The organism is Pseudomonas sp. GW821-FHT12A04 (assembly GCF_058807755.1).
The window spans coordinates 1-57671 of record NZ_JBXAQZ010000016.1 but is presented as its reverse complement, the minus strand read 5'-3'; the positions used below and the strand labels follow the sequence as shown (position 1 = coordinate 57671).

Genomic DNA, 57671 nt, shown 5'->3' with positions numbered 1-57671 from the left:
GCGGCAAAGTGAGAAAATGTTGTTTTCATTATTTCATCCTTTGAATGCTTTTTTGCAGGGGAAGTTGGTTTCGTGTTATTCGCTCAATGCTACACCTTCAATGCACAGGTGCCAGTTGGCAAATGGCTTGTTGCATTGAGCGTTTTGCTTGTTGTAGCAAGCTAACTGCTCGTGCGGGTTGTTCTGAAGTTAGTGTCTTTGCTGTTTCTTCCAGGTGGGCGGGGAGGTGTGGGAGCAGTTCGTGAGAGGGGAGGTAAGTGATGACTCTTTTCACTTGTCGGACGGTGACCTGTTCCAGCCAGCCCTTGAGTCAACGCCGGCGTCACACGCTTCTATTGGATTAGGCCCCATGCCCTTGGCTGCATGGGACCACTTCAAGGCTTCAATTGCTCTCTTGTCTTCCCGTCACTCTCCATCCCTCAACACAACGTTTACACTTAACGGCTCCGCACTCTCGAAGGAATCTCCCCGGTGAACGTCAACGACGCCAGTTTCGAAGAACTGCTCAACGCTTTGCATGACGGCGTCTACATCACTGATGGCGACGGCAAGACGCTGAAGGTCAATCAAGCCTATGAGCGCCAGACCGGGCTCAGTGGTGCTGATCTCATCGGCCGATCCATGCAGGAGCTGGTGAAGGAGGGCGTCCTCTCGCAATCGGCCACACTGCGTGTATTGCATGAAGGTCGGCCGGTGTCGGTGATGCAGAGCCTGAGTCAGGGCAAGAAATTGCTAGTCAGCGCCACGCCGATTCTCGACGCTGATAACCGGATTTCATATGTTGTCAGTACCGTACGCGACATGACCGAACTGCTGCGCATGAAACACGAGCGCGATGAGTTGCAACAGCTTAAACAACTGCGCAACAGCACCGCCAAACTTCATGCTGGCCAACGAGACAATCTTTTGCGTTCTCCGCTTATGGCCGATCAGGAGGTTTCAGGCCGCGTCTTCTCGCTGGCCCGGCAGGTTGCCAGTAGCTCGGTGAAGGTTCTGCTTCAGGGAGAAACCGGCGTCGGAAAGACCCTTGTAGCGCAATTCATCCACAACGCCAGTCCACGGGCCAGTGAACCATTTCTCGCGCTCAACTGCGGTGCACTGCCCGAGAATCTGATTGAAGCCGAGCTGTTTGGTTATGCGCCTGGAGCGTTCACAGGCGCAGGCCCCAAAGGCAAGCGCGGCCTGTTGGAATTGGCGCATCACGGAACATTGTTTCTCGACGAAATTGGTGATTTGCCACTGCCGGTGCAGGTCAAGTTACTCAAGGTTATCGAAGAAAATCGCTTCATTCCTGTCGGCGGCCTGGAGTTGAAGGAGGTCGATGTGCGCATCATTAGTGCCACCCACCACGACCTCAAGCGTCTGGTGGCAGACGGTCGTTTTCGGGCTGATCTGTATTACCGGCTCAACGTGGTGCCGATCAACATTCCAGCACTGCGCGAGCGTCGTGAGGAGATTCTGCCGCTTCTAAATTACTACCTCGATAGATTCAATGTCCGTTATGAACGCCAGGTTCAATGGAGTCTCGAAACCCTCGACCTGATGTGCGACTACACCTGGCCTGGCAACATCCGTGAGTTGATCAACATCGTCGAACGGTTGGTGGTGACCAATCAAACCGGGACTATTGAGGCGCTGGACATGCCTGAGGAGATCCTCAACCTCAACCCGCTGAATACCGATGACAGCCGCTTACCGCTGCGCAAGGTGTTGGAAAACGCCGAGCGCAGTGCGATTCGTGCCGCGCTGCGTGTGCACAAGACCACGCGCCTGGCGGCCAAGGCGTTGGGCGTGAGTCAGGCGACTGTGGTGCAGAAAATGAAACGCTGGGAACATTCTGATTAGGATTTTAATCAGCCCCGAATTAATCGATCAGAAAACTAATCGGGACTGACCGGTAAAAAAACCTCTTTTTTCGTGTGAATCGCGCAAAGGCCCACGCCACAGGGCTTTGCGGGTATTGGCACGTCTTTCGCTATCTCATATGGCACGTCTTCCAATAAAACAACATCCACTGGACGAGCACTATGAACATCTCTGCTTTCAAAATCGCCAACAAACTGATCACTGGACCGGCTGCTATCGAGCAGCTTGCCACTGAACTGAATCGCCTCAATGTCAAAAACCCGCTGATCGTGACAGACGCCGTTCTGGTCCAGTCCGGCACTGTGGGCTTGGCGCTGGCACAGTTGGGGGGGCGCTGTTACGGCATTTTCGATCAGGTCAAACCGGAACCTGAAATTGCCATCGTTGAGGACTGTACCCGCATTTATCGCGAGGGCGGCCACGACGGGTTGATTGCTGTGGGTGGCGGCAGCGCAATTGACATCGCCAAAGGCGTCGCGGTGTTTGCCGAATATGAAGGTCCACTGGCTGAACTGTTCGGTGTCGATCTGGTGAAACGCAAAGGCCCCGTGCTGATTGCCATTCCGACTACCGCTGGCACCGGTTCGGAAGTGACCAACGTGGCAATCTTTTCTGACAAGCAAGCGAAGCTGAAGAAAGGCATTGTCAGCGACTACCTGCTGCCTGACGTAGCATTGGTCAGCCCGATCATGACCCTGACTTGTCCACGCAGTGTGACGGCGGCCAGCGGTGTCGACGCGCTGGTGCATGCGGTCGAGTCTTATCTTTCGGTGAATGCTTCGCCCATCACTGATGCCATTGCGCTGGGTGCGATCAAGCTGATCGCCAAGGCGCTGCCCAAGACTTATGCCAATCCGTCCAACCTCCAAGCCCGGGAAGACATGGCCACCGCCAGCCTGATGGCCGGCATGGCCTTTGGCAACGCAGGGGTAGGCGCAGTGCATGCTCTGGCGTATCCATTGGGCGGCCGGTTCAACATCGCCCATGGTGTCAGCAATGCCTTGCTGCTGCCGTACGTGATGGAGTGGAACAAGATGGCCTGCGTCGAGCGCTTCCGTGACATTGCCGAAGCCATGGGCGTGCGTGTCGCCGACCTGAACGACAAGGATGCGGCGGATCAGGCTGTCAAAGCCATGGCGGATCTATGTGCCGCTGTGGATATCCCAACTGGTATGCGCAGTTTCAACGTGCCTGAGGATGCCATCCCGGCGATGGCCGAAGAGGCCAGTAAGATCGACCGCTTGATGCGCAACAACCCGCGCAAGTTGACCGCCACTGATATTGAGAAAATCTACCGCGCAGCCTACTGATCCCGAAAAGCCGCGACGCCCCAGCCTGCCGGTTCGGGCGTCTGCCATTACAAGACCAATAAAACAGGTGCACTCAATGTCCAACACTACTGCGCAACGGAGCGAAAGCCCGTACATCCCGCTGGGTCCTTTCAAGGTTCGGTTGCCGTTTGTTCACTACAAAATCGAGCTTCCGGACTACCTTCAAGGCTTGCTGATGTGTGCCGTGGATCTGGCCGCCATTCCGCTGATGACCGAACTGCTCGGCATGCCATTTGAGGTCGCACTGGCCGTCGTGATGCTCAACGGCTTGCTTTACCTCGTGCACCATTTGCTCGGTGACCCGACCATACCTGGCTGGATCACCCCGGCGGTACCACTGTTGATGGCTTACTGTGCTCAATTTCCAGTGGGCCCGGAGCGTGTCCACGCCTTGATTGCCTTCCAGTTGATGCTGGGGATTTTCTCAATTGCCCTAGGGGCGACCGGGATGGCGAAGAAGGTTGTGGAGTATGTGCCCTCGGCGATCAAATCCGGGATTATCGTCGGTGCCGGCTTGAGTGCGGTGATCGCGGTGTTCCAGGTTGGCGGTAAATTCAATGTGCTGCCCTGGACGATTTCCATTGCGGTCGGCATCGCCTTCTATCTGATCTTCTCTCAGCACTTCAACGAACTGAAGCAGCGTAACCGCTTCTGGTGGAACTTCGCCAAACTGGGGATCTTGCCGATCATTCTGTTGGCGGTGGTGATTGCGCCGCTGTTCGGTGAGGCGCCTTGGCCAACCATTCAGTGGGGCATCAGCAAACCGGATTTCGCCGGGCTGTGGAGCAACTACACCGTGTTCGGTCTGGGCATGCCGCCACTGTCTATGTTCATCTCCGCGCTGCCGACCATGCTGGCGGTGTACATCATTGTCTTCGGCGATGTGCTTAGTGCGAAATCGCTCCTCGATGAGGCAGAAACTGTCCGCACTGATGAAGTCGTCGACTACAACGCCGATCGCTCTCACCTGATCTTCGGCGCGCGTAATGCGTTCATGAGTATCTTTGGCCCGGATGTCGCCATGTGCGGCCCAAAATGGGCGGCGATGCTGGTGGTGGTGATCGAGCGTTTTAAAGGTGGGCCGAAGGCGATGAAATCGATCATCGGCGGTGTCGGGTCGTTCCGTTGGGGGACCAACACCGGTCTGCTGTTGTTGCCGGTAGTGACTCTGGTACAGCCGATTCTCGGTGTTGCCCTGTCGCTGACGTTGCTGATCCAGGGTTATGTGAGTGTGCGTCTGGGCATCCTTGAAGCTCGTAGCCAGCGCGACTTGGGTATCGCGGGCGTGATCGGCGCGGTACTGGCGATCAAGGGTGCGAGCTGGGCATTCGGGATTGGCGTTGTGTTGTGTTTGCTGATCTACGGCAAAAACTTCTTCAAAGGCGAGGTGGATGGGACATTTGCCAAGGATCTGAAGGCGGCGGATACCAAGCCGGCCAAAGGTGCTGAGTCGCCCAAGACTACTAAGAAGGTAGCAGAAGAGGCTATGGCTGACTGACAGGCCTGAGTCGCTCTATCTGACACTATTGCGGTGAGCTTCCTCCCACAGGTTTTGTATTGATCACGTCATCTGTGATCAACACTCATCCATTTGTGGGAGGAGCCACGGGCTAACTCCAGCCACGCCCCACGAAAGAAAGTTCGCCTTGCCTTCGCCATGCGAGCGATACCTTCCAGGTTAGCGATGGTGGTCGGGTTTCTGCGATCGTGAAGCTGTTAGCGTCAAGTGTGTCGCAGAATATGCGGGGAGGAGGGTATCTCCGACAATTCGCAGTCGTACTTCCACCGAGACGAATAGACAGATACAAGCTGTCGTCTCTAAGCTGGCAGCGACTTTATAAAAACAATCAAAAAAGCCATGAACCGTACTGCTTACTTCTGCTTGCTGCGCAAGTGGCTCGCCCGGCCGCACGGCAGCCTGGTGGCACGCTATACCTTACTGTCCGTCTTTGTGATGAGCATCGCCCTCATTATGCTGGCAGTGCTCTATGAGCAATTGGCCAAAGATTTGCTCAATCGCTTGACTGGTGAACGTCTGGACGCCCAGGCCTTGTCCACGGCGAACCGCTTGTCTTCATTTCTCGATGATCGCTTTTACCAGGTCTCGGCATTGTCCAATCACCCGAACATGCCGGGGTTTATTGCCGATCAGTCCGCGCCCGGCAGTGACGTGGAGTCTTTGCTCAAGATCGAAGCGGATTTTCCGTTCCTGTATGGCGTGCTGTTTTTCGATGAACAGGATCATTTGGTCAACGTGCTGCCGGGGCAAGCCGCCTCTGGTGAGCCCTATTGGACCAACACTCATTGGTCTATCGCCGGACTGCCGATCCAGTGGGTAGGTGATATCGAAGTGATCGGGCCATTGCTGGCTGAACCCGGGCGCTCGGGTGGCTTCTTGATCCGCAAGACCATCCGCAATGGTCGCACCGATCACCGTGTGCGCATCGCCTTGCACCTGCGCCTTGCATCACTCACCGAGTTGCTCGTCAGTGCCGGGATGAGCGGGGTGGTTGCGCCGTTGCTGCGGGTGCCAGGCGGTGCCTTTATCGACCCCACCGGGCGCGCGGTCGAGGCGCCGAATCAGTGGCGTGACGGCCCCCAGATAATTCCCGGTTGGCAACTGGTGTTCAGAGTGCAGCCTGGGGCCATCCTTAAGCCGTTGAACGATGCACGCTGGTGGTTGTACTGGATAGCTGCTGGTTTTATCGTGTTTATCCTCATAGTGTTTTTTACTCTGTCGCGACAGTTGCGCTCGCGGGTCAGCACCTTGTTACAGGGCGCTCATCAGTTGTCCATGGGCGACCTCAGTTATCGCCTGGCTGAACAGCCCCGTGACGACGAAATCAACCATGTAGCGCGGGCGTTCAATGTAATGGCCGCGCGCTTGGCGGACATGTTGGAAAACACTGTGCGGACAGAAAATCTCGCGGTACTGGGGGCCTTTGCCACGGGCGTGGCCCATGAGGTGCGCAATCCCCTAACAACCATGAAAACTACAGTGCAAGCCTTGCTGCGCCGAGAAGAAGAACCAGAGCGACGCCACTTGCTGACCGACCTGGGCAAGGAAATCGACCGCTTATCCCATGTCACCAGCGATCTGTTGGAATATGGGAGGCCTCACCCGGCTCAACCCGAGGTGGTTGCCGTGGCGCCGTTGTTCGAGCAGATCGTCCAGCTGGCAGGGCCGGACGACCCGCAATTGCTGTGCGAAACAGAACCAGGCTTGCAGCTTTACGTCGACCCGGACCAGATCCGGCAGATCCTGGTCAACCTTTGTTTGAATGCCTTCCAGGCCTGCGACAACCAGAGTCCCGTGCGCCTGTGCGCCCAAGTATGGGGCGGGCAGGTGCGGGTCATGGTCATTGACCAGGGCTGCGGTATCTCCGAGGCGGACTTGCAGCGCATCCGCCAACCGTTTTTTACCTCCAAGGCGCGGGGTACCGGGCTGGGGCTGAGCATCAGTCAACAACTGCTGGAAGCCAACGGTGCGCGCATGGACATTATCAGTACGCTTGGCGTAGGGACTCAGGTGATCCTGGACTTCCCCGCGCCCCCAGGGAACGAGGCGAAGTAAACCACCGATGACTGACATTCACGTTTTGATAGTAGATGACGAAGAAGCGCTGGTGCGTTCCCTCAGCTACGCCCTGCGCGGTGAAGGAATGCGCATCAGCACGGCCGGCAGTGGTGAGGCAGCGCTGGAGCTGTTGGCGGGGGAGACCACCGGCATCGATATCGTGCTGCTCGACCTCGGCTTACCGGGCATCGATGGCCTGGCCACGTTGGACGGTATACGCCAGCTTCACGCACAACTGCCGGTGATCATGATTTCCGCTCACGGTGATACCCGCGCCGCCGTACAGGCAGTGAAAAGCGGCGCCACTGACTACCTTACAAAACCTTTTGAACTCGACGACCTGCTGGCGACCATCACCAGCACCTTGTCATTGGCCAGATGCGAAGAACCCGCAGTGGCGGTGAGTGATGAACTGGCCGCTGGCCTGCTTGGCCATAGCCCGGCGATGAGCACCTTGCACGCAGCGGTGGGGCGCATTGCCCGTAGTTCCGCGACACGGATTTTGTTGCTTGGAGAATCCGGCACGGGGAAGACTTTGGTCGCCCAAGCCCTGCACAACCATAGCGGGCGAGGTGGGCAACCGTTTATCGAGGTCAACTGTGCGGCATTGCCGGAGCAGTTGATCGAGGCAGAGTTGTTTGGTTCGGAAAAAGGCGCGTATACCGGCGCTCACCAAAAGCGTGCCGGGCTGGTCAGTCAGGCCGATGGCGGCACGCTGTTTCTCGATGAGATTGGCGAATTGCCGCTGGCGCTTCAAGCCAAGCTCCTGCATTTTCTTGAGAACGGCAGCTACCGAGCCGTGGGCGCCAGTGCCGCGAGTAGCGCGGATGTGCGGGTGGTGGCGGCGACCAATCGGGATCTGGCCGATGACGTGCAATCGGGACGCTTTCGTGAGGACCTGTTCTATCGCCTGAACGTGATCACACTGGATATTCCTTCACTGCGCGAGCGCGGTGAAGACGTGCTGTTGCTGGCCCAGCATTTCGCTCGGCGCCAGGCTGTGGAGGAAGGGGTCGAACCGATCCGCTTCCTGCCGGACAGCGCCCAGGCATTGGTCCGTCACCGCTGGCCGGGGAATGTGCGCGAGCTTAAAAACCTGGTAGAGCGCTTGACCATACTGTCACCGGGGCAGGCGATCAGCGTGGCGATGTTGCCGCCAGCGTTGCAAGGCCTGCAGATCGAGCCACTGGTACTGGGCGAGCAGCTCGAGCTCGCCGAGCGTGATCTGGTCACCGATGCTCTGAGCCGCGCATCGGGCCATAAGGGCCTGGCAGCAAGCCTGTTGGGGATTTCCCGGCACGCGCTTAAGCGCCGTCTGCATCGCCTGGGACTGGATCGCTCGACCGAGCGGTAACCGCTCAACAATGCGCGCAGGTTGAGCGCCAAGCGCTCAATACAATCGTCGCAAATCTCAGTAGCCCTGCCGAGGCAAGTGGCTGCGATCAATTTCAAGCGCGCTCACCCCGGGCGCCCAGGTATGCCTGGCAGACTGCATTTCCAGGCTGGCGGCCGCTTGCGTCCCGATCGTAGCCACTTGCCTCGGCAACGGCTACAAGCTTCTCAGCCTTTCTGGCACACCCTTTGCTCTATCCCTCTGGCTAACTAACAAGAGGCGTTGCCAACGCCCTAAAGGATACTTATGTCTCTGCCACGTCCATGGTTTTATTGCTCGCTCACAGTCTGCAGTCTTTTGCTGAGCGTTGTTGCCTCGGCTCAGGTCGGCCGCGTGGAGTTGGGCGCGGCCGCCTCTCAGGCGGACCTGACGATGGGCTGCCTGTACCCGATGACCGAGCGCGCAGCGATCTACGGCCAGGACAGCATTGCCGGGATCCAGATTGCCCTAGGCGAGTTGCAGGCTCAGCGCGAGGCCGGCCAGCAAGTGCCACGTCTGCGCGTGATCATCGATGACGATCAGTCCAAGGCTTCCTATGGCGTAGGCCTGGCGAAAAACTTCATCCACCAGGACGGTGTGCAAGTGCTGTGCGGTATGGTCTCGTCCGGCGTGGGGCTGGCGGTCAGTCAGTTGGCCAAGCGCGAGAAAGTACTGATGATCGGCACCGACCATGCGTCCTCGCGCATGACCCTGGAAAACGGCCACCCGTACTATTTCCGCGTCACCAATGACACTTGGACCTCGATGGCCGCCGGTGCCCGCTACCTGCAAGCCCTGCAACAACAAACCGGATGGAAACGCCTGGCGTTCATAGGCCCGGATTACGAATACGGCCACGTGTCCCGCGATGACTTGCACGAAGCCTTTGCCCAACTGGGTGTCAAGTTCGAGGACGTCACCGAACTCTGGCCACGCCTGTATGAGCCTGACTACTCCGCCTATATCGCCGCTCTGGAACAAGCTAAACCCGACATCATTGTCTCGGCCCTGTGGGGCGGTGACTTCCAGGCCTTCGTCAAACAGGCAGCCAGCACCCGGTTGTTCGCCACCTCGCGCCTGGCCAACTTCGACACCGGTGGTAACTACGATTTCCTGGTGTCCTTGGGCGACCAGGCTCTGCCGGGGCTGATCCTCTCGGCACGGCACCATAACAACTGGCCGGATACGCCGCGCAATCGTTCCTTTGTCGAGCGCTTCCAGGCCATCAACGGTCGCTACCCGACCTACGCCGCCGAAGGTGCCTACACCGGTGTCATGGTGTTAGCCAAAGCCTATGAAAAAGCGCTGGGCAGCGTCGACTCCCAGGAGTTGATACGTGCCTTGGAAGGCTTGGAAATTGCCTTGCCAGAGGATCCGCCCGGGTTCGTCTCAAGGATCGATCCGCAAACTCATCAGATCCAGCAGACCCAGGCAATTGGCATTCCGGTGCTCAACAACGATTACCCGCCCGCCAAGGTGATGCTGGGTAATTGGGTGGTGTATTCCGCCCAGGAACTGCAGCAGAACAGCGCAACCATCAAGCGTCGAATGAACGCTGAAAGCCCTAACTCGAAAAAGAGTCGTCCCGAGAGTCCCTAGTCAATTCATCAATCGAAAGTGGAAGCACAGATGAACAATTATAAGAAAAACATACTGAAGCACCGTTTGACCCTCGCTATTACCGCTGGCGTTGCCCTGTCCATGGGCTCCTCGGCCATGGCTGCCGAGAACGGTAAGTTTCGTATCGGCGTGGTGACTTTCCTATCGGGCCCAGCAGCCGGGCCGTTCGGTGAGCCGTCCGCGAACGCCGCCAAAGTGCTGGTGGAAGGGCTAAACCAAGGCAAGCTCCCGGCGCCTTACAACACCATTGGTATCAACGGTGCCGAAATCGAGGTGGTGATCATCGACGAAGCGGGCGGCGCGGCTAAACAGGTCGAAGAGTTCCGTAACCTGGTGCAGCGCCAGAAGGTCGATGCAGTGGTGGGCTACATTTCCTCCGGTGACTGCCTGGCCATTGCGCCTGTGGCCGAAGAGCTGGGGGCCATGACCGTGTTTTACGATTGCGGCACTTCTCAGCTGTTCAATGAAGACAAGACACCGCAGTTTGTGTTCCGCACCGGCCTTGATGCGGCCGTGGACAATATCGGCGCCGCCCGTTACCTGACCAAGACCCGCCCCGACGCGCAGAAAGTTGCCGGCATCCAGCAGAACTACGCCTTTGGACAAGACAGCTGGAAAGACTTCACCCACTCCATGGAGCAGTTGATGCCCAAGGCCAAGGTGGTCGAGTCGCAGATGCCTAAGGTCTTCCAGGGCCAATACGGCGCCGAGATTTCCGCTCTGTCGGTCAAGCGCCCGGACATCATCCACTCCAGCTTCTGGGGCGGCGACATGGAAGCGCTGGTGTTGCAAGCCAATGCCCGTGGTTTGTTGGAAGACGCCACCGCGGTCCTGACCTGCGGCGAGTCCGCCCTGGACCGCTACAAGGACCAGGCTCCCAACGGCATGGTCATAGGTGGCCGTGGCCCGTTTGGTGCGTTCGCGCCGGATAACGAACTCAATCGCTGGTTCAAGGACAAGTACCAAACCGCGTACAACACCGCGCCGACTTACCCGGCGAGTAAAATGGCCCAAGCCATTCTCGGCCTCAAGCACGCAGCGGAGAACGCCAAGGTTGAACCGGGCAAGATCCCCGCGCCGCAGGAAATCGCCAAGGCCTTCAAGGGCGCGACCTTCGAGTCAGTGTCCGGCACGGTGCAAATGGCCCGCGCCGGAGGGCATCAGGCGGTGCAGGGCATTTCCTATGGCGAGTACCAGTACGACAAGGCGAGCAAGAAAGGCGCCGTGCAAAACGTCATCGCCTTCTCCGGCGAATGCGTGACGCCACCAGACGGCACTGCCGCCCTGGAATGGATCAAGGCTGGCTTCCCCGGTGCCCAGTGCAACTGATCAACCTCGCTTGATTGTTCCGAAGTGGCGGCCCGTCCGGCGTCGCCACCTTTATGCCAAGGTAGGACCTCTATGATGAGTCTTTTCGCGGTGCTGATTGACGGCACCATCTATGCCTCGTGGCTGTTTTTGGTCGCGGCAGGGTTGACGGTGATCTACGGGGTCATGCGGATCCTGAACATGGCCCATGGCAGTTTTTATGCCATTGGCGCCTACACCGCAGCTTCGCTGGTGGGCTGGTATTTCAATAACGGTATCGGCCCGGTCTGGGCCGGTTACCTACTGATGCTTGGCTGTGCCGTGGTGGCCGGGCTGATCGTTGGCCTGATTATCGAGCGTGGGCTGCTCAAGTTTATGTACGGCCGAGACGAAGTGCTGATGGTGATCATCACCTACGCGCTGCTGCTGGTGTTGGAAGACACCATGAAAATGATCTGGGGCGTGAACCCCTATTTTGCCTATCAACCCTACGCCGAAATGGGCCGTAGCGCCTTGGCCGGGCTGAAGGTATCCAATTACGACCTGATGCTGGTAGGCGTGTCGCTGGTGCTTGGACTGGGCTTGTACCTGTGGCTGGAACGCACCAACCAGGGCAAGGTCCTGCGGGCTGTGATCCACGATCGTGAAGTGGCTATGGCCATGGGTGTCAACGTCAAGCGCATGTTCACCCTGGTCTTTGTGTTGGGCACCATGCTCGGCACCTTGGCCGGTGCCTTGACCGCTCCGGCTATTTCCGTAGCGCCGGGCATCGGCGTGGAAATCATCGTCCTGGCCTTCGCCGTGGTGGTGATCGGTGGCATGGGCAGTATCGAAGGCGCGGCGGTAGGCGCCTTGCTAGTAGGGCTGAGCCGTGCGGCGGCGGTGCACTATGCGCCGGAGTTCGAACTCTTTGTGATTTACGGCGTCATGGCGCTGGTTCTGGCGGTACGTCCGCAAGGCCTGTTCGGCCGCGTGCTTGCGAGGAAAATTTGATGCGTATGGATAAAACCGAACTGATTCTGCTGGCGGTTGCAGCGTTGCTGGCCGCCGGTAGCTGGATTGCTCCGCAATGGCTGGTGTTTTTGCTGACCATGGCGTTGGCCAAGGCCATGGTAGTGCAAGGCGTGGTGATGCAGATGCGCGCCGGTCTGGTGACCTTTGGCCAGGGCTTGTTCTTCTGCGTTGGTGGTTATGCCGTGGGCATGAGTGGACATTTCCTAAACATCACCGACCTAGCCGTGTTGCTAATGATCGGCGTTGGCGTCGCGGTTTTATTGGCGATGGTTCTAGGGCTGCTGATGACCCGCTATCGGGAGATTTTCTTCGCCATGCTGTCGTTGGCGTTCTCGATGATCCTCTATGGCGTGCTGGTGAAAAGCTCGGCCCTGGGCAGTACTGACGGCTTCAACGTCAAGGCCTGGACCCTGTTTGGCTGGTCGCCGGCCGCCGGGCAGGGACCGCTGGTTTTGTTCATGATCATCGTTGCCAGTTCGACGGTGCTGGCGGTGTTGCTGCATCGCTACAGCCGCAGCAATGCCGGGATGATGTGTGAAGCAATTCGTGAAAACGAAGTGCGTGTCGAATACCTCGGGCAGTCCCCACGCTGGGTGCTTTACATGAACTACGTAGCCGCCGCGGCCGTTTCGGCATTGGGCGGTGGTTTCATGGCCTTGTCCGCCGGGCATATCGACCCGGAAATGGCCTACTGGATCACCTCCGGTGAGTTCGTGTTCATCGCCTTACTCGGCGGCACCGCCCACGTGGCGGCACCCTTTATCGCCGCCATCGTGTTTGCCGTGGTGCGCACTTACGCCATCGAACTGGTGCCCCATAGCTGGCAGATGATTCTGGGCTTCACCTTACTGGCGATCATCGTGTTCCTGCCCAAGGGCTTGTGGAGCCTGTTTACCGGTAACGCTAGGAGGGCTAAAGCATGACCTGCATTCTCGAAACCCAAGGTCTGTGCAAGGAGTTCGGCGCAGTCACTGCAGCCAAGGACGTCAATGTGCGGATCAACAAAGGGGAAGTGGTCGGTGTGATCGGCTCCAATGGCGCCGGCAAGACCACTTTCATCAATATGGTCACAGGTTACTTGAAGCCGAGTCGGGGCGAGATCCTGTTCAATAACCAGTCGATCATTGGTCGCACACCTCGAGCGATTACCCGCTCGGGCATGGCCCGCTCGTTCCAGGTCGCCCAACTGTTTGCGCAATTGAGCGTGCTAGACAACCTGCTGATTGCGGTGGCGGCGGCCGAAAGCCCGTTTCCAGCGCTGCTGGTGCCTATGCGCAGCGCCTCACGGATTGCCCGTGCCGACGCCATTCTTGTCGAGTTCGGCATACCGCAGTGGCGTGACACTCTGGTCACCGCGGTGCCGCAAGGGGTGCGCAAACTTATCGACATTGCCATGGCCTTGATTGGTGATCCGCAGATGTTGCTGCTCGACGAACCCACCAGCGGCGTTAGCGCCGAAGAGAAAACCGCGCTGATGGACACCGTGATGCGCGTCGTTGCCGAGCATCAAGTAACCGTGCTGTTCGTCGAGCATGACATGGACGTGGTACGCCGCTATGTCTCGCGCATTCTCGCGTTCTACAGCGGTGAAGTCCTGGCCGACGGAGCCCCGGAAAAAGTCTTGGCCAATGCGCAGGTGCAGGAGTTTGTCACTGGCGGCGCCAAGGCCCACGACAAGGCACAAAGGAGTGCCGTGAAATGAGCCTGGAAATTCGCAATCTCAATGTATCGATTGAAGGCATACCGATCCTCAATGACGTATCGCTGTCCATCGGTCCCGGGGAAATGGTCGGTCTAATCGGCCACAACGGCGCGGGTAAGACCACCTTGATCCGCGCCATCATGGGTTTGTTGCCCACGGACCACGGCGAGATGTTTTTTGGCGGGCAGGACCTGCGCGCGCAGCCGGCCTTTACCCGCGCCGCAGCGGGTATCAGCTACTTGCCCGAAGACCGGCGCCTGATTCCGTCGCTGACCGTGGAAGAGAACATCATGTTGCCAGTGTGGGCCAACAAACTGGTCGACAGCAAACAGCGACTGGACTGGGTCTACAGCCTGATTCCAGAGATCGCCCAGTTCCGTGACCGCAAGGCGATGCAGTTGTCCGGTGGCCAGCAGAAGCTGGTGGCCATGGCCCGGGCACTGATGCCGGGCAATCAACTGTTGATTCTGGACGAACCTTTCGAGGGCGTAGCGCCGGTCTTGTCTCGGCGTTTAAGCGAGGTGATTGCCAAGCTGGGCCAGGAAGGCCTGTGCGTGTTGATCTCCGAATCCGATGACACACATTCTGCCGACCTGGTCGATGCGTTGTTTCGCATCGAGCGCGGCAGCGTGACAGCAGGGTAGGGGCAGCTGTATGTCGACATTTAACTTTGAAACCACGCCACGTGTGATCTGTGAGATCGATGGCGCGTTGCGCCTGGGCACCCTATGCCACGAGCTAAAGGCCGAGCGGGTATTGCTGGTCAGCGATCCGGGGTTGTTGCGCGCCGGTTTGCTGGATGCACCCTTGCGAGCCCTGCACGAAGCCGGGGTCGACGCGACACTGTACAGCGATGTGCAGGCCGATCCGCCGTCGGAATCGGTACAGCACGCGGTGGATGCCGCCCGTAACTGCCGTGCCCAAGCAGTGATCGGCCTGGGCGGTGGCAGCTCCCTGGATACCGCGAAGTTGGTAGCCTTGCTCTGTGGCCGCGAACAGGCGCTGGAGTCGATCTACGGTATCAACCTGGCCCAAGGCCCGCGTTTGCCATTGATCCAAGTGCCGACCACGGCGGGCACGGGCTCGGAAGTAACGGCGGTGGCGATTGTCACTACCCCCAGCCATGAGAAAAAGGGCGTTGTCAGCCCATTGCTGTATCCGGATATCGCGCTGCTGGATGCCCGACTGACCGTCGGCTTGCCGGCAGCCGTCAGCGCCATGACCGGTATCGATGCCATGGTCCATGCCATCGAGGCCTACACCAGCGTGCACAAGAAGAATGTGCTGTCCGATGGCCTGGTAATGCAGGCGTTGCGCCTGCTGGCGGGCAATCTGGATCGGGTCCTGGCGACGCCGGGGGATTTACCGGCCCGCTCCGACATGCTTCTCGGCTCGATGCTAGCGGGCATGGCCTTTGCCAACTCGCCGGTGGCGGCGGTGCATGCCCTGGCGTACCCGTTGGGCGGCCACTTCCATGTGCCCCACGGCTTGAGCAACGCCTTGGTGCTAGTGCCGGTGCTGAACTTCAATCGTCCTGCAGCCGAGGCGCTGTACGCGCAACTGGCGGCGGCGGTGCTGCCAGGGCAGCGCTTTGCCAGCGAGGCGTTGGCCTGCGATGCCTTTATTGAGTTCATGACCCGGTTGGTGGAGCGCATGCCGTTTGCCCAGCGGCTACGGGACGTGGGCGTGACTGTCGACGACCTGGATCGCCTGACCGATGACGCGATGAAGGTCGAACGCCTGCTTATCAATAATCCGCGCCCGGTAACCCACCAAGATACCCGCGCCATCTATGCCTCGGTGCTGTAAACAAAAAGGACTGACCGATGAGTTATGAATTCAGAAGCGTGCCGCGCATAGTCGGCGAAGAGGGCGCGTTGCACAGCGTGGGCAAGGTGCTCAAGGATCTCGGTGCGCAACGGGTGATGCTGGTGTGCGATCCTGGCATTGTCAGCCTGGGTTTTGTAGTTAAGGCCCAGGATTCGCTTGAGGTGGCTGGCTGCGCAGTCACAGTGTTCGACCAAGTGGTTCCCGACCCTTCGTCCGCCGTGGTCAAAGAGGCCGCCGAGCAGGCCCGACAATTCAAGGCCGATGGCGTGCTGGGGCTCGGCGGCGGCAGTTCCTTGGACGCCGCCAAACTGGTGGCGTTACTGATCAACAGCGAACAGCCCTTGGAGGAGTTGTATGGAATCGACAAAGCCCAGGGACAGCGGGTACCGCTGGTGTTGGTGCCGACCACGGCAGGCACCGGCTCTGAAGTGACTTGGGTCTCCGTCATCACTGACGAGCAACAGCGCAAGCAAGCGGTGTATTCGTCGCAACTGATGCCGGACGTGGCGGTGCTCGACCCGCAACTAACACTCGGACTGCCGCCCAGAGTCACCGCCGCCACCGGTTTGGACGCCATGGTGCATGCAATCGAGGCCTACACCAGTCGCACACGTAAAAACCCGATTGCCGATGGCTTGGCCACCGCCGCCTTGGGATTGCTGAGCGCCAACCTGCGCAAAGTATTGGCCAACGGTCAGGACGTGGTGGCGCGTACGGCGATGCTGCAAGGCTCGCTGATGGCGGGCATGGCCTTCGTCAACGCCTCGGTGGCGGCGATTCATGGGTTGGCCTATGCGCTAGGGGCACGCTTTCACATTCCCCACGGCCACGCCAATGCCCTGGTGATGGCGCCGGTACTGCGTTTCAACCTGAGCGCGGCGCAAAGCCAATATGCGGAGCTCGCGACGTACCTGTTGCCGGGCCGCGATTTCGAGCACGAAGCCGAGGCCGCCGAAGCCTTTGTTCAGGCAATTGAAGTGCTGGTGGCCGACAGTGGCCTGGAAACCCGGCTGTCGAAACTGGGAGTGGACGAACCCGCCCTCACCGAAATGGCCAACTCGGTGGTGGTGAACCTGCGTCGCCTGATCGACAGCAATCCCAGGGACATGACCGAGCAGGACGTAGAAGCCCTCTACCGCAGCATCTTCTAACCGACTGACGCGCATCGCCCATTAGCGTGCGGTGCGCCGAAGGGATACGCGCTCTGATTCGACAGTGTGTATCCATTTGTCCCTCCCTTTATTCACCTCGTCTGCCAACGCGGAGGGGAGGGTTTTGTGTGCTTTTTTAACCATGAGTATAAAAATAATGAACTGCTGCAATAAAAACAGCCGCATGTTGGCACCTGTCGTCGGTACCTATGTCTTAGGGCTGGCGCTGGCCGCGTCTGCCTTTCCGGCCGTTGCCGAGGGCTTTCTCGAAAACGCCAAGGCGAACCTTACCTCGCGCAACTTCTACATCAACCGCAACTTTACCAACCCGACTTACCCGCAGAGCAAGGCCGAGGAGTGGACTCAGAGTTTTATCCTCGACGCCAAGTCCGGCTTCACCCAGGGCACCGTGGGTTTTGGTGTGGACGTGCTGGGGCTGTACGCGCTCAAACTCGATGGTGGTCGCGGTACCGCCAACACCCAGTTGCTGCCAGTGCATGACAATGGCCGTCCAGCCGATGATTTCGGGCGACTGGGCGTGGCGTTGAAGGCTCGGCTGGCAAAAACTGAGCTGAAGGTCGGCGAATGGATGCCGGTACTGCCGATCCTGCGTTCCGATGACGGCCGCGCCCTGCCGCAAACCTTCCGCGGGGGCCAGGTGACTTCCCAGGATATCGACGGTTTGACCCTGTACGGTGGGCAGTTCCGCGGCAACAGTCCACGCAACGACGCGAGCATGGACGATATGTCGATGACCGGGAGGGGCGGGGTTACCTCCGATCGCTTCAACTTTGCCGGGGGCGAGTACAGCTTCAACAGCAAGCAAACCATGATTGGCCTGTGGAATGCCGAGCTCAAGGACATCTACAACCAGCAGTTCATCAACCTGGTGCACAGCCAAACAGTGGGTAGCTGGGTATTGGGCGCCAATCTGGGCTACTTCATCGGCAAGGAGAGCGGCAGCGAGCGGGCAGGGGAGCTGGACAACAAAACCGCCTCCGCCATGTTCTCGGCCAAGTATGGCAGCAGCACCTTTTACCTGGGCTTGCAGAAAGTCAGCGGCGACAACGCCTGGATGCGGGTCAATGGCACCAGCGGCGGCACCCTGGCCAACGACAGCTACAACTCCAGTTATGACAATGCCAAGGAGCGGTCCTGGCAGTTGCGTCACGACTTCAACTTCGTTGGTGTGGGCATTCCCGGGTTGACCCTGATGAACCGCTACATCAGCGGTGAAGACGTACACACCGCGACGGTGAGTGACGGCAAGGAGTGGGGCCGGGAGAGTGAGTTGGCCTATGTGATCCAGAGTGGCAGCCTGAAAAACCTGTCGCTGAAATGGCGCAACAGCACCCTGCGTCGCGATTACAGCAGCCTGGAGTTCGACGAGAACCGTCTGATTATCAACTACCCCTTCTCGGCGCTTTAATACCGCTAAACAGATCGCACTCTACGCCAGCGGCTACAGACTTTTGTAGCCGCCGCTCGTTTGTCATTAAGCGAGCACTTTCATTTCAATGTTTTGTATGTCCTGAGCGGTAAGGACGCAAGGCGCATTAGTCGTGCGCTTCAATAACCACCGTGACTGAAAAGGAAAACATCATGACTGCTGCAGTTCCTAAGATGGATGATTTTTTGAAGGACGCTCCTTCTAACTGGGGCAAGTGGGGCGCGGAAGATGAAGTTGGCTCTCTGAATTACCTGACCGCGCAAGAAGTCATGCGCGGGGTTGCGCATATTAAGACGGGAAGCATATTTACTTTACAGCGTATGATCGGTGATCCCGCAGGCGATCCGGTTTGGCCAGGCCGTACCCCGGCGGAACGTACTATGGTTCTCGATGAGTCAAGCTGGGACAATGATCATGGCCCATGTTATCCCGGCGGGTTGCACTACGCTGATGACAAGATCGACGCGTTCCTGCAAGGCTCCACGCAATATGATGCGCTTGGCCACCTCTGGTACGGCGGGAAAATATGGAACGGCTACGACGCGCGAACAACTGTGGGTGGCCTCGACAAGGCCAGTGTCGCACCTATCGGCGAGCGAGGAGTGGTCGGGCGCGGCGTATTACTGGATATGGCACGGCATCGTGGCAAGCGTATGCTGGATAAAGGTGAGACATTCACTCACATGGATCTTATGGCGTGCGCAGAGGCTCAGGGCCATACGATCGAGCCCCACGATATCCTGATTATCAGGACTAACTTCCTTCAAGCTTTCTATGAGCAGGGCGAGGCGTTTTACGACGGATTCTGCGAGCCAGGCCTTACATATTCGGAGGAGCTTGTTCGATGGTTCCATGACAAGGAAATTCCAAACCTTGTCACCGATACCATCGCCAATGAGGTCACGACAGACCCAGTATCAGGTGTGGCTCTGCCACTACACTGCGCTTTGATGCGTAATCTTGGTATCGCCTTTACGGAGATCTGCGACCTGGAAAAACTAGCCGAAAGTTGCGCTAAAGACAGGCAGTATACTTTCCTTTATGTGGCAGCCCCGCTAAAAGTACATCGCGCTGCCGGATCACCGGTCAATCCGGTAGTGATCAAATAGTCGTTTATGCTGGGGCAGGGTTACTCCTGCCTCAGCATAAGTGAAAGTCGCCGATTTCTGTCTTAATCTAGTACATTTGCTGGCTCAGTGATAGAGATAATCAATCTGTAGCTGGGCGAACTCTATGGCTTCTTTGTGAGTGTCTGCCTCCATTGTTTTTTGCCAAGTGCCTGATACAGATCAGCGAATATGCTTATAAGCGCACAGCTTAGTTAGTGAGCTGAGCTGTTAATCAATTAATTCAATGTTAATAACGCTCGGCTTCGCCTTATGTACTTAAACGCACAGTATATCGTTACCGGTAGATCAATGAATTAACTGCTCAGGACACTAGAGTGGGCGGATATGCTCGCTTTAGCCGCCCCGTTCAACCCCAAACTCACGCGGCACTGCCCATTCCTTGCACCAACATAATCTCGGCGATGATCGGTACCGGCGTCATCAGGTGAGTGCGCATCATGGTGCTGGCCCGTGGCGCATCGCGCGCCAGAATAGCTTCAACCAGCGCAGCATGTTCCTTGCGCTTCAACGCCAGGGCTTCTTCGGAGAAAACCGTCTGGGTCAGCCAAAGGTGGCGGTAGCGTTCGGCCTGATCAAATAGATAGCCACGTGCCTGTAACAGGTGTTTTGAACCACAACCGGTGGCAATAGCCGTGTGGAAGGCCTTGTGCCGTTCGTCCCAGACATCCAAGACCTGCTCTCGGGTTTTGACATTCATAACTTTCGAGAGGGTATGGGACTGGGCAAGGATCTGCGCCTCCCAAGCGTCGTCACCGCGCTCAATGGCCAAGCCTACGATCATCGCCTCGAGGTTGGCGCGGGCATCGTAGATGTCCTGCATTTCTTTCAACGACATGGGCGCGACCCGGTAGCCCTTCTGGCTGATCACCACCACCAGATGTTCGGCCACCAATTGCGAAAGCGCCTCTCGCAGCGGGCCAACCCCCAAGTCATAACGCTCCTTGAGCCCGCTCATGAGGAGCTTCTCTCCGGGCTTGAAGACCCCGCGAATGATGTCCTGTTTGAGTCGCTCATACCCGCTGAATGCAGAGTTCTGCTTGGGGGTGAGGCTATCCAAAGGTACTGCTCCTGAAAACGACAAGGTCCAATCATACCTAAACATCTGTCATACGAAAAACATAAGACGAAACGGTGCTTTGTCGACCATAAATAAAAATGTAGACATTTTAAATTTATGGCGATATTTTTGCTCTGAGCCTGATCCGCATCAATGCTGGAGGGGCCAATCCCTACCTTCTGCCCAGGAACTGCCATGAACGCCTTTACGCAAATTCAGGATCTTGTGATGCCACTGCCATCGGAGTGCAAGGGTTTCACTCTCACCCCTTCCAGCCAGTCACCGCGCCTGCTTGAGCTGAAATTTGCCAAGCAAACCGTCGACGCGTTCATAAAGGCGGTGACGCAATGGCCGGTCCAGGCTCTGGAGTACAAATCGTTCCTGCGCTTCCGGGTTGGCCAGATACTTGACGAGCTGTGCGAGGGCACCCTGCGCCCGGTGTTGATCAACACCATTCTCGACCGCGCCACCGGCGGCATGCTGATCACGCCGGAGGGGTTGAACGAAGTGTCCCAGGCCGATGACATGGTCAAGTTTTCCTCGGCCGTCGCGCACTTGATCGGTCGCTCCAACTTCGATGCCATGAGCGGCCAGTTCTACGCGCGCTTTGCAGTGGTCAACACCGACAACTCCGACAGCTACCTGCGCCAGCCACACCGGGTCATGGAACTGCACAACGACGGCACATTTGTTCAGGAGCGCACTGACTATGTGCTGATGATGAAGATCGATGAGCAGAACATGGAGGGTGGCAACACCCTGCTGCTGCACCTGGACGATTGGGGAGACCTGAACCACTACTACACGCATCCGCTGGCCCGCCGTGAAATGCGCTTCACCGCGCCACCGAGCAAGAACGTGCGTGAAGACGTGTTCCATGCGGTGTTCGACAACGACGCCGAAGGCCGCCCGACAATGCGCTACATCGACCAGTTCGTGCAGCCCAAGGACTTCGAGGAAGGCATTTGGCTGACCGCCATGAGCGAATCCCTGGAAGGCAGTCAGGAGAAGGTTTCGGTACCGGTGCCGGTCGGAAGCTTCGTGCTCGTCAACAACATGTTCTGGCTGCACGGCCGTGACCGCTTCACCGCCCACCCGGGCCTGCGTCGTGAGCTGATGCGTCAGCGCGGCTACATCAGCTACCAAAAAACCATGTACCAGCGCGGCCAGTAAGGTTTGGCAAACGCTGAAGTGACGAGGGCCACCTCATGTGGCCCTTATCGCGCTTCTAACAAAAACGTAATACAGGTGGGTGCAAGCTAATGGCTGCGTACGACTTCATCATCATCGGTGGCGGCATTGTGGGTATGTCCACGGCCATGCAACTGGCCCAGGTTTACCCGGACGCAAAAATCCTCCTGCTGGAGAAAGAGTCCGGCCCGGCCAAGCACCAGACCGGCCACAACAGTGGCGTAATCCATGCCGGCGTCTACTACACCCCGGGCAGCCTGAAGGCGCGCTTCTGCCTGGAGGGCAACAAGGCCACCAAGGCCTTCTGCGACAAACACGGCATCCGTTACGACGAGTGCGGCAAGCTGCTGGTGGCCACCAATGAGCTGGAAATGCAGCGCATGAGCGCGTTGTGGGACCGCACCGAAGCCAATGGGCTGAGGCGTGGATGGCTGTCGGCCGCCGAGCTGTGCGAGCGCGAGCCGAACATCGTCGGCCTGGGCGGTATCTTTGTGCCGTCGAGCGGCATTGTGAACTACGCCGAAGTCACCGCGGCCATGGGCCGAGAATTCGAAGCCGCCGGTGGTGAGATCCGCTACAACAGCGAAGTCGTCGCCATCGACGAGCGTCCCGATGAAGTCGTGGTTCGCACCGACACGCTGGAGCACCACGGGCGCTTCCTGATCACCTGCTCGGGCCTGATGGCTGACCGCGTGGTGCGCATGCTCGGGATCAAGCCCAACTTCATCATCTGCCCGTTCCGCGGCGAGTATTACCTGCTGCCCAAACAGCATAATCAGATCGTCAACCACCTGATCTATCCGATCCCGGATCCGTCCATGCCATTTCTCGGCGTGCACCTGACCCGCATGATCGACGGCACCGTCACTGTCGGCCCCAACGCAGTGCTGGCGATGAAGCGCGAAGGCTATCGCAAGACCGATTTTTCGCTGTCGGACATGTTCGAAACCCTGACCACCCCGGGCATTCTGAAGGTGCTGATGAAGAACCTGCGTCCCGGTCTGATCGAGATGAAAAACTCACTGTTCAAGGGCGGCTACCTGAAGGAAGTGCAGAAGTACTGCCCGAGCATCAACAAGAGCGACCTCACCGCCTACCCGGCCGGTGTGCGCGCACAGGCGGTCTCGCTTGACGGCAAGTTGATCGACGATTTCCTGTTCGTCAACACTGCCCGTAGCGTCAGCGTCTGCAACGCCCCGTCGCCTGCAGCGACCTCCGCCATCCCGATCGGCGCATACATCGTCGACAAGGTCCGTGAGCAACTAGCAAGTGCCGGTGTCAGTTTTGTCAAACCCGCCAACTCCACTCGGACCGCCCCGATGGCGGCTTCCGGCGCAACCCGCTAATGAGGAATTTCGCGTGCAACTCAACGATCAGAAACTGTTTCGCCAGCAAGCCTATATCGACGGTGCCTGGGCAGATGCTGACAATGGCCAGACCCTCATGGTCAACAACCCGGCCACCGGTGAAATCATTGGCAGCGTGCCGAAGATGGGGGCGACCGAAACCCGTCGTGCCATTGAAGCCGCTGACAAGGCGCTAACGGCCTGGCGCGCCCTGACCGCCAAGGAGCGCGCCAACAAGCTTCGCAAGTGGTTCGACCTGATGATGGCCAACCAGGAAGACCTGGCCCGCCTGATGACCCTGGAGCAAGGCAAGCCACTAACCGAGTCCCGTGGCGAAATCGCTTATGCCGCTTCCTTTCTGGAGTGGTTCGGCGAAGAGGCCAAGCGCGTGTATGGCGACATGATCCCCGGTCACCAGGTCGACAAGCGCCTGATGGTGCTCAAGCAGCCGATCGGTGTCACCGCCGCCATCACTCCGTGGAACTTCCCTTCGGCGATGATCACCCGCAAGGCCGGTCCGGCCCTGGCCGCCGGCTGCACCATGGTCCTCAAGCCGGCCTCGCAAACGCCTTACTCGGCCCTGGCCTTGGCCGAGCTGGCCGAGCGCGCCGGCATTCCGAAAGGCGTGTTCAGCGTGGTCACCGGCAGTGCCGGTGAAGTCGGCAGCGAGCTGACCGGTAACCCGCTCGTGCGCAAGCTGACCTTCACCGGCTCCACCGAAATCGGTCGCCAGCTGATGATCGAGTGCGCCAAGGACATCAAGAAGGTGTCGCTGGAACTGGGCGGCAATGCACCCTTCATCGTCTTCGATGACGCCGACCTGGACGCCGCTATCGAGGGGGCGTTGATCTCGAAGTACCGCAACAACGGCCAGACCTGCGTCTGCGCCAACCGTCTGTATATCCAGGACGGCATCTACGACGCCTTCGTCGAAAAGCTCACCGCGGCGGTGGCCAAGCTGAACATCGGTAATGGCCTGGAAAGCGGCATCACCACTGGCCCCCTGATCGATGCCAAAGCCATGGCCAAGGTTCAGGAGCAAATTGAAGACGCTGTGAGCAAAGGCGCTCGCGTGGTTGCCGGCGGCAAGCCGCATGCCCTGGGCGGGACCTTCTTCGAGCCGACCGTGCTGGTTGATGTTCCGCGCAACGCCGCCGTTGCCAAGGAAGAAACTTTCGGTCCGCTGGCACCGCTGTTCCGCTTCAAGGATGAAGCCGATGTGATCGCCATGGCCAACGATACCGAATTCGGTCTGGCGTCCTACTTCTATGCTCGCGACTTGAGCCGGGTGTTCCGTGTGGGCGAAGCACTGGAATACGGCATTGTCGGCGTCAACACCGGGATCATCTCCAACGAAGTCGCGCCGTTCGGTGGCATCAAGGCTTCGGGTCTGGGCCGTGAAGGCTCCAAGTACGGCATTGAGGACTACTTGGAAATCAAATACCTCTGTATCGGCGTGTAATTACGGCGGACATTCATCAAGCGTCAAGTGGGGTGGAAATGAACACCCACCAAAGCCTGTAACAATGCCATATGGCTGTCATTCCCCGGAGTTCCTTAACATGAATTGCTCGAATCTTTCGCTCGCCGAAAAGGATGTTCAGCATCAACTGCACCCCTACACGGATGCGCGACTGCACCAGGAAGTAGGCCCGCTGATTATCGAGCGTGGCGAAGGCGTTTACGTCTATGACAATCAGGGCAAGCGTTATCTTGAAGCGATGTCGGGTCTTTGGAGTGTGGCGCTGGGTTTCAGTAATGAGCGTCTGATCAAGGCGGCAGAGCAACAGCTACGCAAACTGCCCTTTTATCACCTCTTCAGCCACAAGGCTCACACACCCAGTATCGAATTGGCCGAGAAGCTGATCGAACTCGCCCCGGTGCCGATGAGCAAAGTCTTCTTCACTAACTCAGGCTCTGAAGCCAACGACACCGTCGTCAAGATGATCTGGTATCGCAACAATGCCATCGGCAAGCCTGGCAAAAAGAAGTTCATCAGCCGTCATAATGCGTATCACGGCATTACTGCTGTCAGCGCCAGTTTAACCGGGCTGCAGGTGAACCAACGTGGTTTTGACGTGCCGCTGCCGGGCTTCTTTCACGTTGCCTGTCCGCACCACTATCGCAATGCCAAACCTGGCGAGACCGAGGAACAATTTGCTGATCGCCTGGCAACCGAACTCGAAGATGTCATTCTCCGGGAGGGCCCGGAAACCGTAGCCGCTTTTTACGGCGAACCGCTGATGGGGGCGGGCGGCGTGATCGTGCCTCCGCGCACGTATTGGGACAAGGTTCAAGCGGTGTGCCGCAAATATGACGTGCTGGTCGTTGCGGATGAAGTGATTTGCGGCTTTGGTCGTACCGGTAAAATGTTTGGCTGCGAAACCTTCGGCATCAAGCCGGATGTCATGGTGGTTTCCAAGCAACTATCTTCTTCGTATCAACCGATCGCGGCAGTCCTGATCAACGATAAGGTCTTCGAGGGGATCGCCGATCAGAGCCACACCTTCGGTACTCTGGGCCATGGCTTCACCGGCAGCGGCCACCCGGTTGCGACTGCAGTTGCGCTGGAAAACATAAAAATCATCCAGGAAGATCGGCTTATCGAGCGCGCCTGCGAGTTGGGCGAACAACTTCAGGCCGGACTGGCTCAATTTGCTGATCATCCGTTGGTAGGGGAGGTCAGGGGCTGTGGACTGATCGCCGCTGTGGAGCTCGTTGCGGATCGTCGGACAAAGGAGCCGCTGGATACGGTTGGGAAGCTGGGGCGCTACCTGGCGGGACGTGCGCAGGAGTACGGCATGATCACAAGGGCGATGGGAGACTCGATCGCATTCTGTCCACCACTGATATCCACGACAGAAGAAATACAGTTTGTGGTTGATACATTCAGCCGTGCACTCGACGACACTGACCGTTGGTTTGGTCTGGGTGTCAACCAAAGCATGTGGCATCAGTGGGAGGGCTACACACACAACTCCTGATAGCGCGTCTCGCTGTCATGAAGGTGTATCGATCATCGGCGCGGCCCGAGTACTGGTCGCGCCACCATTTTAGTTTCGTGAGTAAAAATGATTCTTCACGGATTACCGGGAAAGACGCGCTTGATCTTCATGAAAAAGAGCTCGCTGTCCCGGTGGCCGTACACCCTCTGTTTGATAACCATGATTTATATCTTTTTAATTAATCGGTTTGAGTTGACCAACGAATCCGGCTCACAATGTCTCTAGGTCGGCCTGTTGTTCCGGGTGCTGGCTAACCTCCAGGTCAAAAGCTGTATTCATTTCCACTACAGCCGCCTCGATTTGAGTGCGTCCCCTTTAGCTCCAAATTTCGAAAAGTGATCTGACCGCAACGCGGGTTTTAGTCGGGCTCGACAGGCAGGAAACGTGTGGAATGAGGCGTCAAAGTACTTGTTTCAGTCGTTCACGGACTTCGTGAAGAACCCAGTGGCTGTGCGACCCACTGCGGCTCCTTCTAAAGGTTGTGATCTTCCAGTGTCGCGGTGAGAGTGCACAGCTTCGTCAACTCGGTTGAGATGATTTTTGTGCAATTGCCTGATGGAATAGGCGGCTAGAATGGGGGCCACTTTCGGTAGCGGAGTGCATGGCGACCTCCAGCCATCCATGGCAGGAGCTTTCATTCGATAGGACTTTTCCTGATGCGCCTGGGTTTAGATTTGGTTTCTCAAACCAAGATGGAGTCTTGATCAAAACCTTGGGACAGGCCGCTCTACGACTCTCCAATATGACGATGTGTCGATAAGGCTCAGGACGCGACCCTGTTCTTTGTCCAGGCTCAGGGTGCCTCGGATCAAATCACCGGCCAGCCAACTCGGTGTGTTAGCCGCCAGCACCCTACCTTCGGCGTTGAGTAACAACGCCTCATTACTGACTCGCATAAGGCTGCGCACGAGCAAGGGCTCCAAGGAGTGCAGAGAAATATCGGCAGCAGCTACACCAATGAAGCGATCTGCGAAAAAAATAGGAACCGAGAACGCAATGATGTACTGCTCCGTGCCGTACAAATCCACAAACGGGCCGTCTATGGAGGGCTGCCGGGTTTGCTGGGGGAGGGTGTACCAAGGCATATGCAGGTAATCGTAAAAACGTTCGCTACGGCTATTAAAGTTCAGCGTCAGAGGCTTAATTTCTTCTTTTTGGGTTCGGCACCACCATTCCAGATGCATTTCGCGGCCTTCCAGCTCACCAGGAGCGAATACCACGCCGGCACCATGAAACTTGAGGTTTTCCGAGTTCAGGATTTGTCGAATAATCGGCAGCAATGGCTTCAGGTCGCCTTGGCAGGGGCGCTCCTTTTTGCTACACGTATGCTCCCAAATGCTCAATACCGCGGCGCTCATATCGTTGAGCCCCTTGAATACGTTACTTACGGAAGCATTGATTAACGTGGCACATTGGGACAGCTCGTTTGCTGACATTTCGTTAGCCATGGCTCTACCTCATGACTCAGAGAAGACAATTCGGTGCCTGCAGTCGACGGGGTATGCGACACCGAGCTGCATAGCGAGCGAATAATTCAGCAAGTTTCGTTCCATTCATTAGTCGCCTTCTGCCATTTGTTGTAGTCGTAAGGTGCTTAGGCGGCGAACGCCTCGTGTTACATGTGCTTCTGCCAGTGCGCCGGCCAGATTGGCATCGTTCGCTACGATGGCTTCCAGGATAGCTCTATGCTCCCGCTCGATGGCCTGAGGGTCTGGTTGGCCGGCAAACGGCAGCCATAGCAGTTCCCCAAGCTCCGCCTGCAGACGCGCTTCGCTGTGAGTCAGGCGCACAGACTGCGCTGCCACGGCTATTTCGATATGGAATCTGGCGTCTGCTCGGCGTCGCTCTCGCCGCTCTTGAGCGTTGGCCAGGGCGTCGACAAGGCTGCTCAGTCTTGCATGTTGCTCAGGTCCAGTGCGCTGAGCCGCCAGTCGGGCGGCGGCGCCTGAAATGGCAGCGTGCTCATCGGCGAGGTCACGGAGTTCAAGCGTGCTGAATTCACGTAGTTGATCGAACAGTGACTGATCTGAGGTTTGCGGCGCGGCGCAGATGAAGCTCCCTCCGCTGCGTCCACGCCGGGTTTCGATAACCCCGCGCTCTCGCAAGCCTGCCAGCGCGTCCCGCAGCGTAACCGTGGCGACGCCGAGCTGTGTGGCCAGGGCACTTTCATTGGGGAGCTGTTCGCCTTCTGTGAACAACCCCAGATCGATCATTTCTATCAGGCGACGGGTAACAGACTCCGTTTTACCTTCCTGGTTAAGGCGTATGAGGCTTGAAGTAGGGCTCATGGTTGATTCATTCATGGGCGGCGCCGTTTTACGCCTGTGGCAATAGTCCGATATAGCGTCAAGCGCGTCCGGATGTGTGTTTCTTTTAAAATTCTATTTCATATTTAATATTATTTTTGTACGTATTCGTGGGGAGATTCTAGAATTTTTGCGCATGAAAAGTCAAAAAAATCACCTGATGTTCGCTTTTTTGGGGTTCTCATGGGTTAAAAGATATGGTTCCATATGTTTAAGGCGATTTGAGATCGCATCCATCCGAACCCAGGAGCAGTTTTAACCATGAGTCAGTTGACCCGATCAGAGTGGGAAGCCAGAGCCAAGGCGCTGAGCATTGAAGGGCGAGCCTTCATCAATGGCAAATATGTGTCGGCCAGTTCAGGTGCAACCTTCGAGTGCATAAGTCCTATCGATGGGCGTGTGCTTGCCTTGGTCGCGAGTTGTGATGCGGCGGATGCGAATTTGGCGGTCGCCAGTGCCCGGTCGGCGTTCGAGTCCGGTGTCTGGTCACGCCAAGCACCTGCAATGCGCAAGGCAGTGATGGTGCGTTTTTCCGAATTGTTGCAGGCCCATGCCGAAGAGCTGGCTCTGCTGGAAACATTGGACATGGGCAAGCCGATTTCCGATTCGCTGTCGGTCGACCTCCCGGGGAGCATTGACAGTATCCGCTGGTGCGGTGAGGCAATCGACAAAATCTACGATGAGGTGGCAGCGACCTCGGTTGATCAGCTCGGGCTGGTTACCCGGGAGCCGGTTGGGGTGGTTGCGACTATCGTGCCGTGGAATTTTCCACTGATGATGGCGTCTTGGAAGTTGGGGCCGGCGCTGGCTGCCGGTAACTCCGTGATCCTCAAACCCTCGGAGCGTTCTCCGCTGACGGCTATCCGCATCGCACAGCTAGCTCTGGAGGCGGGTCTTCCAGCGGGTGTGCTCAATGTTCTGCCGGGCTATGGCCACACCGTGGGCAAGGCGTTGGCCCTGCACGGTGAAGTTGATACCTTGGCGTTTACCGGGTCGACCCAAGTGGCCAAGCAATTACTGGTTTATGCGGGTGAGTCGAACATGAAGCGAGTCTGGCTCGAGGCCGGCGGCAAAAGTCCCAACATCGTATTTGCGGATGCCCCCGATCTGCAGGTGGCGGCCGAAGCAGCAGCGGCAGCCATCGCCTTCAACCAAGGTGAGGTTTGCACTGCCGGTTCACGTTTGCTGGTGCAGGCATCGATCAAAGAGCGTTTTGTACCGATGGTTGTCGAGGCCATGAAGGGCTGGAAGCCGGGGCATCCTCTCGACCCTGACACCAACGTCGGCGCACTGGTGGATGGCCGTCATCTGGATGGGGTGATGCAGTACATCGAAGAGGGTCAAGCGCAAGGCGCGCGGCTCTTACTCGGGGGACGCGTGGCACGGGTAGAAACCGGTGGCAGTTACGTAGAGCCAACCCTGTTCGACAACGTCAGCAATTCGATGAGAATCGCTCAGGAAGAGATATTCGGTCCCGTACTGTCAGTCATCGAATTCGACGAAGCCGAGGATGCGGTACGCATCGCCAATGACACCCCTTACGGTCTGGCCGCAGCTGTCTGGACGTCTGACCTGTCTCGAGCCCACAACATGGCCCGCGCACTTCGTGCCGGCAGTGTTTGGGTCAACCTCTATGACGGCGGTGACATGATGGCGCCGTTCGGCGGCTTTAAACAGTCCGGCAATGGCCGTGACAAATCCCTGCATGCCTTTGATAAGTACACGGAGATCAAGGCCACCTGGATACAACTCTGAGTCAACTCTGGTTAATCGCGCAACGGATGGGATGGCACCGTCCAATCAACGCCTATTAAAACAAATTCCTTTTTGAAGGATGTTGCAATGAACAGCTCAATTAGCGCCAAGGTAGCTGTAGATCAAGACGCGGAGCAACTCCGTGCCCTTGGGTACACCTCAAATTTCGAACGTAGTATGAGTCTGTGGCAGAACTTTGCCCTTGGATTCACCTATCTGTCCCCGGTAGTAGGGGTCTACACCTTGTTCGGCCTGTGCTTGGCCGCCGGCGGGCCACCAATGTTCTGGTCCTACCTGCTGGTGGGGTTCGGCCAGATGCTGGTGTGTCTGATTTTTTGCGAAGTGGTATCTCAATACCCGATTTCCGGCGGCGTCTATCCTTGGGCCCGTCGTCTGGTTGGCAAGAAGTGGGCATGGATGGTTGGGTGGATTTATGCCATCTCTCTGTGTGTCACCATTGCCGCCGTCGCGCTGGGGGCTGGCCCCTACATCGCAAACCTTCTAGGTTTCGAGTCGTCGCCGGTAACTAACACATTGGTCGCGCTATTTTTGACGGCGACGGCGACGGTCTTGAATCTCAGTGGTACCAAGCTATTGGCGCGGGTGGCGATGTTCGGTTTTCTCTGCGAACTAGTCGGGGCTTTGTTGATCGGTGGATACCTGCTGATCTTCGAGCGCCACCAGCCTTTGAGCGTATTGTTCAATACTTTTGATATTTCCATTGATGGGGCCTATTGGCCTGCGTTTCTCACGGCCTCATTGGCGGGGATGTTTCTCTACTACGGCTTTGAAGCTTGCGGCGATGTTGCCGAGGAAACCCCAAATCCGAGCCGCCAAGTTCCAAAGGCGATGCGGATGACTATCTGGATCGGCGGCGCCGCCTCGATCTTTGCGGCCCTGGCGTTGATCCTTGCAGTTCCAGATATGGCTGCGGTCATTTCCGGGCAAGACAAAGACCCGATGTCGACCATATTCGGCAGCGCGTTCGGTCCTGTGGGCTCTCGGGTAGTCATGGCGGTCATTACGGTTTCGTTCGTTTCCTGCGTGCTGAGTTTGCAGGCATCCGCCAGTCGTTTGCTTTATGCCTATGCTCGAGACGAAATGCTCATGGGCAGTAATGTGCTGAAAAAACTCTCGCCTACGACACACGTCCCGACTGCAGCCCTGGTGGTGTGTGGCGTGCTGCCCGCGATCATTGTGTGCGTAGGCTTCTACCTTCAGAACGCTATTGCGCTGGTGGTAAGCTTTGCCGCCATCGGTATCTACCTGGCGTTCCAGATGATTGTTGGCGGGGCGCTGTACGCCCGTATCCGTGGGTGGAAACCCAAGGGCCAGTTCACCATGGGGCGTTGGGGTTGGATAGTGAACATCGCTGCCCTTTGCTACGGCATGTTCGCAATCATCAATATGTCCTGGCCGCGTACCCCGGATGCGCCTTGGTATGTGAACTACGGCATCGCACTTGTCGGTGCCATCGTCATCCTTGTCGGTGTCCTATACATGACCCTGTTTCGTCCCTATGAAAAGGGCAAGGCCCCAGCTTCGGATGCCTGGAAAAACCGTTAATTGACATCAATGCCTGTCGCTAAGCGCGGCAGGCAAACCGATCTTCTAACAATAAGGTTGAAGGCTATGACGTCTCGAATCCACTCACTACTGTTCGGGCTGTTTCTGGTTCTGGCCAGTCATGCAAGTTTTGCGGCAGGCCAAAACGATACCCTCGGCGTGATCCATGACTATATGAAGGCTTGGAATGCCCACAATGCGGATGCGGCGGCCGAGTATTTTTCTGATAACGTTGAGTTTCTCGACGCCTCGGTGGGCACACCTCAAGTTGGCCGCGAAAACGCTAAGTCCCAAGTAATTCAGGTGTTCATGCAGGCGGTGCCGGATCTGCAATGGAAAATGTTCGGCGAGCCGATTGTCAATGGCGAGAGCATTGCCTTTGAATGGGAGTTCAATGGCACCAATACCGGTCCCTGGAGTGCCGAGACCCCAGCTACTCAGCGCCCCCTCAGCTTCAAGGGTGTTAGTTTCATACATCTCAAGAACGGCAAAATTCTCACGCAGCATGACTACTACGACGCCCTCGGTTTTAACAAGCAACTGGGCTGGTAACGGGTTATTACAGTTTGCAGTATCAGGGGAGGCCTGCCTACGCAGTGAGGTCACCCTGTGCAGAGTGCTGTCGATAATAGCGATCCATACTTACATTTAGTGGCGCGATTTATACCAGATGTACGATGAGTGGGGGGGTGACCATGTTCATCTGATGATTCAAAGAGTATCCGGCACGATCTGCTTATTCCTGTTGGCGAAGATGTTCATTTCCACCTGCGCGCGATTGTACGGTTATACCTACATAAGCCTGGATACCACCATCTATTAGCTGCTGGCCTAGGCGTACACCGTACCCGGTAATTACTTTAGTTTTCACCAATTGGGCTATTCTTGAGGTCAGCGGGTCCAGATCGACATTTTTTCATTCGGCCCACAGCAACTCGCCACTCCGGCACAAGGTGCCCAGGCTGATCCAAAGCGAGAGTTGAGTTTCCTTCTTTAACGGTCGATTGCATTCGTACTTTTGACCCGCGGGGAGGCCGCTGCAATCGGCGGTCATTTGCTGGAAGCGATTGTGCAGTTCCAACAGCTCGGCGGGCGAAAGGATCCGGCTTCTTTCGGCCTCGTAGTCGGCCGGAATCAGGGGGGGATGTCGACCAGCTCAGTCGGATCGCCCTCGGCCAATAAGGCCCGCCAGGGCTGGCGCTTTCTGGCCCAGCTGAACATCTGGGTGAGGTCGGCGAAGAAACTGATGGCTTGCCGGTGAGCGCCGCGGTTGACCTCGTTGCGGGTCAATGCCCGAGCATAGGGTTCGGAAAAGCCGATTCGTTAGGGTCGTCGTTGCAGGCAAGAGCTCATTCGGAAACTAGCAACTGGTCGAAAAGCAATGCTTCCTCCAGGGTGTGTGCTGAAGTGTGGGCTGGGAATTTTTTCAAAACACAGCAACGACAAAGCCCTGAATAATCAAGGCTTTGTCGTATAAAGATGGCGGAGGCGATGTCATCGATGGATGGCGCCTGGTGGATGACTCACCAAGTAGACGCCAGAAATGTATCTGTTCAAGATATTGTTTTTCGGAGCTCCACTGAATGCTAATTAATTGGGAAACAGAGGCAATTGATCGCTAGAAGTAGTTGCGAAAATTCTTTCAAGACGTACCCCTAGCAATCTCCAAGCCTCGGTTTTTTCCTTGGCATAATCATGATGAAGATAATGTCGACGAACCTTTGATCCACCAAGTACATGATTTTGGCAGCGATCAATTATCTCTATTGTTACACCGAGCTCTTGCATCATAGTTGCGCCTGTTCGGCGCAAATCGTGAGGGGTCCATTCACCTTTGCTTCCCTTGTTGAGCACCAATGAGTCATCGTGGTGGCGGCCAATGAGTGGTTTACTGCGTTTTTTGAATCGGCACTGCCGGTCACCGATTAACTTGCTAACTGTCTTCGTATCGACATGGCTTTTCTCGACTTTGCTGGGGAAGCAGTACGGCGTATGTCCGCTTTCCCTTTGCAATAGCTTGAATTGTGTCAGCACGAAAGAGGACATAAACACGTGGTGATCCTGACGTCTGCCCATATGTCCTTTGGTGGATTCGGCTGGAATGAGCCAGGTTCCTTTTTCCAGATCCACGTATCTCCATTCAGACTTGAGCAGTTCTCCGATGCGGCAGAGGGTACCCAGACAGATCCAGACTGCGCATTGCACGCGTGGGTTTACTGGGCGGATACCAGAGTATTTCTGGCCGGCGGGTAGGGCGTCATAGTCGTGTGCCAGACGCGCGAAGATGTCGCGCAACTCGCGAATTTCATCAGGAGAAAGTACGCGGTCGCGTTGTTCTTGGTAGTCGTGATCGAGCAGTTTGTTGGCGTCTATCAAGTAGGCCGGATTTCCATCGACCATTAGGGTGCGCCACGGTTTGCGTTTCTCAGCCCAGCGCAGCATCTGGCCGATGTCCTTACTGCGAATCACAACGGCGCGGTTCAGGCCGCGGGCTTTGACCGAGCGTAGGACAGTGAGCAGATCTTTCTCGGTGAGGTTGCGCAGCGGCTTATCGCCAATGACTGGTAACACGTCTTTGGTGAAGCTGCGGCGCAGTTCAGCGTTTCCGTCCTGGCGGGATACGCCGTCGCGAATCCACTCCTCGAAGAGATCAGTGACTGTCTTGTTCTCTCCCGCCTGACGTTCGGCCTCGGCAATGGTGGCGAAAATGGCAGCCTGGGCTTCGATTCTGGCGGCTTTGCGGGCGGTGATGGGGTCTATGCCTTTAGTGATGCTCACTCTCATTTCGTCACGCTCGGCACGAATTTGCGCCAGCGATTTCTTCGGCCAACTGCCCAAACGATGATCACGTTTGGTTCCGTGCAGTTTGAACTCGTAGCGAAATAGGAGAGTAATGCCGCGTACACCGGCGCGAACCTTGGCAGTCAGGCCACCGTCTTCGCGTAGCGTCCTCCCGTCATCCGCGGAAGTGAGCGCCTCCAGTTGTTTCGCCGTTAGTTTTGCCACTGTCGACCTCATGTCTGATTCCAGTGTCTTGAAATTTTGCCCCACTTTTGCCCCACCGAATCACTTGGCTGTCGATGGATGTTAGTGGATCGCTATAGAGGTTAATATAGCCTGAATCCCCGTAAATTCTAGGTTAAAGCGTTCCATGAGAGTGTACGTTCGTCCATGGAATTCCAGACCTTAAGTGTATGGGGTGCTAGGGGTCGAGTGTTCGAATCACTCCGTCCCGACCATTATTCCTGAGTAAAATCAGACACTTAAGCCGATCAGCTAGATCGGCTTTTTTGTGCCTGCGCAAAACCTGCACAAAACTGGCGCAAAACTACCCGGTGATTTCACTGATATTCAGGTCCGGAATTGCCTCGGACCAGACGATGTCCTCGTGGTCCCGCTGGTAGTTTTTGGTCATGCCTTCGCTCGCATGACCAGCGATTTTCTGTCCATCCTTTCCGGCTTTTTTGTACAGGTGCAGCGACAGCGCGCGCACTTCGTGAAAGCCCGGCATCTCTTCTTCTTTCCATCCTGCGTAGCAGTTCGACGCCTCCCGGGCTTCTTTGAATGCTTGCGTCAAATACCTCTCTTCAACCTTCGTCCAGTGATCTTTGTGCTGCGCTTGTTTCTGTTTACGGCGTTCGGGCTGGCGCTCGCTGCGAGGGCGATTGCTGTCCTGATTTGCGGTCTTTTCAATTGCCATGGCTTCGATATAGACGTCCGCCCACGGGTCGAGCTCAATCCGGTCGAAGCCAACGTTCTGTTTTCCTATGGGAAATTCGCGAACGTTCGGCCGGACAGTTTTTTTGAATACATCCCGGCACATTCCCAAGTAGCCAGGTGCATCCATGGCTCGGATAAAACGGGGAGGGACGGGCGCGACTTGGGCCGCGCTTCGATTGGACATAGGGATTCTTCACCCGCCGTTCACCGGCAGGGTTTGTGGTTTAATGAGATACGTTCTTAAAGGAGTTGATGCTATGGAAAAGGCGTTTCGAAATCCGTTGTTCTTAACTGGGCTGCCACTGGCGATCTGCGGCGTTGCTATCACCGCGCCCGGTCTTTGGATTCCTGGGTTGGTACTGATGATTGCAGGTTGGGCAAAGGGAAATAAGCGACCCTGACTTTACCGTCGCGGCCCCTTGTAGATGAGCCAGAGCATGTAGAGCGGGGCTGCTATTGGTAAGAGGATCATGCCGCCACCCGCGCTGCCACGATCTCATCGATGAATCCCTGCGGACGTTTCGCAGTGAACTTTCCCTCCCTCTGGGGAACGGACACTATCGCCGACTTCGAGGACGGCACTGACCTGATCAACCTTAGCGCCAGCGGATTGACCTTCGCGAATCTCACTGTTGGAGAACAATTAGGCGAGGCCGTCATAACCGTCACTGGCCAGCCGGGTGTGGGAAGCATCACCTTGACCGGCGTCCCACAGGCAGCCATCACCGAGGCGGACTTCGCCTTTATCTGAGTAATCAGCGCATGCTCACGCCGGGTGATGGCGTGAGCATGCCGAGGAAAAGGGGAGGTATTTCCTTGCTCCGAATGTGCTGTCGAGCGTGACTGGCCTGAGTCACACCGACGTCATCATCACCGCGAGCGTCATCTTGATGAATTCTCCATTTTTATCGATGGCCTTCAGGGCGAGTTGGTTTTCGCTGATCCTGAACAGCAGGGAAGGGAGCAGGTCAGTATTTGGCATCTGCTCTTCCTTCCATCTCGCGTAGTAATTTGCCGCTTCCCACCGGCAGGCTGTATGTGGATTAGTGGATTACGCTGTAAAGCAGGCAACGTGAGAACACAAACGGTCTCTCATCATGGATGGATCAAGATGAAACTGATTTTGGTTGTGCTTGTTGTTGGTCTGTTGGCTTGGAAGCTTTCCCCTGAATTACAGTCCTGGGCTGAGGCTCGGCTATCGAGTCCTCAAAGAATCTCCGTGGTCTTGACTGCGCCGAAGCCTGTTTCGGCTCCAGTCAAATGCGACGGACGCAAGTATTGCTCGCAGATGACGTCGTGCGCAGAGGCAAAAAATTTTCTGCGTAATTGCCCAGGAATGAAAATGGATGGCGACAACGACGGAGTACCCTGTGAGTCGCAGTGGTGCCGGTGACTATTCGCAGTTCACCGGCAGGCTAGTAAGTGGGTCGTGGAAATCTGATGAAGGGCGTAGGGCACGCTTTGAAGGTGAGCTACGTTTTATTGGTTCACCTCGCTAGTTGCGTTACACGCACTCTCCCCGGAGGGGACTGGTGGTAGCGGTTGCGATGATCTATGCCTGAATTCCTATGTCACCCTGTGCAGCTTGTAACGCTCGCTCCTCGGTCAGCGGCGTTAAAGTTGGTTGCGTGTTGCTGGCGTGCAAGTAAAGAAAGTAGTGCCCTGAATCGTCCAGCAATACCCGGCACAGTTCTGATGGCCGAAAGTTGTTACCGATATAAATACTTTCCTTGAGGATCTCGAAAGATTTGATCCCATGCTGTCGCATAGTCGTTTCAAAGGCTTGGTAAAGACCCTCTCTGCGGCGTAGATTGTTTCGAGCATTTAGCTTGAAAAAAATCACCATCAGCACGGCATAGCTGATAAGGAGTATCACAAGGGCGCTAGTCCGCATGCGTGGAGCTCCATGTCCTCTCAATCGCTGTGCATCTCAGTTTAGGCGCGTTCCTGGTGGAGTTTAAGAGAAGGCAGGCCTACCGCAACAAGCGATAGGCAATGGGTTCGATGTAAGCCGACTGCAGGTCCCGCTCCGGGATCTCCCAGATGATTTGCTTTGGCGGCGTTTCTTTGAAGGCCGGGTTGTTGAGGTAGCTGTTGGCAGCGCCAGAGAACGCTCCACCGTCTTTGGCGAAGTTACCTACGGGGGCGCCCAGCGCCTGCTGCACAAACCCTGCGAAGTTGGAGTTGCGTGAGAATGAAGTGCCGATGAGCGCGGTGTTGGGGAGGTCGGCATCGCCAAAGAGGTCTGCCTCCGTGTCAGGGCTGGCGGCTGACGCAACGGGAAGTTCGTGGGTGCTGGTCTGGGCGACCATTTCGGGTGCGGGTTGCCATTTGAGCGGCAGCCAGTCGATGCCCGCCAGATGGACCAGATCGCCAGATCGCACCGCGAGCGGGGCATGACTTTCGTTGAACGACCTGCGTGGCGTTGCGCTGATGCCCAGGGTCTTCAGTCGCTGCGCGATAGCCTCGGCCGCCGCCTTCGCGCCGGGCTCGCTCCAGTGCGTATCGGTGCGCAACCAGGCACTGGCCCCCAGTGGCGTCAGCGCACCGGTGAGGTCCAGATTCGCCACGCCAGCCACATCCAGCTTCGAGGTCCAGGCCTGGATGCGCCTTTCGTGAGTGGCTGGGCGGTGCAGTGCGCAACGCTGCCCGGAAGCGATGCGGCTCTTGTCTGGAACGATGACCACCAGCAGGCTGATGCCACGTTGGGAGAGCTGCTGCTTCAGATCAATCACTGCCTGGACTTTGGCATCGGCATTGCGCTGTGCTTGATGATTGACCTTGAGCTCATCGGCCAAAAACAACCAGTCAGGACAACCCGAGCGAACCCTTGGCCCGGTGTCACTGAGCAGAAGCCAGCTGACACCGCGCTCCAGCTCGGCGAAGGTCGTGGGGAGTTGAGCGTTCGACAGTTCCCTGGCGATCTGATGAGTGATATCGCCGTCAAAAAGCTGCGGTGTCAGCACTTTATCGGGCAACAGCGAGATCTGCCCTGAGACGATCAGACGGCCAGAGGACAGCAGCCCGACGAACAGGAATATCAGCAACGCCACGCCTGCCAGCCGACTGCTGCGTGTCGCCAGCTCATCTGGCTGTGTGGGTGGCGGGGTGTGCTTTGGGGTCGTCATCAGAATTGGAAGTACAGGAAGGGTACGGTTTCGCGACTGGCGATCAGTGCGAACGACAGCATGAAACCGGCGATGGGCCAAAGGGCTGCGGCGTAAAACGCAATGCCGCCCAGTCGTTTCTCACAGTAAGGGCGCAGCAGTGGTGCGATGACACCGAACACACCCAGCAAGCCTGCAAGGCCGTGTACCGGGCGCAGGGTCACGGACAGTTCATCACCGAGGGCGATGCCCTGCAGGCCGAACTGTCCGGCATACAGACTCAACGCGCTATGAAAGTCGGGGGCGCGGAACAGTGTCCAGGCCAGGCACACAAACAGTAGAGTCAAGCCATGGGACAGCACCGGCGGTACAGAGGGCAGGGTGGAACGGCTCCAGGCACGATCAACGCATAACGCGAGGCCATGGGCGCAGCCCCACAACAGGTAGTTCCAGCTGTCGCCACCGTGCCAGAGGCCGGCGATGGCCATGATCAGGAACAGGTTGCGGTAGGTTTTCCAGGTGCCGTTGCGATTGCCACCCAGCGGAATGTACAGATAGTCACGTAACCAGCTGGACAGCGACAGGTGCCAGCGGCGCCAGAAGTCCTGGATGCTGTTGGCCAGATACGGACGGTCGAAGTTCTCGGGAAAGTGAAACCCCAGCATCAGTCCCAGCCCAATGGCCATGGCACTGTAGCCGGCGAAGTCGAAGAACAGTTGCAAGGAATAGGCAAGGCAGCCTATCCAGGCGTCAGAGAAACTTGGGTTCTGCACATTGAACGCCACATCGACCACGGGCGACAGGGTGTCGGCCACCAGCACCTTCATGCTCATCCCGACCATGAACCTGCGCGCACCCAGCGAGAAATTCTGCAGGTTGAAACAACGTTGATTCAGCTCGCGCCGAACCCAGTCATAGCGAATGATGGGGCCGGCGACCGAATGGCCGAACATCGAAATATAGGTGGCGTAGTTAATGAAGCTGCGTTCGACCGGCACGGTGCGGCGATGCACATCCACCAGATAGGAAATCGCCTGCAATACGATAAACGACAGCCCGGCCGGCATGATGACCCGCTGCCAGTCCAGGGGCATGGCGCCGTACCAGGTGGCGGCATCGATCAAGGTGCCGGCGACGATGTTGGCGTACTTGTACCAGCACAGCACCGCCGTGTTGAGCACGATCAGCGTTGCGAGTAGCCGTACGCGGCCCTTGCTTTCTTCCCGTAAGGCGTCAATCAGCAAGCCGCCGACCCACGCCGTGATCGTCAGCGCCACATGCACCGCGAGGAACTGTGGGCTCAACCAGCCATAGAACAGCCAGCTGCCGATCAGTAGCGTGACGTTGCGCCAGGCGGTTGGGCACACTGCATAGGCACACAGGAACAGCGGCAGGAACAGCGTCAGAAACTCGAGAGAAGCAAAAACCATGGTGGTGGCGCGATCCGATCAGTGGGCCAGGACGTCAGTCGCGAGCAACAGGTAAGGGCCATTTGCGCCAGGCAGCAGCACGACGCTGTAGCGCTCGCCGGCCTTGAGCTGGCCCAGGTCCAGCGGGGCACCGACGTTGGTTTGGGCGCAGACCAATTGAACCGACAGGCTGACCGGGTTGATCGCTCGGCGTTGCACGCTGCCGTTGGCCACTTCCTTGAACAGGTCGGCGTTCTTCCCCGCAGCGCGCAACCCGGCCTGGGTGCACGCAGGATCGGCGCTGATAAACGCCAGCGAGGCCCTCAGGCTATTGAAATCGTCGGGTTGCTCACGGATGACGACCTGGCGGATACCTTGTGCGCTGTCCGGCAAGGCGATCACGCTGGCGAATTCGCCTGCCGCCACCTGAATGTCCAGCGGCTGGCTATTGCCGTTGCGTTCCAGGGTGCCCTTGATCGGCTGGTTGGCGGGCACGGGCAAGTAGTCGGACACAGCATGGGTGCCTTCGAGTTTGAGGCTAGCCCGCGAGCCTTCGGCGAGCAGTTGCAGTGGGCTGTCGGCGGCATTGATAAAGCGGAGGAAGGCCGAGTCCTGATCCGGACCCGTCGGGTACAGGGCAATGTCGGCAGCCTCGGCGTGCAGGCTCAGCATCAAGGGCGCGAACAGTGCCCAGCTGAATGCGGATCGGGTCATTTACCGGCTCCTGTGCTGCTGATGCGGTCAGCGGGCAGTTTGGTCACGGCATCACCGATCGCATTGCCCCAGGATTGATAACCGGCGACGGTGAAGTGCTGGCCGTCGGTGGTGATCCACTGTCCGGGTTTGGAAAACGTCAGCGAATCGATGTAGGTGCAAGGCGCCACGTTCGCGGCCAGAAACTGCGACATCAACTGGGTGCGGGCGTCATTCTTCTGGTACATGCCACCGGCTTTGCCCCAGGCCGGGCCCACCCAGGCGCAGCGGGTCCCGGTGGCCGCGATGGCCTTGGCCAGGCCGGTGACGCTTTGCCATGCCCAGGCCTTCGGAAACACCGGCTTGTCATAGGACGCCATGGTGTCGCCGATGACCAGTACCACCAGGTCGGGCTTGTCGGCGGCGATCAGGTCCTGGATCGGTGTGGTAGTGGCGTCACGGCCCTTGATCACGATCTTGTCGTTGCCTTTGCGCTCGGCACCGCAGTCGACCTTCTTGCTGATCAGCCAGTCGCCGGCGCTGGCGCCGCAGGCACCGATGGAGTGGACCTGGGCGCCTTGGCGCGTCAGGTTGTCGTGCAGCGGCTCCAGCAAATGGTCCGCAAGGCTCATGTGGCTCTCCCCAAGGACAAGGAGAGTCAGACCGGCAAGGGCAGAAGTGGGCATCGAAAGCTCCAGAATGATCAGTTGGAATAAGGCGAGGTGTACGGGCTGACCGGCAGGCTCATGGGGCCGTTGATCTCCTCGAACTGGTAGCGCAAGGACAGGGCACCGCTGATTTGTTGGTAGTCGCGGGCGTTGTCCAGGCCCAGATTGGCGCCCAGCAGGAAGTTCGAAGCGACCTTGTATTCAGCCGCCGCGGCGACGCTGTAGCCGATCCCGGTTTTGTTTTGCCCGGCGTAGCGCAGGCCCGAGGCCGCCTGCAGGGCTTTGTCGGTCGGGAAATAGTCGACGCTGTCCTGCTCGAAATGCTGCACGCCGACCGAACCCTTGACTTGATACGTCAAGCGCCCGGTGCGTTGTGCCCAGGTCACCGGTACGCCCAGGGCGAAGAACGTCTGCGGGCTGAAATAGCCGCCGTGGCCGTATGTGAAATAGTCCTGGTTGTTGGCGTAGCTGATGCCGGTCATGCTCAGGCCGACGGTCAGTTTGCTGTCCGTTGCGTTTTGCAGGTACCAGTACACACCGCTGCCCAGTTCACTACGGCTGTTGGACTCGACATGGTTGCCCAATAACTGGTGCCAGGAGGCGTAGCCATATACGCCGACTTCGTTGTCGTCGAAGCTCAACTGGCCGCGCCCGCCATTGGCGGTCACTCCGCCCCAGGACTGCCCGCTGCGTTTGTCCGTGGTGCCGGCAAACGAGGTGACGCTGTCAGTCACCGGACGCCGGGAAACGCTCACGCCGTAACGGACATTAGAGGTGTCGCTGATGGGGCGATCAACGCTGATGCCGCCGGTGGCTGTGCTGTATTTGAAGCCGAGGGGGGTGGTGCCGAGATCGGCTTTGAGCCCATCCGCGGGCCGTTGAATGGCGACGGAAAGGCCGACGCCCTCGGCTTTTTGCGAACCGACGCTGCCGCTCTGCGCACCATTGCCAAAACGCGACAACGCCTCGCTGCTGGCACTGCCGGCGTTCAGCGAGACCGGCGTCACGCGCAGGGCGACGCGGCTTTCATCCAGCGGAATATTGATTTCCAGCGGTGTTTCAATGTCGGTCAGTTTGCTCAGTTCCGACTCACTGTCGTTGCTACGAATGCTCACGCCCTGGGTGACGTAGGCACTGCGCTCCTGGAGGATTTTATTCAGTGCCAGTTGCGCGGGGCTGATGTCCTCGCTCACCAATGCTGCGCGTGGCAGCTGCGACTCGAATGGATTGCTCGCCTGCTGCGGCCTTGGCGGGGCATCGACGCCGAAAGGGGTGTGGGACGTCATGCGGCCCGGCATCTCTTGAACCGGTGGCGGGATGGCTGCCAGTAAAGTGTCGCGACTGACTTCGTTACGTGAGCCCGACACCCCGGCAAAAGGGTTGGGCGCCACCGTCGAACCGGCCAGTTGGCCGCCCTGGCTTCTGCGTTTCTCGCTCTGTTCGATGGCCACGGCCTTGCGCAGCAGATCGGTGGCCGTGCCGGTTTTGCCCATGTTCTGGTAGAGACGTGCGGCCTCGGTCAGCGTTTGAGGGTTACCGGATTCGGTCTTGAGCAGCTGTTGCAGCGCCTGTTCTGCAAAGGCCGTGTCATGTGCCAGCACCGCCGCGTCGGCAGCACCCAGCAGCAGTTGTGGGTCGTTTGGCTGGCGCTGTAACAGCGGTTTGTAGAGTTCGAGGGCTTTTGCCGTGTCGCCATTGGCCGAGTACATCCGCGCCAGGGCTGCGACGGCAGCGCTGTCACCGGGACGTTGTGCCAGTGCGGGCGCCAGCGTGTCATAGGCATTGGCCAGATCGCCGCGTTCACGCAGTTGGTCAGCCTGGCGGATGCGATAGAGGTAGAGCAGGTCGTCGAAACGCTTGCGAGCCGGCGCGTTCAAGGGCCTGTTCTGAAGGTCGCGCAGAATCTCGTTGACCTGTGCGTCTTCTCCGGATTTAAGCAGGACAGCGGCGTATTGCAGGATGAAATCCGCCGAGGGCGCCGTGGTGTGTTGCAACTGGCCGCGCATGAGGGCCAGTGCACGGGTCGGTTCGCCGATGTCGACATAGGCCGTAGCCAGGCTCGCTGTGCGATCCGGACTGTTGTTGGCCATCGGCTGAATACGATCGAGCAAGGTCAGGGCTTCCTGGCGCTGTCCGCGTTTGCCCAACTCTATCGCCTGGCTGAGTTGCAGGTTGAGGCTGACATCAGCGGCCAGCGCTTGCATGTCCGGGGTGCGCTGGTCGGGGCGCAAGCGTCCCAATGTTGTCTGTGCGGCTTTCCACTCACCCATCTGGACCGACAGCAAGGCGCTGACGTAAAGCGCATCGGCATTGTCGGGATGGGCCTGGAGCATGGCGTTGATCAGGTCCCGGGCCTTTTGCGGTTCGTCCATCGCCAGGTTCAGGCGGGCCAGGGCGAAACGCGTCCAGATGTTGTCCGGTTCGTAGCGCAACGCGTCTTGCAAGGCGTTGCGCGCTGCGGGCAGGTCGTTGCGTTGTTCGGCGAGGGCGGCCAGTTGCGTCGCACGCAAGGCTTTCAGGCGTGCGGACTGGCCGATCTTTGCCTGCCCGGTGGCGGGCAGGCTGTTGATCAGTTGCAGCGCTTCATCGTTCTTGCCGCTCTTGAGCAGCACGTTGACCAGCCCTTCCTGTGCTTGAGGGTCGTCGCGGCGCAGGTTCAATACCTGGCGATAGTTGCCCTGAGCGTCATCGAACTGACCCGCGCTGGCCTGAATATCCGCCAGGGCGAGGCGAGCGTCGACCCCGTTCGGGGCCAGGCGCAGCGCCTGGTTTACCAGGGCCTGTGCCTGGGCTGTCTGGCCTTTGGCCTGGGCGTCCCGAGCCTGCTGCAACGCAGACCAGTAGCGCACTTCGTTCAGCGCGACTTGCCACTGGCTGCCGTCAGGTTGTCGCGTGGCCTGAACCAGGAGCTTTTCCGCTTCGGCCAGTCGGTGTTGCTGCTGGCGAACAACCCCAAGGCCGCCCAGCGCGTCGGCATCATCAGGTTGGGTTTTCAAGCGCGCTTGAAATGCCTGTTCGGCGGTGGCCTGATCGCCTGCCTTGAGCGCCTTCAGGCCGCGCGCGACGTCGGCGGGCGGTTGCCATGCCTTGCTGGCCGTCGTTGCTACTACCTGTTGCTTGCCCTTGTCCATCTGCGCCCGAATTTCCACGTCATCCGGATGCGTCTTGAGGTACGCCTCGAACAACGGCACTTGTGCCGGATTGGGTGGACCGATCCAGGTCAGCGCCAGGCGCCAGCTTTCGTCGGCATCACCGGCAATGTCGGTACGCTGGGTCAGCGCGGCCAGGGCGCGGATACCTTCGGCACGGCTGTCTTCATGGCGCACCAGATGCTTGGCGTAAAACAGCGCGACGATCGAGTCATTGGGCATTTCTCGTTGCAGGCGCTGAAATCCGCTGCGTGCTTCAGGCCAGTCAGCCTGATTGAAGGCAAGGTTGTTGTAATACTCGCGACCGATCGTGCCTTGAGGCGGACGGCCATCGAACAGCGAGCGAAACTCGGCGGTCGCCTTGTCGCGCTCACCGGCATCGACGAGGCGCCGAGCCTCTTCCAGGCGCTGCTGGCTCTGCGGTTGTGCCAGGGCGATGTCCTGCGCCAATTGCAGTGCCTGCCGAGGCGCTGGCTCGATGGCCTGCAAGCGGGCGAGGTATTGCTGCGCCTGTTGTGGCTTGCCCTGTTGCACGCCGATCAAACCCAGGCCATACAGTGCGTCAACCTGGACCGGGTCCAGCAGCAGGACTTTCAGCCAGACTTCCGCAGCGCGTTGAGGGTTTTTGTGCAACTGCCAGTACTGCCCTTGCTCGACGAGTAATGTCTGTGGCGTCGGACTTTGAGCGTGGGCAGCAGCGGCCGTCCATGCGCTCATGGCGGCGATGACTAGCGTGCGGTGGTGCGCGTGCATGCGGTCTCCCAGGAGAGTTTCAGCGTTCCGTCTTCCCGGAATCGGTAATGTTTATCTGCCCAGCCGAGCGCGAACAGGCTGAGCATCAAGTCGTAGTAACGCGGCGGACCGACGTCGGCATCAGGCCTGGCCAGTGCCTCGCGCAAGGCGAGTTCCACGCGGTGTCGCTGCTGATCGGCCAACCCGGGTTGCCCCTTGGCCTGAAGGTAGGGAATCAGCGCAGCCCGGAATCCGAACGGGCTCTGACCCCGGGCACTGCCGTGGCGAACCTCGACCGTTTCCGGGGGGGAACCCGTCGCGACAGTGCTGCGGGCCATGCCGTCCAGCCGTTTGAGCAGCAGCGCTGCCAGCGGCTCGGAGGTATCACTCATGCCCAGCCAGAGGTACACGCGAATGGCGTCGTAGCTGCCCGTGTCGCCATTGATCGGATCGCTGACGAAGACACCCGATTGCGCTGAAGTGCCTTGATAACCGACCCAGTCCGCGACGAAGCCGTGGCGGCTGGATTGGGCGATCATCGTCGCGGTGTTGCGGGCGATCGCTTGCCAGGGCCCGGACGGTGCTTCCTTGGCCAGCCGCCGTAACAGCGGCAGTGGCAGGTAGCTGGGGTTCAGGCGCCAGAGTGCGTCCGGCTGGACGAAGCCCTGTGGTCCAGGCAATACCATCGGACCCAGCCCGGGCAGGTTGACGACCAATTGCGCTTCGATCGTCGCCATCAGGTGCAGGGCGTCCTGGCGATAGTCCGGCCGATCCCACAGGCGTGCGGCTTCGAGCAGGGCGTAGGCGATCCACAGGTCGGCGTCGGCGGCCGAATTGGCGTCTTGCAGGCGCCACTGACCGTCCGTGTCTTGCCCCCATAACCAGCCCGGCAGGCGTGTGGCGATGTCTGCGCCGGCGAGATTGGCCGAGGTCCAGCGCCAGAGCGTGTCGAAGCGTGGCTGATCGTTGCCGATCAGTGCGAAGAGCATGCCGTAGGACTGCCCTTCAGAGGTGCTGTGATTGCTCTTCAGGCTCGATTCAAGAACCCGGCCGTCGTCCTGGACGAAGCGCGTTGCGTAGGTTTGCCACAGTGGCCAGGCTGGCGCCTCGCAGGAGTTTGCGGCCGCTATCGCCGGCGCCAGCAGGGCAAGCGTAAGCACAGCGCTCAACCTGCGCGCGTTACCGCGCAGGCCCTGGCGAAGTGAAGTACCCCGGCTGCTCATGGACGACACAGGCCTGCGCGGCTCATTGGCCAAGACGACGTTTGGCCCGTAAGCGCAGGGCCAGATAGGCCATGCAAGCAAGCAGCAGGACCCCGAGGAGGGTGAACAGCATGAGCGCAATTACGTTCTGCGAGAGGTACCACTGCAGATAGCGCAACGGACCCAGGCGCCCGACGTAGTAGTCCTGCTCGGCGACTAACGACTCGACATGCTTGCCCCTGACCACCACCAGACTGCCTTGCAATTGCTGGGCATTTTCTTCGCTGCTGAGCAGGGCGTTGGTCACGTCGGCCAGGCCGTCTGGCCTTGTGCCGGCGATAAACACCACGCTGCGGCCACTCTTGAGCGGCGATTCGAATCCGGTCAGATAAGCACTGCCGTCCTCAGCGCTAAACCTGAAGCTGCTGCGCGCTTCGCGTAGATTGGTTTTCGTATCCGGGCTGATCCAGTTGCGCAGGCGCAAGGGCAGGTCAGACAGTTCAAAGTACTGCGCAGCGTCTTCGCCTTTAGCCGGCAGAAGGCTTTGCCATTGCTGTAGCAGCGGCTGATTGTTGCCCGAGGCGAGTACCAGCAAATCCCGGTCGCTTTGCTCGGCCACCTGATCGGCGTGGACCACCTTCACGCCGGTGGCCGGATAACCGGTGGAGTCGCCGAAGCGGCCCAGCAGGGTCAGATAGGCGCTCAGGTCGGCCGGGCCTGGCTCGTTGGGCAGGATCACCGATGTTTCAGACAGGTCGGCCATGCGGGTGAACGGGAAGCCACTGTCCTTGAACACCCCGAGGTTGGGCATGGCCATGAAGTGTTCGTACTGGCTGAGGTCCAGGGTCGAGTCCGGGTCGATCACACCGCGCATGTTGTCGATGATGATGTCGCGGCATTCGCCCTGTTTGATGTAGTCATACATGAAGCGAAATTGCAGGCGCGATTGCAGCGCAACTGAATTGAGCGGCAACAGCATGCGCGACGTGCGGGCCAGGCTGTCGTCGGTTTTGAGCATCGACAGCAGGCTGTCGCTGTTGCCGAGTTTCTCGATCGAGGGCAGGTCGATCGACTTGATGAAGGTGTCGTTGAAACTGATCAGCAACGAAGAGTTTGTGGAGACCGGTTGCGGCGTATAGCGGTATTTCAGGTCAAGTTGCGCACCGGGCTCACGCCAGTTGAACAGGTCGGGTGGCAAGCGCAGCGCCACCGTCATTTGTCCCGGGTTGTAACCCGACACATTGAGTTCTGCGGGCTTGGCCAGCTCACCCAGGCGAACCGGGCGATCGGAGGGCAGCCAGTTTGGCGCGTCGTACGGTTGGCGTGGCTTGAGCGAGTCGATCCGGTCGATCACCACGCTCTGTCCGGAAAAGGCCGAGCCGCCGAGGACCAACGCTGTCGCGGCGACCTTGAGATCGGCGCCATCGCGCCCGGAGACGATCAACAGTTTGCCCTGAGCATCATTCGGGTTGCTCATGAGGGTCAATGTCGGCCCCGTGGCCTCTTTGATCGGCAAACCACTCAAGGTCGTTGATTCGTTACCGATGACAAACACCACCGCGTTGCCCTTGGCCGGCAGGCTGGTGAGGCTGGCAGGGAAGGTTGCGCCACGGTAGCTGGCCAGGGCGCCAAACCAGGACGACAGGATCCCGGCGGCCTCAAGCTCAGGACCGCCCGGGCGCGTGGCGAACACGAAGGGCAGCTTCAGGGGCGAGGCGTCTCGACGATCGAACAGGGGAAGCGGCAGAGCGGACAGGTCGTTGGGCTGTTTAATCGACGTCACCTGGAGGCTCAGCTGGCTCTCGTTGCCGATCCTGGCCCAAAGGCTGGAGTGCAAAGGGTCTTCACATTGCATCGTGTAATGACCGATGAACTGCAGGCTGAGCCGATTGAATTCGGTGATGGTCTGCGGCGGAATCTGCACGGTCCGGGTCTGCAATTTACCGGCCTCTTCCTTCGGGAGGGGCAGGCTGGCGGCCACTTGATCGTTGATCAGCACGTTGATTTGCGAAAGGTCGGCCAGCAGCGCCGGTGAGTAGCTGTACTGCAGCGTGACCTGTGCAGCCGTGACGACCTCATCGGCGCGCACATCGAAATTCACACTGTCGGTAGCCTCCACGCCTTTTAGGGTCATCGAATAGCTTTTGCCCAGCTCCTTGAGGGTGCGGGTATAGCTGTTGCCCGGGGCATCGGTCACGGGCAACGATGCGACCGGCAACACCGCCGGCTCTGTGGCGCTGATTTGGGCGGCAGCACTCAATGCCCAGCCGTTCCAGCCCACTAGCGAGCAGGCGATCAGCATGAGTGAGCGACGAGGAAGAAAGGTCCGGCGAGTGGAAGGCTTCAAGATCGTTGCGTGTCCGCGGTGGAGTCGATGGGTGATGGAGTGTCGGGGCGTTTGCGCAGCAGCGCGTGGCTGTCCTTCAGGCTTGCAACGAACAAGCGCAGGATGGCGCGTAAGCCAATGCTGCTGACCTCGCGCAATGCCGACATGGGCGCGTCGAGGCGGCCGTTACCCCAGGTATTGGCCCAGGTGTCGGCCCGTGAAAAGGTCAGTCGCACCAGTTCACTTTGCTGGCGCAGGGTCAAACCTTCGAATTGCACGCCTGCAACGCCGTCGTTGTTGAAGATCGTTGTTGCGGGAAATAGGCTTGAAGGCGGCGTGCGCAAAATGCACAGCCGCAGCTTCTCATCGACGTTGAGCTGCACCTGCGGTGGCAGTGCCAGACCCACGCCGTTTTGTGAGAAGTCCTGAGTTTTGCAATCGAACCAGGTGCCGTCTTCGCGGTAGACACGCACGGGCAGGTCAGCGGGCACCCTGGGTTCGTTGCGTACCTGAGAGGACTCAGTGGCCACCGCTACGGCGGTGCTGACGATGATGATGTTGTACACGGTCCAGGCCAGGTTGATCAGCAAGGTCGTGACCTCGGCCGAATCACTCCCGACCAGCTTCATCACGCCAATCACCAGACCGATCATGTTCAAGGTCAGCAGCACGATGTAAGGCCGTGCAAGCTTCCAGTCGAAATAGTCCTTCTCGATGGTGCCGCCCTTGTCGGTCACATTGAACTTGCCCAGCGAAGGGCTGATCAGGGCCAACAGTACCGGTCGCATGATGTACCAGGCCAACACCGACTCATACACTTCGTTCCAGAAGGAATGGCGGAAACGCCCCTGGATGGCGGAGTTGGTCAGGCTGGAATGGAAAATATGCGGCAGTACATAGACCGTGACCATCAACGCCGAGGCATGGAAAATCTGCGCGTCGAAAAACAGGTAGGCCAAGGGTGCGGTCAAGAACACCAGGCGGGGCAGGCTGTAGAAAAAGTGCATCATGGCGTTGAGGTAGCAGATGCGCTGCCCCAGGTTCAGACCTTTGCCAAATAGCGGATTGTCGGTCCGAAAAATCTGCGCCATGCCCCGTGCCCAACGTATGCGCTGGCTGATGTGTCGGGAAAGGCTTTCGGTGGCCAGGCCCGCCGCTTGTGGAATGGCGAGATAGGCCGTATTGAAGCCACGGCGATTGAGCTTGAGTGCCGTGTGCGCATCCTCCGTCACGGTTTCGGTGGCGATGCCGCCGACTTCCAGCAAGTGAGTCCGCCGGATGACCGCGCAAGAGCCGCAGAAAAATGCTGCGTTCCACAGGTCGTTGCCGTCCTGCACCAGGCCGTAGAACAACTCACCTTCATTGGGTACCGAGCGAAAGGTATCGAGGTTTTTTTCGAACGGATCGGGTGAATAGAAGAAGTGCGGTGTTTGCAGCAACGCCAGGTTCGGGTCCTTTGAAAACCAGCCCATGGTGATCTGCAGGAAGGAGCGGGTGGGCACGTGGTCGGCATCGAATATGGCGATGAACTCGCCGTCGGTGACTTTGAGTGCTTCGTTGAGGTTGCCGGCCTTGGCATGGTCATTGTTGTCGCGGGTGATGTAGTTGACACCAATCTGCTGACAGAAAGCCTTGAATTCCTCCCGGCGTCCGTCATCGAGCATGTGCACCCGCAGTTTGCCCTCGGGCCAGTCGATGGCCTGAGCGGCAAGCACCACCAGTTTGACGATGCCCAACGCTTCGTTATAGGTGGGAATGAAAACGTCTACCGTCGGCCATTCAGCGGGTGGTTGTTGCAGAAACTGCGGTTTGCGGTGCAGCGGCCAGGCGGTCTGTACGTAGCCGAAGACGAGGATGAGCAAGGCATACAGCTCGGCCAGCACCAGCCCGTAGCCAAATACGGCATCCAGCCAATTGTCGAAGCCCAGGGTGTCGGTCAGGCGCCAGTACATGTAGCGCAGCGAAGCGATCAGCGAGAGGGTGATCAGCGTCAGGATCGCCAGACGCCCGGCTTGCTTGCGGATAATCAGGCTGGTGGCGAAACAGACGGCAGCAAACGCGGCCTGGGAATACAGGTTCAGCGGCGCGGTGAGGATACCCAGCACCAGCAATGCGGCGAACAGCCCGGCTGAGAGCTTCAGACCTTGGCGCCAACGCTTGGGCCATCGACTGACGTGAGCCTGGAAAGTGTCCAATAGCTCCTCCAGCCACCACGCCTTCGCAGGTGCCTGATTCAGCCGGGCGGTCATGGCGTGCCCTGCAGGCTGGAAGCATCCGCGAAAAGCAGGGCATGGACTGCGCCTGACAGCGAGAGAATGTCCTGACAGCCAATGCTCTCAGGTGCGTACTGCAGCAGGTCCCGACCATAGGCCAGCGACTCGTTGAACTGGTGATCGAGGCGAATCGTCCCGATCAGGTTGGCGCCGAGCCGCCGCCGAAACAGCACGCCCATGTCCCTGCAGAACGAACGCGAGTCATCCCGTTGGTTGAGCACATACCGGTGCCGCTGCGCGCGTCTTGGGCTGGTTTCCAGCCACTGGGTCATAGTGTCCAGTGCCAGGTAGGAGGCCGCGTCGGCCACCGTCATTACCAGCACCAGATCGGCGGCGTCGAGTGCCTGTTGCGAATAGACGGTCGCACCCGAAGGAGTGTCCAGGATCACGGTATCGTTTTCGCTGAGGTTCATTGACGCAAGGTGCTGATTCAACCAGTCAGAATCTTCAAGCATCAACTGCTTGAGCAATCGGCGGTCGTTCACCTCGCCAGTGCCGAAGGGCAGGCACTCGCTGTCGCTAAAGCCCGGCAGGCGATGAGCGCCCCAGTCTGCGTGCTGTTCTTTGAGCTGGATCAGCCCGGGAACCTGCCGGGTGATACCCAAGTGGCCGGACAGCGCGTTCTGAGGGTCCAGATCAATAGCGATGGTACGCCCGCCAGGGCGCCGAAGGGTTTTTGCGAGGCCGGCGGCGACGGTGCTTTTACCCACTCCACCATTCGCCGAAACGATAGCAATGACCTTCGCCTTGGTCCGCTTGCGAGTTATTTCTGGTAGACCGTCCCGACGAACCTGGTTGAGTTCACGCAACAGGTCGCTCAATCGCTGACGATCGCACGTAGCAGAACTCGCAGGTGGCTTGGTCAGGGGAGGGGATATGGGTGAAGGTTGCGAGAGGACAACATTCTTCACAGGCTCGACCAACGCGCCAACCAATAAAGAAGGCTGTGGCTCGTCCATTAGAAATACAGGGGGCGTTGGTGTTGGTGTTGGTGTTGGGGGAGGCAAGGCCACCGACGGTTCTGGCTCAGCGAGTGCTGGTGTAACCGGGTCGTCTTTGAAATCTTTGTAGTTCGGTTGTATTTCCTGGTAACTCTCCGCATTGGCGCCAAAACGTGTAAAGAGTTTCGCAATATCGTCTACATATTTCATGCGTTGTACCAGTTATGAAATAACTCAGAAACTCAGCATTCCATTAACTTTTAAAAGTTGATGCGTCGTCTTGGCGTTGGCAGAGTGCCATTAATCTAGGGTGTCTACGTCTTAGTGTCAACGAATGTTATAAGAAGTCAGCGAGACTAATTGATGTTGGTCTGACTGTTATTGGGAGGGGTGTTATTTGTGGAAAGTGTGAGTGTTAGAGTTTGTCCAGTAATCACTGTTCAATAAGGTGTAACAGGATGAAAGGTGATGGGGGTACTTGTCCGGATAAATAACTTTCGGTGCGATGGAGTGTGAATGTTGATCGCCTTCGATGAGGAGAGTGATGCGCAGGATGGTCCGTTTTTACTGGGCTTGAAGATGGGTAAATTGAACCAGGGATGAGTATTGATTAACTGTATGGGGTGGCAGGGAGCGAGTTTCAATCACTCCGTCCCGACCCTGTTTTTCAATGAATTAGCCCAGCCTGAGAAGGCTGGGCTTTTTCGTGTCTGAAAATTACCCCTATTTATACCGGCCCTAGCGCCGATCCAGCCAAACCGTTTGTGCATTACAGAATTCACGCACACCGAAATGCGAGAGTTCACGGCCAAAGCCACTCTTCTTCACGCCACCAAAACTGACACGCGGATCGCTGGCGCTATAGCCGTTGATGAACACGCCGCCGGTTTCAAGTTCGCTGGCCATCTGCCGGGCGAGTTCAACATTGCGCGTGTAGAGGGTGGCGGTGAGGCCGAACTCGCTATCATTGGCCAACTCCAGCGCATGGGCTGCGTCTCGGGCCGTGATGATTGAGGCCACTGGACCAAACAATTCCTGTTTGAATGATGTCATCTGATCGGTCACGTCGCCGAGTACAGTGGGCTCATAGTAGTTACCTGGGCCTTCAGCCTTCTTTCCACCCATCAGCAACGTCGCGCCTTCTTTTAGTGTGTCGCGCACCTGTTGATCCAGTTCATCGCGCAGATCGAAGCGAGCCATCGGGCCGATATAGGTGGTGGTAGCCAGTGGATCACCGACAACCAGTTGTTGGGTGGCCTCGACGAACTTGCGGGTAAATTCCCGGGCAATGCCTTGCTCGACTATCAGTCGTTTGGCTGCGGCGCAGACTTGTCCGGTGTTTTGATAGCGCCCGATCACGGCGGCTTTTACCGCCTCATCGAGGTCCGCGTCGTCCAGCACGATAAAGGGGTCGGAGCCACCCAGTTCCAATACGCATTTCTTCAGTGCGGCTCCGGCCTGAGCACCGATGGCCATGCCCGCTCGCACGCTACCGGTGAGGGTGACGGCCGCGATGCGTGGATCGGCGATCGCCTTGGATACACCGTCCGGGGTGACGTTGATGACCTCGAAAACACCTTCGGGGAAGTCCGCTTGCTTGAAGGCCTCCAGCAGCAGGTAGGTGCTGCCCATGACGTTTGGCGCGTGCTTGAGTACGTAGGTATTGCCGGCGAGCAGGGTGGGGACCGCGCCACGCAGGACTTGCCAGATGGGGAAGTTCCACGGCATCACGGCGAGAATCGGGCCCAGGGGACGATATTCAATGCGTGCCTTACCTCCTTCCACCAGAGTCGGTTCCGGGCTCAGCATGGCGGGGCCGTGTTCGGCGTACCACTGGCAGAGCTGCGCACATTTTTCGATTTCACCGCGGGCCTGAGCAATCGGCTTACCCATTTCCTGGGTGATCATGTTCGCCATGACCTGTGCATTGTTGCGCAAGGCCTGGCCGAGGTTGATCAACAGTTGCGCGCGCTGTTCAACCGGTTTGCCGCGCCAGGCACGAAACCCGGTAGTGGCCCGCGCCAGCGCGGCCTGTAATGCCGAATCGGATTCGAAAGGGTAATGGCCGATCTGCTCGCCCGTGGCGGGGTTGATCGAAATGGCATGGGTAAGGCTGGATACGTTGGTCATGGCACCGTCCTGCGAGGTAGGAATGTGCTCAGGTTATGGGGCTATATGTTTTCTGGAAACTGAATAATACTGAGCACAACGTTCACGTTTGGAGAATGGCTTGGATCTGGTTCAGCTCGAAATTTTCAAGGCTGTCGCCGAGCACGGCAGCATCAGCGTGGCCGCCCAGCATATTCACCGGGTGCCATCGAATCTCACGACCAGAATCAAACAGCTTGAACTGGACCTGGGTGTGGATCTGTTCATTCGCGAGAAGAGTCGCCTGCGCCTGTCGCCGGCCGGCTGGAGCTTTCTGGATTACGCTCGACGTATTCTCGACCTGGTTCAGGAGGCGCGCGCCACCGTGGCGGGTGAAGAACCGCAGGGAGCCTTCGCCCTGGGTTCGCTGGAAAGTACTGCAGCGGTACGTATTCCAGAGCTATTGGCCGCCTATAACCAGAAGCACGCCAAGGTCGAACTGGACCTGTCCACCGGCCCCTCCGGGACCATGATCGATGGAGTGCTGTCCGGGCGGCTGGCCGCTGCATTTGTCGATGGTCCGGTGTTGCATCCGGCGTTGGAGGGCGTGCCTGCATTCGAGGAGGAAATGGTCCTGATCGCACCCCTCAACCATGACCCGATTCATCGGGCCAAGGATGTGAATGGCGAAAACATCTATGCCTTCCGCTCCAACTGCTCCTATCGCCATCATTTCGAAAGCTGGTTCGCCAATGGCGCGGCGGTGCCCGGCAAGATTTTCGAAATGGAGTCCTATCACGGCATGCTGGCCTGCGTCAGCGCCGGTGCCGGCCTGGCGCTGATGCCCCGCAGCATGCTCGAAAGCATGCCTGGATGCACGACGGTCAGTGTCTGGCCTTTGTCGGAGTCGTTCCGCTATTTACGCACCTGGCTGGTGTGGCGCAGGGGGACCGTGTCGCAGAGCCTGACGATGTTTGTGCGCTTGCTTGAGGAGCGCGGTGTGGTGTTGATCGATAAATAGCGGAAAGTTAACGGTCTGTGCCGAAAAACCGGATAATGGCGGCCAAATCGTTTAGCTCGTTATTCTGGTAATCGCACATGGAAATCAAGGTCAACTTTCTCGACAACCTTCGACTTGAAGCCAAGTTCGACGACTTCACGGTGATTGCCGATCAACCCATTCGCTACAAGGGCGATGGCTCGGCACCGGGGCCGTTCGATTACTTCCTGGCTTCGTCGGCGTTGTGTGCGGCGTACTTCGTGAAGCTGTATTGCGAAACTCGCAATATCCCCACCGAAAATATCCGCCTGTCGCAGAACAACATTGTTGATCCGGAAAACCGCTACAACCAGATTTTCAAGATTCAGGTTGAATTGCCGGCGGACATTTCCGCCAAGGACCGTCAGGGGATCTTGCGCTCCATCGACCGTTGTACGGTAAAGAAGGTGGTGCAAACCGGGCCTGAGTTTGTGATTGAAGAGGTCGAAAACCTCGACGCCGATGCCCAGGCGTTGCTGATGCCGCACTCGACCAGCGAAGCGGGCACCTACATTGTGGGCAAGGACCTGCCGCTGGAGCAAACCATCGCCAACATGTCGGGCATCCTGGCTGACCTGGGCATGAAGATTGAAATCGCTTCGTGGCGCAATATCGTTCCCAATGTGTGGTCGCTGCACATCCGCGATGCGCACTCGCCAATGTGTTTTACCAACGGCAAAGGCGCGACCAAAGAAGGCGCGCTGGCATCGGCACTGGGCGAGTTTATCGAGCGGCTCAACTGCAACTTCTTCTACAACGATCAGTTCTGGGGCGAGGACATCGCCAACGCGGCGTTTGTGCATTACCCGGACGAGCGCTGGTTCAAGCCTGGCCCGAAGGACGAACTGCCGACTGAAATCCTCGACGAGTACTGCCTGAAGATTTACGACCGGGATGGCGAGTTGCGTGGTTCGCATCTGTACGACACCAACTCCGGCAACACCCAGCGTGGCATTTGTTCACTGCCGTTTGTGCGCCAGTCGGACAATGAGGTGGTGTACTTTCCGTCCAACCTGATCGAAAACCTGTTCCTGAGCAATGGCATGAGCGCCGGCAACACCCTGGCCGAAGCCCAGGTGCAGTGCCTGTCGGAGATCTTCGAGCGCGCGGTCAAACGCGAAATCCTCGAAGGCGAAATGGCCCTGCCGGATGTGCCGCAGGAAGTACTGGCGAAATACCCGGGGATTCTGGCTGGTATCCAGGCCCTGGAAGAGCAGGGCTTCCCGGTGCTGGTCAAGGATGCATCGCTGGGCGGGGAGTTCCCGGTGATGTGTGTGACCTTGATGAACCCGCGTACCGGTGGCGTGTTTGCCTCGTTCGGCGCGCACCCCAGCCTGGAAGTGGCGCTGGAGCGCAGCCTGACGGAGCTGCTGCAAGGCCGCAGTTTCGAAGGCCTGAACGATCTGCCTCAGCCGACCTTCGAAGGTCAGGCGGTGACTGAGCCGAACAACTTCGTCGAGCACTTTATCGATTCCAGTGGTGTGGTCTCGTGGCGCTTCTTTAGTGCAAAACCGGATTTTGAATTCGTTGAGTGGGATTTCTCCGGTCAAGGCGAAAACTCCAATACCGAAGAGGCCGCGACTCTGTTCGGCATTCTCGAAGACATGGGCAAAGAAGTGTACATGGCAGTCTATGAGCACATTGGTGCCAAGGCCTGCCGCATTCTGGTGCCGGGTTACTCGGAAATTTATCCGGTAGAAGATTTGATCTGGGATAACACCAACAAAGCGTTGCAGTTCCGCGCTGACATCCTGAACCTGCACAGCCTGAGCAAAGTCGGCCTGAGATCGCTGGCCCAAGGTCTGGAAAACAGCGAGCTGGATGACTACACCGACATCACCACTTTGATCGGCATCGAGTTCGACGACAACACGCCTTGGGGCAAGTTGACGATCCTGGAGCTGAGGCTGCTGATTTATCTCGCCTTGCAGAAGTTTGATCAGGCCAAGGATCTGGTGGAAGCCTTCTTGCAATACAACGACAACACCGTCGAGCGCGGCTTGTTTTATCAAGCCGTGAACGTCGTGCTGGAAATGCAGCTGGACGATGATCTGGAACTGAGCGACTACGAGGTCAACTTCCGCCGGATGTTCGGCAACGAGCGGATGGACGCGGCGATAGGGTCCGTGGATGGCAGCGTGCGATTCTATGGTCTGACGCCGACGAGCATGAAACTGGAAGGGCTCGACAGGCACCTTCGCCTGATCGAAAGCTACAAAAAGCTGCACATGGCGCGGGCGAGGGTGTCGGCTTTGTTCAACTGATAGCGATAATAAAAAAGCACCTTGGGTGCTTTTTTGTTTTTTGGCGGTCAGTCAATCGTCTGTGCACGTGGGCTGATTTTTTGGCTATGACATGGGTTGTGGCTGCCTATGGGGAAGCTCTTCTATATAGAGGGGCGTTCTGGCTCCTCTAAATAGGCGTCATTTGGGTCGGTTTGCTGCATTCTGCAGGATATTGATAGAAAACCCGAATCAGTGCTTGACGGCAGATTGTAGATGTCTATAATTCGCCCCACTTCCGGCGCAGTCGAAACGGAAAACTCCTTGGTAAACAAAGAGTTACGCAGTTTTCGGCAGCAGGTTGCTTCAGTTCATCGAAGCACAAAGGGAGTTGAAAAAGAGGTGTTGACAGCAGCGTGTAACGCTGTAGAATTCGCCTCCCGCTGACGAGAGATCTGAAGCGCAAGTGGTTGAAGTTGAAAAGGAAACTTGGAAAACTTCTGAAAATAATCACTTGACAGCAAA

The 57671-nt window shown here is 58.0% G+C and carries 44 protein-coding genes and 4 pseudogenes (1 of these 48 running past the window's edge); 27 read left to right on the top strand and 21 right to left on the bottom strand.

The features are described from left to right. Window positions 1-29, bottom strand: the beginning of a protein-coding gene (gene alr / locus AC1RS8_RS23620; protein ID WP_223531880.1) for an alanine racemase. It extends 1201 nt beyond the left edge of the window; the window shows 29 of its 1230 coding nt (coding positions 1-29); the start codon lies at window positions 27-29; the stop codon falls past the left edge of the window. Window positions 30-471: 442 nt separating this feature from the next. On the opposite strand from alr, the gene AC1RS8_RS23615 reads away from it, so the two are divergent. From AC1RS8_RS23615 to AC1RS8_RS23545, 15 genes are all read left to right on the top strand, one after another. Further along, on the top strand, window positions 472-1845 hold the full coding sequence (locus AC1RS8_RS23615; RefSeq protein WP_218497851.1) for a sigma-54 interaction domain-containing protein: 1374 nt from the start codon (window positions 472-474) through the stop codon (window positions 1843-1845). Window positions 1846-2027: 182 nt separating this feature from the next. Beyond that, window positions 2028-3176 carry an iron-containing alcohol dehydrogenase gene (locus AC1RS8_RS23610; protein ID WP_223531882.1) on the top strand — a complete coding sequence of 383 codons (1149 nt, stop codon included), beginning with the start codon at window positions 2028-2030 and terminating at the stop codon, window positions 3174-3176. Window positions 3177-3252: 76 nt separating this feature from the next. Next, the gene (locus AC1RS8_RS23605) at window positions 3253-4695 is read left to right on the top strand and encodes a hypothetical protein (RefSeq protein WP_223531884.1); all 1443 of its coding nucleotides are present in this window, start codon (window positions 3253-3255) and stop codon (window positions 4693-4695) included. Between the two features lie 360 nt (window positions 4696-5055). Beyond that, window positions 5056-6771, top strand: coding sequence for a sensor histidine kinase (locus AC1RS8_RS23600; RefSeq protein WP_458372949.1), 1716 nt, complete (start codon window positions 5056-5058; stop codon window positions 6769-6771). A gap of 7 nt (window positions 6772-6778) precedes the next feature. After that, the gene (locus AC1RS8_RS23595) at window positions 6779-8128 is read left to right on the top strand and encodes a sigma-54-dependent transcriptional regulator (protein ID WP_458372948.1); all 1350 of its coding nucleotides are present in this window, start codon (window positions 6779-6781) and stop codon (window positions 8126-8128) included. A 285-nt stretch (window positions 8129-8413) separates the two neighbouring features. Continuing rightward, window positions 8414-9745, top strand: a complete 1332-nt coding sequence (locus tag AC1RS8_RS23590) for an ABC transporter substrate-binding protein (RefSeq protein ID WP_458372947.1) — start codon at window positions 8414-8416, stop codon at window positions 9743-9745. 30 nt (window positions 9746-9775) lie between these two features. Next, window positions 9776-11095 (top strand): ABC transporter substrate-binding protein, encoded by a 1320-nt coding sequence (locus AC1RS8_RS23585; RefSeq protein ID WP_458372946.1) that lies wholly within the window; start codon window positions 9776-9778, stop codon window positions 11093-11095. 72 nt (window positions 11096-11167) lie between these two features. Next, window positions 11168-12067 carry a branched-chain amino acid ABC transporter permease gene (locus AC1RS8_RS23580; RefSeq protein ID WP_223531573.1) on the top strand — a complete coding sequence of 300 codons (900 nt, stop codon included), beginning with the start codon at window positions 11168-11170 and terminating at the stop codon, window positions 12065-12067. Further along, the gene (locus AC1RS8_RS23575; protein ID WP_458372945.1) at window positions 12067-13011 is read left to right on the top strand and encodes a branched-chain amino acid ABC transporter permease; all 945 of its coding nucleotides are present in this window, start codon (window positions 12067-12069) and stop codon (window positions 13009-13011) included. Before AC1RS8_RS23580 ends, AC1RS8_RS23575 begins: the two co-directional genes overlap by 1 nt. Then, window positions 13008-13790 carry an ABC transporter ATP-binding protein gene (locus AC1RS8_RS23570; RefSeq protein WP_223531571.1) on the top strand — a complete coding sequence of 261 codons (783 nt, stop codon included), beginning with the start codon at window positions 13008-13010 and terminating at the stop codon, window positions 13788-13790. Before AC1RS8_RS23575 ends, AC1RS8_RS23570 begins: the two co-directional genes overlap by 4 nt. After that, window positions 13787-14434, top strand: coding sequence for an ATP-binding cassette domain-containing protein (locus tag AC1RS8_RS23565; RefSeq protein ID WP_458372944.1), 648 nt, complete (start codon window positions 13787-13789; stop codon window positions 14432-14434). The genes AC1RS8_RS23570 and AC1RS8_RS23565 overlap by 4 nt, the downstream gene beginning before the upstream one ends. A gap of 10 nt (window positions 14435-14444) precedes the next feature. Next, entirely contained in the window at window positions 14445-15599 is a 1155-nt protein-coding gene (locus AC1RS8_RS23560; protein ID WP_458372943.1) for an iron-containing alcohol dehydrogenase, read from the top strand. Between the two features lie 17 nt (window positions 15600-15616). Beyond that, the gene (locus tag AC1RS8_RS23555; protein ID WP_458372942.1) at window positions 15617-16771 is read left to right on the top strand and encodes an iron-containing alcohol dehydrogenase; all 1155 of its coding nucleotides are present in this window, start codon (window positions 15617-15619) and stop codon (window positions 16769-16771) included. Between the two features lie 184 nt (window positions 16772-16955). Continuing rightward, on the top strand, window positions 16956-18200 hold the full coding sequence (locus tag AC1RS8_RS23550; RefSeq protein WP_458374825.1) for an OprD family porin: 1245 nt from the start codon (window positions 16956-16958) through the stop codon (window positions 18198-18200). Between the two features lie 173 nt (window positions 18201-18373). After that, the gene (locus AC1RS8_RS23545; protein WP_458372941.1) at window positions 18374-19330 is read left to right on the top strand and encodes a cyclase family protein; all 957 of its coding nucleotides are present in this window, start codon (window positions 18374-18376) and stop codon (window positions 19328-19330) included. 379 nt (window positions 19331-19709) lie between these two features. Here the strand turns inward: AC1RS8_RS23545 and csiR are convergent, their stop codons facing one another. Then, window positions 19710-20408 (bottom strand): DNA-binding transcriptional regulator CsiR, encoded by a 699-nt coding sequence (gene csiR / locus AC1RS8_RS23540; protein WP_458372940.1) that lies wholly within the window; start codon window positions 20406-20408, stop codon window positions 19710-19712. A gap of 195 nt (window positions 20409-20603) precedes the next feature. Between csiR and glaH the strand changes: the two genes are divergently transcribed. The 4 genes from glaH (at window position 20604) to AC1RS8_RS23520 (ending at window position 25929) form a co-directional block, all read left to right on the top strand. Continuing rightward, window positions 20604-21581 (top strand): glutarate dioxygenase GlaH, encoded by a 978-nt coding sequence (glaH, locus tag AC1RS8_RS23535; RefSeq protein ID WP_056723351.1) that lies wholly within the window; start codon window positions 20604-20606, stop codon window positions 21579-21581. 89 nt (window positions 21582-21670) lie between these two features. Beyond that, entirely contained in the window at window positions 21671-22945 is a 1275-nt protein-coding gene (gene lhgO / locus AC1RS8_RS23530; protein WP_493163716.1) for an L-2-hydroxyglutarate oxidase, read from the top strand. A gap of 13 nt (window positions 22946-22958) precedes the next feature. After that, window positions 22959-24407 (top strand): NADP-dependent succinate-semialdehyde dehydrogenase, encoded by a 1449-nt coding sequence (gene gabD, locus AC1RS8_RS23525; protein ID WP_458372938.1) that lies wholly within the window; start codon window positions 22959-22961, stop codon window positions 24405-24407. Window positions 24408-24507: 100 nt separating this feature from the next. Next, window positions 24508-25929: an aspartate aminotransferase family protein gene (locus AC1RS8_RS23520; protein ID WP_223510977.1), complete on the top strand. Its 1422-nt coding sequence runs from the start codon at window positions 24508-24510 to the stop codon at window positions 25927-25929. Between the two features lie 725 nt (window positions 25930-26654). Here AC1RS8_RS23520 and AC1RS8_RS23515 read toward each other — a convergent pair. Continuing rightward, entirely contained in the window at window positions 26655-27398 is a 744-nt protein-coding gene (locus tag AC1RS8_RS23515) for a PDC sensor domain-containing protein (RefSeq protein ID WP_056723344.1), read from the bottom strand. Window positions 27399-27506: 108 nt separating this feature from the next. Next, entirely contained in the window at window positions 27507-28238 is a 732-nt protein-coding gene (locus tag AC1RS8_RS23510; RefSeq protein ID WP_056723343.1) for a FadR/GntR family transcriptional regulator, read from the bottom strand. A gap of 279 nt (window positions 28239-28517) precedes the next feature. Between AC1RS8_RS23510 and AC1RS8_RS23505 the strand changes: the two genes are divergently transcribed. The 3 genes from AC1RS8_RS23505 to AC1RS8_RS23495 all read left to right on the top strand — a co-directional run bounded on the left by AC1RS8_RS23505 (window position 28518) and on the right by AC1RS8_RS23495 (window position 32129). After that, complete coding sequence (locus tag AC1RS8_RS23505) at window positions 28518-30011, top strand: aldehyde dehydrogenase (RefSeq protein ID WP_223502633.1); 1494 nt, start codon at window positions 28518-28520, stop codon at window positions 30009-30011. An 87-nt stretch (window positions 30012-30098) separates the two neighbouring features. Next, window positions 30099-31577 (top strand): APC family permease, encoded by a 1479-nt coding sequence (locus AC1RS8_RS23500; RefSeq protein WP_150727167.1) that lies wholly within the window; start codon window positions 30099-30101, stop codon window positions 31575-31577. Between the two features lie 66 nt (window positions 31578-31643). Continuing rightward, on the top strand, window positions 31644-32129 hold the full coding sequence (locus AC1RS8_RS23495; RefSeq protein WP_223502634.1) for an ester cyclase: 486 nt from the start codon (window positions 31644-31646) through the stop codon (window positions 32127-32129). Between the two features lie 214 nt (window positions 32130-32343). Here AC1RS8_RS23495 and AC1RS8_RS23490 read toward each other — a convergent pair. The 5 genes and pseudogenes from AC1RS8_RS23490 to AC1RS8_RS23470 form a co-directional block, all read right to left on the bottom strand. Further along, window positions 32344-32472 (bottom strand): annotated as a pseudogene (locus AC1RS8_RS23490) (AsnC family transcriptional regulator); the annotation flags it as partial. Between the two features lie 24 nt (window positions 32473-32496). After that, window positions 32497-32888 (bottom strand): annotated as a pseudogene (locus AC1RS8_RS23485) (site-specific integrase); the annotation flags it as partial. A 279-nt stretch (window positions 32889-33167) separates the two neighbouring features. Then, window positions 33168-34583, bottom strand: a complete 1416-nt coding sequence (locus tag AC1RS8_RS23480; protein WP_223510975.1) for a tyrosine-type recombinase/integrase — start codon at window positions 34581-34583, stop codon at window positions 33168-33170. Between the two features lie 322 nt (window positions 34584-34905). After that, window positions 34906-35226 (bottom strand): annotated as a pseudogene (locus AC1RS8_RS23475) (site-specific integrase); the annotation flags it as partial. Then, window positions 35224-35481 (bottom strand): annotated as a pseudogene (locus tag AC1RS8_RS23470) (hypothetical protein); the annotation flags it as partial. The pseudogenes AC1RS8_RS23470 and AC1RS8_RS23475, both read right to left, overlap by 3 nt. Window positions 35482-35554: 73 nt before the next feature. Between AC1RS8_RS23470 and AC1RS8_RS23465 the strand changes: the two are divergent. Together AC1RS8_RS23465 and AC1RS8_RS23460 are read left to right on the top strand one after the other, a co-directional pair. Then, window positions 35555-35698: a hypothetical protein gene (locus AC1RS8_RS23465; protein WP_340317133.1), complete on the top strand. Its 144-nt coding sequence runs from the start codon at window positions 35555-35557 to the stop codon at window positions 35696-35698. A gap of 125 nt (window positions 35699-35823) precedes the next feature. Then, the gene (locus AC1RS8_RS23460; protein WP_489340323.1) at window positions 35824-36048 is read left to right on the top strand and encodes a hypothetical protein; all 225 of its coding nucleotides are present in this window, start codon (window positions 35824-35826) and stop codon (window positions 36046-36048) included. A gap of 102 nt (window positions 36049-36150) precedes the next feature. Here the strand turns inward: AC1RS8_RS23460 and AC1RS8_RS23455 are convergent, their stop codons facing one another. Next, window positions 36151-36279 (bottom strand): hypothetical protein, encoded by a 129-nt coding sequence (locus AC1RS8_RS23455; RefSeq protein WP_256353585.1) that lies wholly within the window; start codon window positions 36277-36279, stop codon window positions 36151-36153. Between the two features lie 129 nt (window positions 36280-36408). On the opposite strand from AC1RS8_RS23455, the gene AC1RS8_RS23450 reads away from it, so the two are divergent. Then, window positions 36409-36690, top strand: coding sequence for an excalibur calcium-binding domain-containing protein (locus tag AC1RS8_RS23450; RefSeq protein ID WP_340317129.1), 282 nt, complete (start codon window positions 36409-36411; stop codon window positions 36688-36690). Window positions 36691-36849: 159 nt separating this feature from the next. Here the strand turns inward: AC1RS8_RS23450 and AC1RS8_RS23445 are convergent, their stop codons facing one another. The 11 genes from AC1RS8_RS23445 to AC1RS8_RS23395 form a co-directional block, all read right to left on the bottom strand. Continuing rightward, on the bottom strand, window positions 36850-37191 hold the full coding sequence (locus AC1RS8_RS23445) for a hypothetical protein (protein WP_489340324.1): 342 nt from the start codon (window positions 37189-37191) through the stop codon (window positions 36850-36852). A gap of 79 nt (window positions 37192-37270) precedes the next feature. After that, on the bottom strand, window positions 37271-38425 hold the full coding sequence (locus tag AC1RS8_RS23440) for an alginate O-acetyltransferase AlgX-related protein (protein WP_489340325.1): 1155 nt from the start codon (window positions 38423-38425) through the stop codon (window positions 37271-37273). After that, a complete protein-coding gene (locus AC1RS8_RS23435; protein ID WP_090454657.1) occupies window positions 38425-39834 on the bottom strand; it encodes an MBOAT family O-acyltransferase in 1410 nt (469 codons plus the stop codon). The genes AC1RS8_RS23440 and AC1RS8_RS23435 overlap by 1 nt, the downstream gene beginning before the upstream one ends. An 18-nt stretch (window positions 39835-39852) precedes the next feature. Then, complete coding sequence (locus AC1RS8_RS23430; protein ID WP_429521181.1) at window positions 39853-40527, bottom strand: alginate O-acetyltransferase AlgF; 675 nt, start codon at window positions 40525-40527, stop codon at window positions 39853-39855. Further along, entirely contained in the window at window positions 40524-41192 is a 669-nt protein-coding gene (locus AC1RS8_RS23425; protein ID WP_489340326.1) for an SGNH/GDSL hydrolase family protein, read from the bottom strand. The genes AC1RS8_RS23430 and AC1RS8_RS23425 overlap by 4 nt, the downstream gene beginning before the upstream one ends. A 17-nt stretch (window positions 41193-41209) precedes the next feature. After that, on the bottom strand, window positions 41210-45076 hold the full coding sequence (locus tag AC1RS8_RS23420; protein ID WP_489340327.1) for a cellulose synthase subunit BcsC-related outer membrane protein: 3867 nt from the start codon (window positions 45074-45076) through the stop codon (window positions 41210-41212). Continuing rightward, on the bottom strand, window positions 45052-46278 hold the full coding sequence (bcsZ, locus tag AC1RS8_RS23415; protein ID WP_489340328.1) for a cellulose synthase complex periplasmic endoglucanase BcsZ: 1227 nt from the start codon (window positions 46276-46278) through the stop codon (window positions 45052-45054). The genes AC1RS8_RS23420 and bcsZ overlap by 25 nt, the downstream gene beginning before the upstream one ends. A gap of 22 nt (window positions 46279-46300) precedes the next feature. Then, window positions 46301-48604: a cellulose biosynthesis cyclic di-GMP-binding regulatory protein BcsB gene (bcsB, locus tag AC1RS8_RS23410; RefSeq protein ID WP_489340329.1), complete on the bottom strand. Its 2304-nt coding sequence runs from the start codon at window positions 48602-48604 to the stop codon at window positions 46301-46303. Next, window positions 48601-50832, bottom strand: coding sequence for a UDP-forming cellulose synthase catalytic subunit (bcsA, locus tag AC1RS8_RS23405; RefSeq protein WP_489340330.1), 2232 nt, complete (start codon window positions 50830-50832; stop codon window positions 48601-48603). Before bcsA ends, bcsB begins: the two co-directional genes overlap by 4 nt. Beyond that, the gene (gene bcsQ, locus AC1RS8_RS23400) at window positions 50829-52007 is read right to left on the bottom strand and encodes a cellulose biosynthesis protein BcsQ (RefSeq protein WP_489340331.1); all 1179 of its coding nucleotides are present in this window, start codon (window positions 52005-52007) and stop codon (window positions 50829-50831) included. The genes bcsA and bcsQ overlap by 4 nt, the downstream gene beginning before the upstream one ends. A 528-nt stretch (window positions 52008-52535) precedes the next feature. Then, a complete protein-coding gene (locus AC1RS8_RS23395) occupies window positions 52536-53927 on the bottom strand; it encodes an aldehyde dehydrogenase family protein (RefSeq protein ID WP_489340332.1) in 1392 nt (463 codons plus the stop codon). A 100-nt stretch (window positions 53928-54027) separates the two neighbouring features. Between AC1RS8_RS23395 and ptrR the strand changes: the two genes are divergently transcribed. Continuing rightward, the gene (gene ptrR, locus AC1RS8_RS23390; RefSeq protein WP_150812772.1) at window positions 54028-54906 is read left to right on the top strand and encodes a putrescine utilization regulator PtrR; all 879 of its coding nucleotides are present in this window, start codon (window positions 54028-54030) and stop codon (window positions 54904-54906) included. A gap of 77 nt (window positions 54907-54983) precedes the next feature. Continuing rightward, a complete protein-coding gene (locus AC1RS8_RS23385; protein ID WP_150812773.1) occupies window positions 54984-57188 on the top strand; it encodes an OsmC domain/YcaO domain-containing protein in 2205 nt (734 codons plus the stop codon). The last annotated feature ends 483 nt before the right edge of the window (window positions 57189-57671 follow it).

Excerpts from the sequence above, each read along its gene's own strand:
- AC1RS8_RS23610 (WP_223531882.1), top strand. The coding sequence starts at position 2,028 with ATGAACATCTCTGCTTTCAAAATCGCCAACAAACTGATCACTGGACCG.
- AC1RS8_RS23605 (WP_223531884.1), top strand. The coding sequence starts at position 3,253 with ATGTCCAACACTACTGCGCAACGGAGCGAAAGCCCGTACATCCCGCTG.
- AC1RS8_RS23600 (WP_458372949.1), top strand. The coding sequence starts at position 5,056 with ATGAACCGTACTGCTTACTTCTGCTTGCTGCGCAAGTGGCTCGCCCGG.
- AC1RS8_RS23595 (WP_458372948.1), top strand. The coding sequence starts at position 6,779 with ATGACTGACATTCACGTTTTGATAGTAGATGACGAAGAAGCGCTGGTG.
- AC1RS8_RS23590 (WP_458372947.1), top strand. The coding sequence starts at position 8,414 with ATGTCTCTGCCACGTCCATGGTTTTATTGCTCGCTCACAGTCTGCAGT.
- AC1RS8_RS23585 (WP_458372946.1), top strand. The coding sequence starts at position 9,776 with ATGAACAATTATAAGAAAAACATACTGAAGCACCGTTTGACCCTCGCT.
- AC1RS8_RS23580 (WP_223531573.1), top strand. The coding sequence starts at position 11,168 with ATGATGAGTCTTTTCGCGGTGCTGATTGACGGCACCATCTATGCCTCG.
- AC1RS8_RS23575 (WP_458372945.1), top strand. The coding sequence starts at position 12,067 with ATGCGTATGGATAAAACCGAACTGATTCTGCTGGCGGTTGCAGCGTTG.
- AC1RS8_RS23570 (WP_223531571.1), top strand. The coding sequence starts at position 13,008 with ATGACCTGCATTCTCGAAACCCAAGGTCTGTGCAAGGAGTTCGGCGCA.
- AC1RS8_RS23565 (WP_458372944.1), top strand. The coding sequence starts at position 13,787 with ATGAGCCTGGAAATTCGCAATCTCAATGTATCGATTGAAGGCATACCG.
- AC1RS8_RS23560 (WP_458372943.1), top strand. The coding sequence starts at position 14,445 with ATGTCGACATTTAACTTTGAAACCACGCCACGTGTGATCTGTGAGATC.
- AC1RS8_RS23555 (WP_458372942.1), top strand. The coding sequence starts at position 15,617 with ATGAGTTATGAATTCAGAAGCGTGCCGCGCATAGTCGGCGAAGAGGGC.
- AC1RS8_RS23550 (WP_458374825.1), top strand. The coding sequence starts at position 16,956 with ATGTTGGCACCTGTCGTCGGTACCTATGTCTTAGGGCTGGCGCTGGCC.
- AC1RS8_RS23545 (WP_458372941.1), top strand. The coding sequence starts at position 18,374 with ATGACTGCTGCAGTTCCTAAGATGGATGATTTTTTGAAGGACGCTCCT.
- glaH (WP_056723351.1), top strand. The coding sequence starts at position 20,604 with ATGAACGCCTTTACGCAAATTCAGGATCTTGTGATGCCACTGCCATCG.
- lhgO (WP_493163716.1), top strand. The coding sequence starts at position 21,671 with ATGGCTGCGTACGACTTCATCATCATCGGTGGCGGCATTGTGGGTATG.
- AC1RS8_RS23520 (WP_223510977.1), top strand. The coding sequence starts at position 24,508 with ATGAATTGCTCGAATCTTTCGCTCGCCGAAAAGGATGTTCAGCATCAA.
- AC1RS8_RS23515 (WP_056723344.1), bottom strand. The coding sequence starts at position 27,398 with ATGGCTAACGAAATGTCAGCAAACGAGCTGTCCCAATGTGCCACGTTA.
- AC1RS8_RS23510 (WP_056723343.1), bottom strand. The coding sequence starts at position 28,238 with ATGAGCCCTACTTCAAGCCTCATACGCCTTAACCAGGAAGGTAAAACG.
- AC1RS8_RS23505 (WP_223502633.1), top strand. The coding sequence starts at position 28,518 with ATGAGTCAGTTGACCCGATCAGAGTGGGAAGCCAGAGCCAAGGCGCTG.
- AC1RS8_RS23500 (WP_150727167.1), top strand. The coding sequence starts at position 30,099 with ATGAACAGCTCAATTAGCGCCAAGGTAGCTGTAGATCAAGACGCGGAG.
- AC1RS8_RS23495 (WP_223502634.1), top strand. The coding sequence starts at position 31,644 with ATGACGTCTCGAATCCACTCACTACTGTTCGGGCTGTTTCTGGTTCTG.
- AC1RS8_RS23465 (WP_340317133.1), top strand. The coding sequence starts at position 35,555 with ATGGAAAAGGCGTTTCGAAATCCGTTGTTCTTAACTGGGCTGCCACTG.
- AC1RS8_RS23455 (WP_256353585.1), bottom strand. The coding sequence starts at position 36,279 with ATGCCAAATACTGACCTGCTCCCTTCCCTGCTGTTCAGGATCAGCGAA.
- AC1RS8_RS23450 (WP_340317129.1), top strand. The coding sequence starts at position 36,409 with ATGAAACTGATTTTGGTTGTGCTTGTTGTTGGTCTGTTGGCTTGGAAG.
- AC1RS8_RS23445 (WP_489340324.1), bottom strand. The coding sequence starts at position 37,191 with ATGCGGACTAGCGCCCTTGTGATACTCCTTATCAGCTATGCCGTGCTG.
- AC1RS8_RS23440 (WP_489340325.1), bottom strand. The coding sequence starts at position 38,425 with ATGACGACCCCAAAGCACACCCCGCCACCCACACAGCCAGATGAGCTG.
- AC1RS8_RS23435 (WP_090454657.1), bottom strand. The coding sequence starts at position 39,834 with ATGGTTTTTGCTTCTCTCGAGTTTCTGACGCTGTTCCTGCCGCTGTTC.
- AC1RS8_RS23430 (WP_429521181.1), bottom strand. The coding sequence starts at position 40,527 with ATGACCCGATCCGCATTCAGCTGGGCACTGTTCGCGCCCTTGATGCTG.
- AC1RS8_RS23425 (WP_489340326.1), bottom strand. The coding sequence starts at position 41,192 with ATGCCCACTTCTGCCCTTGCCGGTCTGACTCTCCTTGTCCTTGGGGAG.
- AC1RS8_RS23420 (WP_489340327.1), bottom strand. The coding sequence starts at position 45,076 with ATGCACGCGCACCACCGCACGCTAGTCATCGCCGCCATGAGCGCATGG.
- bcsZ (WP_489340328.1), bottom strand. The coding sequence starts at position 46,278 with ATGAGCAGCCGGGGTACTTCACTTCGCCAGGGCCTGCGCGGTAACGCG.
- bcsA (WP_489340330.1), bottom strand. The coding sequence starts at position 50,832 with ATGACCGCCCGGCTGAATCAGGCACCTGCGAAGGCGTGGTGGCTGGAG.
- bcsQ (WP_489340331.1), bottom strand. The coding sequence starts at position 52,007 with ATGAAATATGTAGACGATATTGCGAAACTCTTTACACGTTTTGGCGCC.
- AC1RS8_RS23395 (WP_489340332.1), bottom strand. The coding sequence starts at position 53,927 with ATGACCAACGTATCCAGCCTTACCCATGCCATTTCGATCAACCCCGCC.
- AC1RS8_RS23385 (WP_150812773.1), top strand. The coding sequence starts at position 54,984 with ATGGAAATCAAGGTCAACTTTCTCGACAACCTTCGACTTGAAGCCAAG.